Origin of the sequence: uncultured Capnocytophaga sp. (assembly GCF_963525585.1) — a bacterium.
Lineage (GTDB): Bacteria > Bacteroidota > Bacteroidia > Flavobacteriales > Flavobacteriaceae > Capnocytophaga.
The window spans coordinates 1-57671 of record NZ_CAURLX010000009.1 but is presented as its reverse complement, the minus strand read 5'-3'; the positions used below and the strand labels follow the sequence as shown (position 1 = coordinate 57671).

The window sequence follows — 57671 nt, the reverse complement described above, 5'->3', positions numbered from 1 at the left end:
CTTTGCTTCCTCCTCTATACGATCTAATGATACATTGAAAAATTCTCTTTTATAATTAGTCATATTTACACGTTCATTTGCAAATACATTATGTAATTTTGATTCCAATTCAGGAGCATTTTCAGAGAATATCATAGCGTGAATATCGAAAGGGAAAGGAACGCTTGCGTCTCCCAATTCTTTTACTCTTTCTGTGGGTTCAAGCCTACGAGTCATTCCTATTTTATAAACATCATCTCCAAAAGCCCCTATATTAGAAATAACATATACATACCCCATTTTCGTTTGTTGAGCCATTGATATAGCTTTTTGCTTCAATGTTTCTACACCTATAAGCCCCGCCTCAAGTTCCGCTATCCTTTGTAATAATTCCTCTTGCTTTTTACCAACAGCAGTACCTATTTCCTTTCTTGCTTTTTCGAGAGCTTTTATATACATTATCTCTTCCTTTTCCGCTTTTATTCTTGCAGCTTCGAGTTCTCTTTCTACCCGCTCCTCTTCTCTCATTTGTTCTCTAATAGCTCTTTGCTCTTCCTTCTCTTCTTGCAGTTTTTTCTTATATTCATAAGTGAGCTGTAATTCCCAAGTCTTATATTCTTTATAGATTTCTGAAATTGATATTCCTTGATCTTTATATACTTTATTGATAGCTTCAAACGATTTATTTAATCGTTCTTCCATTTTTTTTATGTTATTCCAATCTACATTAGCAATAAAACTATCTGTTTCACCGTTAAAAGCACGTAACATCAATTGCTTTTCTCTTTTTACCATTGCTTGCCCTTTTGAAAGGCTACCATTCCAAGTGATAGTATCTCCTCCATTTACTGCACTACCTTCCTTTATCATAGCTTTAGCCTCATTCCTATAAAAAAGAATTTTTTGTTTATATTCCTCAGATGTTTCAAAACTGAAATGAGGCTGATAAACTCCATATTCCGCCAGTTCCAAGTCATCTTCAAAAATACTTATTTTCTTTTTTAATTCTTCATAAGTTGCAAGGGCTTTATGATAATGAAATCTGAGATTTTCATATTCTTTAGATATATTAATCTTGTCTTGCTCTAGTTTTTCTATTTGGCTTTCTATATCTGTTAATGGTAAATATTTAGACAAAGAATTGTTTTTAGCCTCCAACTCCTTTACTCTATTCTCCAATTCTTTTATCCTATCAAACTCTTTCTTTTTTAAGAAATCAAAAAGACCCATAAGTAAGTATTTTTTATCAAATTTTATTATTCAAGGAAATTATTGTTATTAATGAATTTTAATAGTCTGTAACAAGAGTCTCTTTTAGGAGCAATATCATCCAAACCATCAAATAGTATTCATTATTAAATTAGGTACAAAATTAAGAAATTATAAAGAAATACGAAAGAAATTTAACGTTTAAAAAATAACACAGGTTTTTAAAAAGGAATGTTGATAACTTAGTTAGAAAATTATATACAATTTCAAATAAAAATTATATATTTGCACTTATCAAAAACCTAACGAAAATGAAAGTTAATCACTCACAGCTTACCCTTGCCAGAGAGTATAGGGGGCTCACACAAACGGAATTGTCAAAAGCAGTGACAGGGCTTTCACAATCTAACTTATCCAAGTTTGAAAAAGGACTTGGAGGACTTTCTGATGAACTTTTAGAGAAAATATTTGAGACTCTCAATTTTCCTAAAGAGTTCTTTGCAAAAAAGATAAATATTGACTTAGAGATAGCGAATTATCGCAAAAAATCATCTATATCAAAGACACTCCTACAGGACTTTGAGACTTCGTGTAAGTTTATAGGCTGTCTAATAGATGAAATGGCTGATTCTGTGGAATATCCCGATTTTTCTTTAGTAACATTAGACTTAGAAGAGGGATATACCCCTGAAAAAGCAGCTATATTTACAAGGAAAAATTTTAGAATAGCGCCTGATGAACCTATACACGATATTTTTAAGGTGATAGAGAACAAAGGAATTATTATATACGAACTCAATACCGATGAAAAGTTTGACGGGATCTCATTTTTTACTCCTAAAGGGTTTGCGGTTATAGTTATAAATAAACGTTTTACCAATGATAGGAAACGATTTACATTAGCTCACGAGTTAGGCCACTTGGTTATGCACTGCTCTGCTGATTTTCCTATACCTATTAGCAGAAATAAAGAGCAAGAAGCTAATGATTTTGCTTCGGAATTTCTAATGCCAAAAAGTGCTATAATAAAGTCTTTGGGAAATCTCAAGGTGTCTGCTCTTAGTGCTTTGAAAAACTATTGGTTGGTCTCAAAGGCTGCTATCGTCAGACGAGCATACTCATTAGGGGCAATAAATAAGGATAGATACCAATTTCTTAATGTTGAGTTGAGCAGGAGTGGAGAGAAGAAAAAAGAAAAAGATACTGTTTCCATTGATTATCCTCAAGTATTTAGCACATCTGTAGGTTTGCACCTAAAGGAGCTTGGTTATACTGAGAATGAGCTTGCGAGAGCATTCTCGCTTCCCCTTGATATTATACAAAAATATCTTCTGCAACAACCTTTTGCGGTTATAAAACCTAAACTTAAAGTAGTTACAGAATAAAGAAAGCCCCTTGATTGGGGCTTTTTCTATATCTCTATTTTCAGCTGTTTAAGCATTTCCCTCTCTTTTTTAGCCTTATTGACCTGATATATAGCGGTGGTATTCTTGTTGGTATGTGAAGCCAGAAGCATAGCCGTATCACTATCCAAATTATCAAGCATATAGTGTTTGAGAGCGTAAAAGTCAGCATCAACACCAAGTTTATCCTTTACATTTCGTTTCCAGAAACGTGTTACAATCTCTGTATGTCCCATTTTCTTACTGGGTACGAAGTTCAAGGAAAATAGGTAATCATCAGGACTTTGACACTCCTCACATACTTCACACCAATATTCCAATGCAGGGCTAAGTATCACCTTAGTACATCGTTTATACTGTCCGCCTTTTTCAAGGAGTATAACAAACTCCTGCTTATCCAAATCTACATCTTTGCGCTGTAGTCTGAAAAGCTCTGTGTTACGTGCTCCTGAGTAGAGGAATATCATCATATAACGATAAAAATCAGGATAATGCTCTTCTAAATGTTCCTTTACCTTGTCTAATTCACTTTTTTCAAGCACAAGGCGGGGTTCTTTGAAAGTCTTTTTAGGGTATATATCCCTTGTAATATTACTCTCGCAGCACTCATACTCTATAAGCTCTCGATACAGACTTGAGAAGTAAATCACGAATCTGTTATAATACTTATCAGGGAGTTGTAGCCAGTCAAGCATACGCTTTAAATCCACACGTCGCAAGTCTTTAACCTTAATGTTCTGCATTTCGAGAACCTCACTAGCCTTTTCTAATCTATCTATAGCGCATTTTATGTTATAAAGGTGTGATTTAGTGCCTGATTTTATCTCCAAGGCACGCCTATATGCCTCAATGAAATGCAAATCAGGATATAACCCCTCCTTTTGTAGATGCATATACTTCCTAATGATAGGATTATATCCATCATTAAGTTGTTTGGGGATATTTTTGAGAAGAAAAGAAATCATTTCTTTTCGCTCCTCTATAGTGTTAGGTCTATTAGCCTTTTTACGATAGGGAAAGCCTTTAGGATACTTCTTTTCATAGCGAGGGTCAAAGAAAGTACATTGCACATACCATTCTTTGTCTAAATCTTTTTTAGTAGCTTTTTGCCAATTGGCAGGAGACACCCAAAATTCGGTGTAGCTACATCCTTCAAAAGTTTTTGTAACCATAATCTGTAATTTTTTTCATTGTCGATTACCTTGCCGATTTTGAAAGAATTACAGACGAAAATACACGATAAAAATAAAGGTAACGCGTTGAGTGGAAGAGCGTTACCATATTGTGACCTCGACAGGATTCAAACCTGTAACCTTCTGAGCCGTAATCAGATGCGCTATTCAGTTGCGCCACGAGGCCTGTTGATTATTTCGGTGCAAAGATACGACTTTTTTGCAAACCTACAAATATTTTTTTTAATTTTATTTTATTTTTTTTGTAACTAATTAAAAACAAATATTTTATGCTCTCATAATTTTTGCACCTATGGCTTGTAATCTCTCCTCAATGCGCTCATATCCTCTATCTATCTGCTCTATATTGTGAATAGTTGAGATCCCTTTCGCTGATAAAGCCGCTATTAATAGGGCTATTCCTGCTCGGATATCTGGAGAAGTCATTGTAGTGGCACGTAGCTGAGATCTAAAATCGTTCCCTATTACTACTGCTCTATGGGGATCACAAAGGATAATTTTTGCTCCCATATCTATAAGTTTATCAACAAAAAACAAACGACTCTCGAACATTTTCTGGTGAATCAGCACCTCTCCTCTGGCCTGTATGGCTGTAACAAGAATAATACTCAAAAGATCTGGGGTAAATCCTGGCCAAGGAGCATCACTAATAGTTAGAATAGAACCGTCTATAAAAGTCTGTATCTCATACCCTTGGGTATGCGCTGGAATATAAATATCCTCTCCCCTACGCTCCAAAGAGATTCCCAATCGCTCAAATACAGAAGGGATAATCCCTAAGTGCTCCCAGCCTGCATCTTTGATTGTTAATTCACTCTGAGTCATAGCTGCCATTCCTATCCAGCTACCTATTTCTATCATATCAGGTAGTATTTGGTGGGTACAACCATTAAGCTTATCTACTCCTTGGATAATCAATTTATTAGAGCCCACCCCTTGTATGTTAGCCCCCATTTGGTTTAGCATCTTACAGAGTTGTTGAAGATAGGGTTCGCAAGCTGCATTATAAAGCGTGGTAGTTCCTTTGGCCAGAGAAGCAGCCATTACAATATTAGCTGTCCCTGTAACAGAAGCCTCATCTAAGAGAATATCATTCCCTTCCAATTTTTGTGCTGTAACAGTATAAAAATGACTCTCTTGAGTATAGGTAAAAGTAGCTCCCAAACTCACAAAACCATCAAAGTGAGTATCCAATCGCCTACGTCCTATCTTATCTCCTCCTGGCTTGGGGATTCCTCCATAACCAAAACGAGCCAATAAAGGTCCCACTATAAGAATAGATCCCCTAAGAGCTTGGCTTTGTTTGGCAAATTCTGGAGTAGAAAGATAATCTATATTAATCTCATCTGCTTGGAATGAGTAAGAACCTTTACCCAATTTCTGTATCTTTACTCCTAAATTTTCTAATAAACCAATAAGTTTATTGACATCTAATATATTAGGAATGTTATGAATGGTTACCTTCTCATCTGTAAGAAGAACTGCACAAAGCACCTGTAAAGCTTCATTCTTAGCTCCTTGAGGGGTAATACTACCACTTAACCTATGTCCTCCTTCTATCTTAAAACTTTCCATAATACTATCTCTTTTTAGTGTATTGAGGAGAATTATTATTATTCTTTCCGTTAGAAAATTTTTTCCTAGTGGCTACAGTATTTTTCTTTTGATAATGCTTAGGCTGTGTATTCAGGTTCTCCTCATAGTTAGTTAAGTCTATCTTCTGATCACTCAATTCATACAAATGTTGGAAGATAACGCTATCCTCTACAGTCTCCTTATTCCAAGTTAGAAAACATTTTTTCATATGATTAGCGATGGTAAACTTAAGGGCTGTTTTAAGTTCTCCCTCCTCCCAATTTTTACAAACTTCAATCATTTTAAGGATATTATTCCCATAGAAACGATATTTGGGATGTTGCTGAGGGGGAATTAATCGTTCGGGCTTAGGTGTGATACTTTCCTGAGTAGGCTTCTCAAAGGGTGAATCTACATCTATTTGGAAATTAGACATTTTAAAGAGCTGATCCCATAATTTATGCTGAAAATCAGGGACATCTCTCAGATGAGGATTCATATTCCCCATAATAGCAATAATGGCTTTTGCTGTATTATTACGTAATTCTCTATCAGAAATTTTGGTAGCTGCCTCTATCATTTTTTGAATATGCCTACCATACTCAGGAATAATTAAGGGGTTTCTCTCTGTATTGTATTCTAGTTCTAATGACTCCATTCTATTTCTATTCATTGTTTAAAGATAAGTGGGTACAAAGGTAATATTTTTAAAAGAATATTTACCCTATCATTTTATTAATTATTCAGATTTCTTTGAAGGCATCAATAACTTGATAAGAATAGGAGCAGTAGTAATCAGTACAATAAAGAGAACTATATACTCCAGATGCTTTTTCAGATCTATCCCAAACTGTTCTATAAATAATTTATCTAGATAGTGTCCCATAAAAACTAGAGAGAAAGACCAAGCTATAGCCCCTATGATATTGTAAAACATAAATTTCCCCTTAGTCATTCCTACAATCCCTGCAACAATAGGAGCAAAAGTACGTACAATAGGTAAAAAACGTGCTGCTATTACAGCCACAGCTCCGTGAGTTTCATAGAAATCGTGAGCTTTTTGTAAGTATTTTTTCTTAAAGAAGAAAGAATCTTCTCTATGATAAAGACTATCTCCACTTCTTCTTCCAAACCAGTAACTAACCATATTTCCTATAATGGCAGCCAATGCTATAGAGGATGCTATAATAGTTGTATCCAATAAATCACTCCCTGTAATTCCAAAAGTATCCTTCACCATAGTAACTGCATAAATTCCTGATATAAAAAGAAGACTATCCCCTGGAAGGAAAAATCCTACAAATAAGCCTGTTTCAGCAAAAATAATGAATAATACGAGCCAGTAGCCTCCTAACTTAATATAAAACTCAGGATTTACAAGATCCTTCCAGCTTTCAAAGTGTTCCATTTGCTTTTAATAATTAGTGTTTTTTGACAATTCTTGTGTATGATTGGAAAATACTTTGGGATATTTTTTCTCAAAATGAGGCAGCCATTCCCTAGCCTTATCCATCGCTACAGAGAGGTAAAAATTCTTCTCTGTAGGTTGTTCCAGATAGAAATAAGCTACTGCCGTTTGGTAATAAGGTATCGCTTCTGCTGGATAAAGCTGTAATGTACTGAGCGATTGTATAAGTGCTTGCTGGTAATGCTTCTCGAGAAGGAGAAGGTCAGTAAGTTCATTACGTATTTCTACAGAATAATCCCCTAATTCTATAGCCTGCTGATAGATTTGTATAGCCTCAGAATAAGCTCCTACGTGTGCATATATCTCAGCACAACGCTTTAAATAAGAAGGATTATCTCCTTCATTAATCAGTACTTTTGAGACATATTTTTGAGCTTTTTCATAATCATCCTCCCGAGCATAATAATCCACTAAAGCCAGCCAAGCCTTGCTAGATTGCGGGTCTTCATGGACAGCCTTAAAGTAATATTGCTCAGCAGTAGAGCGTTCTCCTATCTTTTCATAACAGATAGCAATTCGTAAATAGGCAAAAGAAGAAGGATCGTCTAAAGAAAGTGTAATCTTATAGTTATCAATCGCTTCTGGATAACGCTTAAGCCGTTCTAGCACCTTTCCTTTTTCAAAATAAGCCCCTGTAAAAGTATCATCACTGATAATTGCATAATCAAAGGCTTCAAGAGCTGCAGGAAGATTATTCTGCATTACATACTGCTGTCCTAAGCTATGCCAGGCGACTTCACAATAAGGATTTTTATCAAGAAAACTTGTCAGAAAGCGAATAGCCTGCTCGTTTTCTTTAAGAAAATCATAGCAATGTAAGAGTTGCTGAAGTGAAAAATAATCATCAGGATCCTGAGCTAGACATTTTTTAAAGTGCCTTTTAGCCAAAGCATATTGCTCCATATACACATACTCCATTGCTATAAGAGAATGTATATCAGAGACTTCCTCTGTGAAAGAGGTAGCGTATTCAAGAAGTTCAACGGCTTTGGAATGATTATTTTTTTTTGAGTACAGATTGGCTCGCTGTACATACACCTCTGAGTTATAAGGTTCTATGGCGATAATCTCATCTAGGATTTCTCCAGCTTGGTGGAGATTATCTTCATATATAAGTACCTCTACTTGGAATAGTCGCAAAGTTGTATCAGAAGGATGCTGTTCTAGTGCTATTTCTATAGCCTGCTTTGCCTTAGAAAATTTGCTGTTCTCTAGGTAATAAAGTATAATATCTTCAAACTGGTAAGTATCAAAGAAAATCATTCTATGTTCGCTAAGAATTGCCTCAAACCGAGTAACAATCTCTAAGCGTTCGTCTTGTTTTGGAAACATTTCTAGTATTAGATGCTTGCATTTTTCAAACCGCGAAGTTACAACTTTTTGGCTGAAGAAATCAAGGTTTGGGGATAACTTTTGAAATTGTTAATAACTTTGTCAAAACCCATATGGGTTTTGACAAAGTTTCTTCTAAAATCATAACCATTTCACCAATGGGAAATCCTGACGATGCGGTAGCAAATCGTGCTTAGGATATACCCGCAAGGCTATCATAAATACACCTGCATCCTCTGTTACTGAGGTAATCTTATATGTAGCTATACGATTGGAGAAATCAACCAATTTGGCTTGGATAAGCTGATGAATCTTCACTTGTTCTTCTTCCATTTGAGTAACTACTAGTTCTAATCCTATATCCTCAGGAGTCAACTCACTTAAGTAGAGCTGAATGGTGCTCTCGTAGGTATTCCCTAAAGAGATAAGCTGGTTATTCTTATGAGGAGTAGCTGTTTTCTCTATACGTATATGTGCCCATTCTTGGCGAACTTTTTTCTTCCACTGAGAGAGAGCAATTGCTTTCTCAAAATGATTTGCCCTAATAAGAGCTGAACGCTTCTGTTGAGGATAGTAATATTGCTTTTCATAATCACAGAGCATTCGGTAAGTAGTGAAACGAGAAGCCACTTTAGCAATAGTATTTTTGATATAACTGCACCATTCTATAGATATACCTTTCTCATTTTTGTTATAGAAAGCAGGAGCTATTTGGTCTTCTATAATATTATAGATAAGCTCTGCATCTAATTCATTCTGATAGGCTTGGTTTTCATAAGTACGTTTCTGAGGAAGAGCCCAACCCGCATCTGGGCGATAACCCTCTACCCACCAACCATCCAGCACACTAAAGTGCATCACTCCATTCATTGCTGCTTTCTCACCACTGGTTCCAGAAGCTTCTTGAGGACGTGTAGGGGTATTCATCCATACATCCACTCCTTGTATAAGGGTACGTGCCAAATCCATATCATAGTTAGGTAAGAAAAGAATCTTCCCTAAGAAACGAGGTTGCTTGGATATTTCCACAATATGCTTGATGAGGTCTTGTCCTGCCTTATCTGCTGGGTGTGCTTTCCCTGCAAATACAAACTGTACAGGACGTTGAGGATTATTCACAATAGCATCCAGCCTATCAAGGTTGGTAAATAATAAATGGGCTCGCTTATAGGTGGCAAAACGTCGTGCAAAACCAATGGTAAGGACATCATCACGAAGATTATCAGAAACCTCCACAATTTCACGAGGGGTAAAATAAGAGATATTCTGAGAATCCTGTAAGCTATTCTTAACCCGTTCTACAAGTTTAGAGCGAAGTGCATTCTTTATCTGGAAAACTTTCTCATCGGGTAGGTTATAGATTCCCTCAAAAGAAGCTTCTGTATAGTAATCATTAGCTTCTTTCTTAAAATATTTCTGTTCTGCTTCTTTCCACAATGGGGCTGTCCAAGTAGGCTGATGCACTCCATTAGTCACATAGCTAATATGGAGTTCCTCTGGGAAATAACCTTTCCACATATCCTTAAAGATATCTCGGCTTACTTCTCCATGAAGCATACTTACTCCATTGACTTCCTGAGAGAGATTAGCCGCTAAGAAGCTCATCGAAAATTTCTCAGAAGGATTATGTACATCTATCTTTCCTAGGGCAAGAATCTGTTCCCAATTCACGTGTAAATTTTCAGTATAGTTCCCTATGAAAGTTCTTAGCATAGATTCCTCAAAGAAATCGTGTCCTGCGGGAACAGGTGTGTGAGTGGTGAATAGAGAAGAAGCTCGCACTACTTCCACCGCCTCTGAGAAAGAGAGATGGAATTCATTAATAAATTTGTTCAGGCGCTCCAAACCAATAAGTGCCGCGTGTCCTTCATTACAATGATAAATATCAGACGAAATACCTAACTTTCGAAGCATCTTGATACCCCCTAAGCCCAGAAGCATCTCCTGCTTGAGTCGGTTCTCCCAATTTCCACCATATAAGTGATAGGTTACAGAGCGATCTTCTTCATTATTATCCTCAAAATCAGTATCTAACAAATAAAGTTCTATACGACCTACATCCACTCTCCATACACGTGCGTGGAGGGTACGCCCAGGTAAGTCTAAAGAGATTTGTAGCCATTTTCCGTATTCATCAGTTACTGGAGTAGCTGGAATTTTAGAGAAATCCTGTGCTTCATATTCAGATTCTTGGTCTCCAAAGGCAGAAAGCTTCTGTGTGAAATATCCATAACGATAAAGGAGCCCAACCCCTGTAATCTTTGTTGCTTTATCACTAGCTTCTTTTAAATAATCTCCTGCAAGAACGCCTAATCCTCCTGAATAAATCTTAAGAGAGGAATGTAGCCCAAATTCCATACTGAAATAAGCAATGGAGGGGCTCACCATTTCCTTTTTCTTTTCCATATAAGAAAGGAAATCGGCATATACCTTTTCCAAACGTTGCATAAACTGTTCATCCTCCTCAAGGGCTTTGAACTCACTTACGGAAATCGTATCCAAGAGCATAATAGGATTCTTATGCACTCGGTGCCATTCTTCGGGATTGATACTTTTGAACAATTGTTCTGCTTCTTCGTTCCAAGACCACCATAGGTTCTTGGCAAGTTCTTCTAAAGCTTTGAGCTTTTCAGGAGTAGAGCGGTGTACGATTACACTACGCCAATAAGGAGTATTAATCGCCTTATCTTGTTCTATATAAGAGGTGGTTTCCATATCTGTAATAGGGAGGTTTTCTATTCGTTTTTCAATTACTAAGAGGGTTTGTGTATAGGCTCGCTGATAATAGGTAATAAATTGTTCCCATAAGGCAGCTCGCCCTATCTGTTGCGCATCTTCCCATAAGGCTTCATATTCATTAGGGAGAAGTGTAGCTATTTTTTCTATCTGTCTTACAACTCCAGTAACTACTTCTTCATAGTTATGATCATCTCGTTCTAGTACTTCCAAAGCGGTATGCTCTGTAGGGAATTTGGCTTTTGCCCACGTACCAAATCCTGCTAAGGTAGTTGTTATGGTAGGGATTCCAAAGCAAAGACTCTCCAAAGGAGTATATCCCCAAGGCTCATAATAGGATGGGAATATGGTAAGATCCAGCCCTGTAAGAAGCTCATAGTAAGTCATATTAAATACCCCATCATTTCCAAAGAGATAACTAGGGCAATACACAACTTTCACCTTATCCTCTGGTAAGTTAAAGAGTTGAGCTTCCTTAAGCTTAGAGAGGATAATATTCTCGTATTCATTTTGAATATAGTGAGTTACATAGAGTTGTTCGCCTTGATTAGGGGCTTGGTGTTCCGAAGGAATAAGGATAAAAGCAACTACTTCTTTCTGGAAATTACCATCTAAGTTAAGCTTTCGTAATGCTTCAATAAAAACATCTATCCCTTTGTTTCTGAATTCATTACGACCACTAATTCCTACAAAGAAAGGTTTCTTGTGATAAGCCTCTCCTGTGAGGGTACGAGCTACCTGCAAAAGCTTATCGGTTGCTTTGGCTCTTTTGGAAAGAAAATCTGCCTTAAGAGCCAAATGATCTTTATCAAAGCCATTAGGAGTAATTACCTCTGGAGTACGATGTAGGAATTGGATACATTCCTTAGCTGTAATATCACTTACTGTAGTGAATATATCAGCATTCTGTGTAGCTTTTTCTTCAAGAAAGTGCTTGTGATGTACTCCAAAACGATAAGCTAGCTCTGAGGGATTGTAATCATTAAGATAATTATAGAGAGACCAACCATTCCCTGCAATAGAACGCCCTAATACAGTAGCGTGGGTGGTAAATATTGTTCCTACCTGAGGAAGCTGATGCTTCAAATAGAGTAAGGTAGTTCCTGTCATCCATTCGTGACAATGAACGATACTACGTTCACGAGAGCCTACCTGAAAATGAATAAAACTCTCTAGGACTTTTGCTACAGCATAGCCAAAAAGTACAGACTCAGTATATTCCCAAGAGGCTCCGAGAGAATCCAACTGTTGGATATCCCAATAATAGGTAAGAATATCATCTTTTTGAGAAATATATTGAGAGAAATCTACCAGAATGGCAATGGGTTTCCCCTTGATATTCCAATAACCTGTACGCACTTGTAATCCCTCTGCCCTTGCCTTACTCTGCCAAGAAGAAAAAAGAGTTTCATCTGGCACAAATTCGGGGTTTTCCTTGTGTTGCCACACATCAGGACCTAGGGTGATATATCGCCGTCCTAAGGACTCTTGTAAGAGAGATGCGCGGGTGGCTAGCACTGTATGTATCCCTCCTATCTTGTTGGCTACTTCCCAACTTACTTCAAATAGATAATCTGGTGTCATTGTATGGACTTTCTCTTCCATTATTATGGATTTTATATCAATTTGCAAATATACGGATTTTTTAGCGTAAAATCAAGAATAAAACAGGAATTTTTTTTTATATTTTTCTCTCAAATCGGTCATAGTTTGTCTTTTTAGAGTTGTATCTTTGCCCATAAATTTTAGAGTTTTATATGCTTTATCTAGACGACTTGCGTCCTACTCCTGAGGGATTTGAGCGAGTGTATAGCTATGAAGAATTTGTAGCTTATCTTCAGCAACACGGCTTGCCTGAATTTATCTCGTTTGACCACGATTTGGGTGAAGATTTTTCAGGCTATGACTGTGCTAAGTACTTAGTAGAGTACTGCTTAGCACACCAGCTCTCCTTGCCTGACTATAAAGTGCATAGCCAAAACCCTGTGGGGAAGGAAAATATAGAACAACTATTAGAGAATTTTAGGAAATATAGTAAAAAATAAAATTTTCTTTTTTACCCAGTCACAGTTTGTCCTTTTAGAATTGTATTTTTGTAACCAAAAAGAAAGGACATTCATAAATTATAAATTTTTATAGGCAAAAAGGAAATACATATCATAAAAATTTTCTATATTTGTCGTATAAGATTAAAAAACCACTTCAAAATGGAAGATTCTAAGTATCCTGAATTAAAGGAAAAAGTATTAAAAGAACTTTATAATACTTATGTCATACCTCCTTATCAACGACCCTATAAATGGCATAAAGAACACGTTCTTCAGCTGCTTGATGACTTGTATGAAAATATCTATATTGGTAAGCGAACCTACCGAGTAGGAACTCTTATTATTCATCAAGATGAAAATGGCAATCATAATATTGTAGATGGACAACAACGCCTAACGACCCTTTCACTTATTTTATATTATTTAGGTGAAAAAGATAAGCTACTTCAGAACCAAGAATATAGCAATGAGATTTCTAAAAATAATCTCATCTATAATTATGAGCAAATCAAACAATGGTTTGGTGCTAAGAGATTAGAAATAAATGAAGAAATGTTTTTAAACGAGTTAAAAGATAAATGTGAGTTTGTTGTTATTACAGTATATCGTCAAGATGAAGCTTTTCAGCTATTTGACACTCAAAACTCAAGGGGTAAAGAACTTTATCCACACGACCTATTAAAAGCTTTTCACTTAAGAGAAATGGATAAAGATGGTTATACAGATAAAGAAATAGAACAATACGTCATCAAATGGGAAGATTATCTCCTCAAGGAAAACAATCCTTTACTTGATATCCTCAATAATCATCTCTATAGAATACGAAAATGGGTAAAAGGAGATCCTAAATATTCATTTTATAAGTCAGATCTAAACGAATTTAAGGGTATAAGCCTTTATAAAAAAACAAAATACAACTATGAACAACCTCTAAGGATATTAGATAAGACAATATCTTCAATATCTCACAATTTTGGTATCACTCAAACTTATCCTTTTCAGATAGATATGCGTATTATCAACGGACGAAATTTCTTTGACTACGTATTTCATTATATTGAGTTAAAGAAACAATTGCTTGAAGGTAATGAGATTTTTGAAAAATTCTATCAAGAAAGATGTCTTGAATATTGGGGTTCTTGGAGAGTAGGTGATGTAAAGGTAAGAAATCTTTTTGAGAATATTTGTTTACTTTTTGTAGATAGATTTAACCTTGAAGCTTTCAATGAAAGTGTCTATTATAAAGAATTTTACAAGAATGTATATCGACTACGATTAGAGAATAAAGCAATATCAGAAAACAGTATTTTAAACCACTACAAAGCCTTTCGTTTCTTTAAGTCTATTCCTAAGAGTTATTCACCAGAGGAACTAAAAATAGATTTATTTTGTAATTATATTCCTAAAGGAGAGTGGAATGAAAATGAATATGTAAAGGGAGTAAAACCTATTTTTGATTTTTTAACCCATAAAGACAATGACGAATAATAAAGAAATAAAAAAAGCCATAACAATAAAAGAAGTTTTAAGTAACGACTCTTATATTATCCCTATTTATCAACGAAATTACGAATGGGAACAACCTCAAATAGAGCGTCTTATTAAAGATGTTAACAGTATAGAAGAGAACGAACGATATTATTTGGGTACTTTAGTTACCTTTAAAAGAGATGATGGGAGTTATGAACTTGTGGATGGGCAACAGCGTCATACCACCCTAAATCTTATCAAAGCTGTTTTAGATAAAAAGACTTCCTTTAATCTTAGATTTCAAGCACGCTCTGAGTGTGAACTATTTTTTAGAGAGCTTTCTAAAGGTATAGATAGCCTACCTGAAATTCCTGAAACAAAAAACCTAAAGCTAAGGCAAGGCATTGAGATTATTAAAAGTGTTCTCAATGATATCAAAGATAAAGAAGCATTTAGGAAGAAGTTTTTTAAACAAACTCATATTTTTAGAACAGAATTACCTAAAGAAACTGAGTTAAATCATTATTTTGAAATAATGAACAATCGTGGCGAGCAGTTGGAGAAACACGAGATACTCAAAGCACAACTGATGAATCAAATAGATGATTCTCATAAAGAAGTTTTTGCTCAAGTGTGGGAGGCTTGTTCTTTTATGGGAGACTATATTTGGAATAATGGGATTCCTAAAGAATTATTAGAGAAAGAGGAGCTCTCCTTTGATGATATTGTTTCTTCACTTGGAAAAGATGAGAGTAATGAAAATAATCAGTCTCAAACAATAGCAGCACTTTTAGAAAAGGGTGTAGAAACACTTCCTAAAGGATTTAAGCAGGGAGAAGAAAGCAAAACGTATGATTATCGTTCTGTATTAGAGTTTCCTACTTTTTTACTTTATATATATCATCTTATAAATCCTGATAAAGAGATTTCATTTGATGATAAAAAACTTTTAGAGACATTTAAAGACTATAAAAATGCAAAAACTTTTATTGTTGCCTTACTCAAATATAGAATCTATTTTGACAAGTATGTTATTAAAAATAGTCTATTATTAAATGAAAAGGAAAGCAATTGGAGGATAAGCGGATATGAATTTGATAAAGAAGAAATAGAAACAAATGAAATTGCTGATGAAGAGAGAAAAATAGAAATGTTACAAACGATGTTCTATTATGCGACGGTTTCTAACGACAAAAAGGATTGGCTCTTGAGTTTATTAAGAGATAAGGTGGAAGAGAAAGACTTATATAGTGTTTTGAAGTCCGAATTAGAAAAAGAAATTAAAGATATCTCATTAGGAGAAGTTTCCTTTTGGTCAGTTTCTACTAAGACATTCTATTACTTTGAGTATATGCTTTGGGAGGTCTATTACGACTATGTGAGAGGGAAAGATAAAATAGATAGTCCTGAAACAATAAAATCTATTTCCAATAAAATGGAGAAAGTTAGAGACTATTTCAATAAATTCTATTTCAGACAATTGCCTTCTAAGGAGCATTTATTACCACAGAATAAAATTTCAACTATTGAGGTAGATAAAACGTTACCTCCTGACAAACAAGATGAGGAGCGAGAGAAAATACTCCATAGTTTTGGAAACCTTTGCTTAATCAGTAACTCTGAAAATTCATCAGCTAATAAAGAACATCCTGAGTACAAAAAGAAATCATTTTATAATAATACAAGTCTTAAAAGACTGATGATGTTTGAGACATTCTCGGGAAATGAATGGAATATTCAAGAAATTAAACAACATCAAGAAGAAATGGAAGCTCTTTTGAAATTTTATCAGTCTTCTAAAGAATAAACCTTCTCCCCCTCCCCACTCCTAAAAAAGTGGGGATATTTTTTCAAAAAACACCACCCTCGGTCATAATTTGTCTATTTAACATTGTATCTTTGCAGCATTATTTTTAAAGTTATACAATGAATCTTTATTTAGATGACCTACGTACTACTCCTGAGGGGTTTGAGCGGGTGTATAGCTACGAGGAATTTGTAGCTTATCTTCAGCACTATGGGTTGCCTGATTTTATCTCGTTTGACCACGATTTGGGCGAGGGGCTTTCTGGCTATGATTGTACCAAATATTTGGTGGATTATTGTTTAGACCGTCAGTTGCCTTTGCCTAACTTTGCAGTGCACAGCCAAAACCCTGTAGGTAAGGCGAATATAGAACAACTATTAGCGAATTTTAAAAAGAATATAGAATTTTAATAAATAAAACTATGGCAAAAAAAGAACAACTCATTCGCTTAGTATATATTGTAAAAGCTCTTGAAAAAGCTCCTCAAGAGGGGCTTAGCTATCAGGAAATCTATGATTTTCTAAAGCGAAAACACGAAGATAAGGACTGTGAAAAATTTAGCTTTTCAGAAAAAACTTTCCAGAGGGACAGAGGCTTATTACAGGATATTTTTATGATTTACATCACTCCTAAAGGAAAAGGCAAATGGGTCATCGAGGAGAATGAACTCACGAATCGTTATGCTATTTTTGATAATATATTACTAGTGGATGCCTATCGTCGCACTAAGGAGATGCAGGAGGTACTTCTTTTTGAGCAACAAGAAAAAACACTGGGTTTGCATTACATTGAAGAGATTATTGAGGCTATCGAAAAACATCGCACCCTACGCTTCGTGTATACCAAGTTTTGGGAAGGAGTACCCCACTTGCGAGAGGTGATTCCGTATGCCTTAAAGGAATACAAACGCAGATGGTACCTTATTGCTGAAGACTACCAAGGTGATAACCGGATCAAAACCTTTGGTCTAGACCGTATTACACAATTAGAAATTACACAAACCAAAGTACAACATAAAAAAGTAGATATAGAAACTCTTTTCAAAAATTCTTATGGAATAACAATTGATACAGAAACGCCTCCGCAGGAAATCATCTTATCTTTTGATTATCAGCAAGGACAATACATTAAGACCCTCCCCTTACATCCCTCACAAGAAGTATTGATAGATAATGAAAAAGAAGTGCGTATCCGCTTACGGCTTATCCCTAATTATGACTTTGTGATGGATATATGCGCCCGTAGCCTGTATGTAAAAGTAATTTCACCGCCTTCATTAGCTAAAGAAGTGAAGGGATACCTCAAAGAAGCCTATGAGCAATATCTATCTTAACCTATTATTTCAACCGATTCATTACCATTTATATTATGCTTATCCAATACTGTTCTGACCTACATCTAGAATTTGAAGACAACCTCAATTGGCTTGATAACAACCCTATTGAACGAGTAGGAGACATTCTTATCATTGCAGGAGACTTGTGTCTGTTTGTAAACCTTTCTCGGAATATTTATAAAAGTGAAGTAGCCGATTTATGTCGAGGTTTTGAGAAAGTTTTCTGGATTCCAGGGAATCACGAATACTACCTCTTCACCCATCATTATGCCAGCACCCGCTATGAACAACTCCTCAAAGAAGTTCCCAACCTTTTCCTAGTAGATAATTACACGGAGACCATAGGGCGTACTCGGCTAATTCTCTCTACAATGTGGAGTCATATCCATAAGAAAAATGAAAAGGCTGTCCTTTATGGAATGAACGATTTTCGTTATATTACAGTACAAAACACTGAGGAAACCGACGAAATAGAATCTCTTACCATAAAAGACTATAATTACTTTAACAAGGTTGCGGTTCGCTTTCTCAAGGAAGAGATCAAAAAAGCTTCCAAGGCAAAAAAAGCAAGAGAAATTGACCATATTATAGTAGCTACTCATTATGTCCCTACCAAACAAAATTATCCAGAAATATATGCAGGAAGCTCCCTTAATGATGCTTTTGCTATGGAACTGGAGGATCTTATTACTAAAAACCCTATAGACTATTGGATTTATGGACATCATCATTTCAACCAACCTAATTTCAAAGTAGGAAATACCCAATTACTTACTAATCAGTTAGGATATGTAATGAGAGAAGAACACGAAGGATTCTCGTGGGATTGTGCTATTGAAGTTTAAATCTAGCGTATATTTTTATTAATACGAGTTTAAGATTTACGATAATGGAGCAATTTATCACAAGCAATAGGCTCTATTTACATTACACTTAAAATTTTTATTTTTATCAATATCTTTTTGTAAAAAATGTATTTTCTGATGAATATATTCATTTTTTTTGTATTTTTGCATTCTAAATAATATTTATATGAGCAAAAAACTAGACCCAAAACCTGTCTCAGCCTCAAGGTCTGTTTCTACAGACTTGGTATTGCCCAATGAGACCAATCATTATGGAAATATGTTCGGAGGGGAGCTCTTAGCTCGGATGGATAGAGTAGGAACCATTGCTGCTCATAGGCATTCCGGCTGTGTGGTGGTTACCGCCTCGGTGAATTCTGTTTCTTTTAACAAGACAATCCCTCAGGGAAGTGTGGTAATGATAGAAGCTGCCGTTTCTCGTGCTTTTACATCGTCTATGGAAGTATATATAGATGTATGGGTAGAAGATTCTGTAAATGGAGAACGTATTAAGTCCAATGAAGCTATTTATACCTTTGTAGCTCTAAACGAACACGGACAACCTATAGAGGTACCTGAAGTAATCCCTGAGACAGCTTTAGAAATAGAACGCTATCAAGGAGCTTTAAGGAGAAAACAGCTCAGCTTAGTTCTCGCAGGACGACTCAAGCCTCACCAAGCTACAGAATTACAGGCTCTTTTCGAAGATTTGGAAGATCAATAGCCATAACGTTCTCCCCACAAACCTTTCAAATACATTCGTAAGGCATTTTCCTTAGGATTATCACAGGGTTCATAGAGACGTACGCCCTGTAGATCATCGGGTAAGAAATCCTGAAAGACAAAATTTCCTGTAAAATCGTGGGCATATTGGTAGTCTTTCCCGTAGGACAAATCTTTCATTAGCTGAGTAGGAGCATTACGCAAATGAAGAGGTACGGGAAGGTCTCCCTTCTGCTTGACTAATTGTTGTGCTGTATTAATTGCCTTATAAGAAGCATTACTCTTAGGAGAACTTGCTAGGTAGATAGCACATTGGCTAAGAATAATACGAGCCTCTGGATAGCCTACAGTAGTTACTGCTTGGAAAGTATTATTAGCAACTACCAACGCCATAGGATTTGCATTTCCTATATCCTCACTAGCAAGGATAAGCATACGTCTGGCTATGAATTTCACCTCTTCGCCTCCCTCTATCATACGAGCAAGCCAATAAACAGCTCCATTAGGATCACTCCCTCGAATAGATTTAATAAAGGCTGAAATGATATCATAATGCTGTTCTCCTGTCTTGTCATAAAGGACAGTATGTTGTTGGACTACTTGTAGAACTTTTTCATTGGTAAGGATAATTTCTTCGCCTTGAGAGAAGGTATTGACCACTAGGTCAAAGGTATTGAGGAGCTTACGTCCATCACCTGCTGATAGCCTTAGTAAGGCTTCTGTTTCCTTAAGTTGTATTTTCCTATTTTTTAAGTAGATATCCTCTTGAATAGCCCTATGTAAGAGTGTCAAAAGATCTTCCTTGGAGAAAGCCTTCAGAATATATACCTGACAACGAGAAAGTAAAGCTGGAATCACCTCAAAGCTTGGGTTCTCAGTAGTAGCTCCTATGAGGGTTACCCATCCTCGTTCCACAGCCTCTAGCAGAGAATCCTGTTGTGCCTTGTTGAAACGATGGATTTCATCTATAAATATAATCGGGTTATGAGCAGTGAATAAGCCTCGTTCTCGCTTGGATTTTTCTATAATCTCCCTTACCTCCTTAATACCACTACTAATAGCACTCAAGGAGAAAAATGCACGCTGGCATTCCTTAGCTATGATATAGGCTAAAGTTGTCTTTCCTGTGCCGGGAGGTCCCCAGAAAATTAAGGAAGGAGTTATCCCTTTCTCTATTTGTAATCGTAAAGCTCCCGCCTCTCCTACCAAGTGGGACTGACTTACATAATCAGACAAGCGTGTGGGACGCATACGCTCTGCTAATGGGCGAGAATCTGTCATATTAAAAGGGAATTAAAGGAACCTTTACCAAGTCCTGTACTTGGCAAAGGCTATTGAAGAGTTTCTTTTATTTTTTTCCTTCCATTTCAGCTTCTAAAGCTGCATTTTGAGCACGATAAACGCCTCCTTCAAGCTTGCTTCTGATGGCAGAAAAAGCCTCCAAAGTGCGTTCTATATCCGCCATAGAGTGTGCTGCTGTAGGAATAATACGCAAGAGAATCATTCCCTTAGGAATTACTGGATACACTACTATAGAAAGGAATATACCATAGTTCTCACGTAAGTCATTCACCATTGCCATTGCCTCTGGAATACTTCCTTGTAGAAATACAGGTGTTACACAGGTGTTGGTATCTCCTATATTAAAGCCTCTTGACTTAAGTCCGTTCTGTAAAGCATTTACATTATCCCAAAGTTTTTGCTTGAGCTCTGGCATTGTTTGTAACATTTCCAGACGCTTAAGAGCTCCTTTCACATAAATCATAGGAAGAGATTTTGCAAACATCTGAGAACGTAGATTATACTTAAGGTAATCTATAATTTCCTTATCCCCTGCTACAAAAGCACCTATTCCAGCCATAGACTTAGCAAAAGTCGAGAAATAGAGGTCTATCTGATCCTGTACTCCTTGTTCTTCACCAGCACCGGCACCTGTTTTTCCCAAAGTACCAAATCCGTGAGCATCATCCACAAGAATACGGAATCCATATTTTTCTTTGTAAGAGAGGATTTCTTTTAGTTTTCCTTGTTGCCCTCTCATTCCAAACACTCCCTCTGTAATTACAAGAATTCCTCCTCCTGATGCTTCAGCAACTCTTTTGGCTCGCTCTATATTCTTAGCGAAGCTCTCCATATCATTATGCTGATAAGTGAATCGCTTTCCGAAATGTAACCTCACCCCGTCAATAATACAAGCGTGAGAATCCACATCATATACAATTACATCATTTTTAGTAACTAAGGCATCAATGATAGAAACCATTCCTTGATACCCGAAATTAAGCAAATAAGCAGCTTCTTTGTGAACAAATTTTGCTAAGCGATTCTCTAATTCCTCATGTACTGTTGTATGCCCACTCATCATACGAGCTCCCATAGGATAAGCAGCACCATAATCAGCCGCTGCTTGAGCATCTACCTTACGTATTTCTGGATGATTAGCCAGCCCTAAATAATCATTAAGGCTCCAGTTAAGAATTTCTTTCCCTTGGAATTTCATATGAGGTCCTAGTTCTCCCTCTAACTTAGGAAAAACATAATACCCTTCAGCGTGAGAAGCCCAGCGTCCTATATTCCCTTTATTTGTTTTTATGTGTTCAAACAAATCATTCATAATCTGTATGTTATATAAATTTCTATTCTTTATTTTATTCGCTGTAAAAGCAGGCAAAAGTATGAAGTTTTAGAAATAGAGCCAACAATTTATTCGTAATTTTTTGTTAAATTTCTAATTCTACATGGTAAGCCTTTCAAAGGAAGCTGAAGCCACCACCTGATAGAATACTTGTATGTAGTCTTCAGGAATTGTTTCTACTTCATAAGGAGGATTATTATGCTCAGGCAGAGGTGCTGGCACCAAGTCCAGATAACCTTTTTGAGCACTTCTCTTAACTATCTTAATGGTACGAAGATTATTCTTAGTAACCACTCCATATATCTCATTGGTGGGAAAATAGGTTTTCCAATCTTCTATTTTTCTCAGACCAATAATTGCCCCACTTTTGATACGGCTGGAGATGGCATTTCCTATAAGGTTACAAGCAAATTCTGCTCGTGCAAAATCAGGTGCACTAATCACAAAAGAAGGTCTCACCTGAGTAAAAAGCTCTGCTGATGACCACTCTCCTGCAAAATCTACATCATAATAAGGCACCCTCACGGAAGAGAGCATCAGCTCAGAACGTAATGAAGAGGTGTTTTCCCCTCCTTCCTCTTCTTTATGCTGATATTCATATTCCATCCTATCAAAGAAATTTTCAAGGATTTCTAATACTTTCTCTGGAATCTTCTTCTCTTCATTCTCATAAGCCTTAAGATGCCTCAGAGGGATATGTGTATATTCAGTAATATCTATTAAGGAAAGTCCATATTTTTCACGCTCTCTTCTGAGGTAACTATCAACTTCTTGAGTAATAATCATTTTCCCTTGCCCAGTAAGCATCCACTCTCGGCTAATCTCAGGAAAGGAAGCTACAATTCTTCTAACAAGTCCTTCAGTAACATATTTTTCATTTCCATTAAGGGCTGCTGAGAAGTTACTCCTTGACTCTCCTATTTTTTCAGCTATCAGTGTCTGGTTTACATATTCTGTATTCTTTCTAATATACCAATATGCTTCATTCAAGCGCTTAGCAATTTCTGGTTTTAGGTCATTAATATACTGCTTGTATGAGGTCTTCGCTTCCATAAAGATATTTTTAAAACTTCTTTTGACTGCCTGCAAAGTTACTATAAAAAAAGTTTTTTTGCAAGAAAATAGTTGTTATAAAAATGTTTTTTATTTGTTTCATTCCGTTAAATATCTTCCTTCAACAAAAATTTTTCAACTTTTTAATATTTTGAAAAAACTAATAATCTAGAATCTTTTTTGACAGTATTTTTTCGCTAAGACGTTACAATTCATTCTCTTTGAAAATAAAAAAATAGAAAAATATTTTTTTATTCAAAAAAAAGTTGTAGCTTTGCCCCAATTTTCATATCAATGTATTTTTTATAACTCAAATGAAGACTGTTTTTGCAAAGATACTATCCCTTATAATGGTAGTGTGCTTAGTGGGGAGTACTCACATAAGCCATCCCATTATGCCTTCTTGCAAAGAACAGTCTCATTGCCAAATGGGAAAAAAGAGTTGTCCTCAAAAGGAGGAAATTCCTTCCTGCTGTAGTTCTCAGAAAGGAAAGACCACTAAGCACTCTTGTTGTGAGGCGCTCCCTTTACTCTCTTATGCAAGATTAGAAAAATCGGAAGAAAATAAGACGATCTCAGTACTTGCTAAAAAAGAAGTACTTCCTACTATTGTCTCACCTTTTGTAAGAACTCTCGAAGGAATCACATCCAAGAAAGTTATCTTACAGCATCATTACGTCCCGCTTTTGCTGTCGAGGAACCTCCCTGTTCTTTTTCAGCAGTTTCTTTGTTAGTTTTATAATCAATTATTAGTCAAGCACTAAGGATTTTAAAAGAGTTAAGAAAAAAATTTCTTTTCTCTCGTCCTCTTTTTGGATTAATCAGAGTTAATCCTAATATAATTATTGATTTAAATTTTACTAAAAGAAAACTAACAATGAAGAAATATCTCTTTTTAACATTTTTAATTATTCCCTTTTGGTCTTTTGCACAGACTGTATTACAAGGGAAAGTCTCTCTGAATGATATTTCAGAGACCTTTACTGCCCCTGGCGTAAGCGTTTATTGGGAAGGCTCCTCTATAGGCACTGTTACTGATGACAAAGGACACTTCAAACTACTCTATAAGCCAGAGCTTAAGAAGCTAGTTATCAGTTACACAGGCTTCAAAACAAAGGTTATCCATATTACAGATCCGCTGAAGTTTGTCACTCAATCTCTTGAGGTTGAGGCTAGTGAGCTAACTGGTGTAGAAGTCACCGTCGCCAAGCGTAAGCCTACAGAACGCTTAGCCTTAAGTAATGCAGGAATGATTAATATCAACTCTGGTGAGTTGCTCAAGGCTGCTTGCTGTAACCTCTCAGATAGCTTTGAGACCAGTTCCAATACTGAAGTAGCTATCGCTGATGCCGTAACAGGAACCAAGCAAATCAAGATGTTAGGGCTAGCGAGTCCCTATCTATCTCTTACCCAAGAGAATGTTCCTAGTATTCGAGGAGCTTCACAAGTCTATGGAATGACTTTCATACCAGGTTCTTGGGTAGAAAATATCCAGATTATTAAGGGAGCAGGAAGCGTTATTAATGGTTATGAAAGCATTGCTGGGCAGATTAATACAGAACTAGTAAAACCCATCTTGGATACCCGTATTTTTGTGAATGCTTATGGAAGTGAGGATGGGCGTTTTGAACTGAATAATCACCTCAATACCAAAGTCAGCGAACACTGGCATACAGGATTCTACCTACACGGTAATGCCCGTAATATGGAAATGGATACCAATAAAGATGGCTTTATGGATACTCCTACAGGAAGCCAAATCAACCTAATGAACCGTTGGCAATATGCTAATTCTGATACAGGGTGGATTTCCAACTTGCTGGTACATTATTTATATGATCAACGAAAAGCTGGGCAACTCTCTCATACAGTAGCCCCTACCCTATGGCAGAATGAGAATAGAATTCATCAATTCAATGCTTCTGCTAAGCTAGGCTATCTATGGGTAGATATGCCTTACCAGAGCTTAGGGTTCCAAGCAGATTATAAGCAATACAAGCAGGCTTCTACCTTTGCTAGAAATTTATATGATATCGGGCAAAATACCCTTTACCTCAATGCTTTATTCAAATCTATCATAGGAAATACCAATCATACTTTTACCACAGGAGTTAGTAGTATTACTGATGTTATTGAGGAAAATGTAGCCACTAACTCACTCTCTGGGGACTATAATCGTACTGATTTTTCAGTAGGAGCTTTCTTTGAATACAGTCTTACACAAGGAGAACGTTTTGGACTTACAGCAGGAGCTCGTGCAGATTACCATAATCGAATGGGAGCCTTTATTACTCCTCGCTTTCATTTGCGTTATATGCCTTGGCAACAAGGAACATTGCGCCTGTCTTTAGGAAGAGGAGAACGCCTTGCCAGTATTTTCTCAGAAAATCAAAAGCTCTTCTCTACCCAGCGTGCCATTCGCCTATTAGGTACCTCACAGGAGAAAACTTATGGGCTATCTCCTGAAATTGCTTGGAATTACGGGCTTTCATTCACTCAGCACTTTACCCTTGGAGGAAGAGCTTTGGAACTTGTTGCTGACCTATATTATACCAACTTCACCCAGCAAGTAGTAGTTGATTGGGATAACCCTAGAGAAATCAGTTTCTATAATCTAAATGGAAAGAGTTTTTCTACTAATTTTCAGCTAGAAGCCTCCTATGAAATCCTTAAAAGAACTCAGCTAAAAGTTGCTTATAAATGGTTCGATGTACAGACCGATTATACTAGTGGAAGACGAGTACAACCTCTCCAACCCAAGGAACGCTGGATGGTGAACCTTTCCTATGAGACAGTCCCTGACCAAGGAAAACAATGGCGATTCGATGCTACCTTCAATGCTATTGGTACCCAGAGATTACCTGACACCTCAGCTAATCCACTTGCCTACCAGATGGAAGCAGAAGCCCCCGCCTATACGACTACTCAGGCACAAATTACCCGAGTATTCTCTCCCAGCATTGAAGTCTATCTAGGAGCTGAAAATCTCTTCAATTACTACCAGAAGAATGCTATTTTATCAGCGAATAATCCTTTTGGCACTTATTTTGATGCTTCTATGACCTATGCGCCTACTTTAGGACGTATGATCTATGGAGGTATCCGTTTCAAACTTAAATAAAAATAAATTATATACCAATGAGAACACTTATTATTCTGGCTTTTTTAGCCCTTACTCTATCAGGAGTTGCTCAAAATAAGAATGCAAAAGCACAACTCAATGTGGAAGGCATTTGTAATTCCTGTAAATCCCGTATAGAAAAGGCAGCCTTAGGCGTAAAAGGCGTAAAGTATGCACAATGGAATGTGAATTCCCACCTGCTAGCACTGGTCTTAGACGAACATAAAACATCGGTTCAGAATGTACAAAATGCCATTGCCAAAGTAGGACATTCCAACAGCCTTGCTGATGGCACCCAAAAGATAGAAGCCACCGAAGAAGATTATAATAAAGTAAGTGACTGTTGCAAATATCGTGATGAAGAGGTGGTAAGAAATCACCACTAGAAGACCTATTCTCCAGAGAATGGCATAATAGCTTCCTATAGTTATTATGTCATTCTTTTTATTATAGCAAACCCTATTAAAGAGAAAAAAACACAAAATTACTTTCCTGCTTAGCTAAAACAATGTAATTTTGCAGGCTTTTTAATAAAATACTTATGCTCATCCGATATTGTGCCATTATCTTTGGGTGTTTAGCCTTGGGAGAAATATTAGTTTATCTCACAGGAATACACTTTCCTTCTAGTATTATAGGAATGATACTGCTTACCCTCTTCTTACACCTAGGATGGATAAAACTACATTGGGTAAAAGCCATCTCTGACCTTCTGATGGCTAACTTAGGGCTCTTTTTTGTTCCCCCTAGTGTGGCTATTTTAGCCTATTTTGACCTTATTGCTGCCAATTTCTGGTCTATTAGTATTGCTATTCTTCTAAGTACTGTTCTTGTTATGGTAGTTACAGGTCATATCTATCAATTTATGCGTAAAAGAACCAAACATCATTCTAATGAAAATATTTGAGAATCCTCTTTTGTTACTAGGAATTACTTTTGGTGTGTATTATGGAGCACAAATGCTTCATAAGCGTTATAAATCTGTGTTTCTGAATCCTGTTCTATTGAGTGTTTCTATACTAATTGGTTACTTGATTGTCTTCAATATTTCTTATGAGACCTACGAACAACAAGCAGGTATGTATATTGATTTTTGGCTCAAGCCTTCTATAGTGGCTATGGGAGTTCCTCTGTACCAACAACTTTCAAAAATTAAGAAGCAAATACTCCCTCTCTTAGTCTCACAGTTCATTGGGAGCCTTGTAGGGATTATCTCAGTAAGCTATATCAGTAAATGGCTTGGAGCGAGTGACGAGATTATTCGTTCGTTAGCTCCCAAGTCTGTAACTACCCCTATAGCACTTGAGATTTCCAAGACCTTACACGGGATTACTTCCCTTACTGTAGCCGCTGTAATTGTTACAGGGATTCTAGGGGCTATCTTGGGCTATCAGGTATTGCGCTGGACAGGAATAAAAAGCCCTATGGGACGAGGCATTTCTTTAGGTACTGCCTCTCACGCACTAGGAATTATGGCTGCTCTAAATCTTAGTGAAAAGCACGCTATCTATGCTAGCTTAGGAATGATTTTTAATGGGATTTTTACCGCTGTTCTGGCTCCTATAGTTATCCCATTTATTTTGTAGTTTCAGCTTTTTTTCGTAATTTTGCTATAAGAAAACAGGAATCACTATTACTTTGGATAACAATATGTTATCCCCTATTAATATATGTAACCTATTAATATTCAATAAAAATGAAAGTCTTTCATTTGATCATTTTCTCTTTAGCTTTTTTCCTAAACAATGTTTCATTCGCTCAGGTAAATAAAAAAAATATGCAAACAAAAGAGATTTATTTTGCAGGAGGATGCTTCTGGGGGACAGAACATTTCCTCAAGCAGATTCGAGGAGTAGTCTCCACCGAGGTTGGTTATGCCAATGGAATTACCCAGAATCCTTCCTATCGGGAAGTTTCTCAGGGAAATACCCAATTTGCTGAAACCGTAAAAGTTATCTATAAACCAGAAGAGGTTTCCTTGCCTCAACTCATAGAGCTATACTTTAAGACGATTGACCCTACTAGCCTGAACAAACAAGGAAATGATATAGGAACACAGTACCGTACGGGCATCTTCTATACTGATAAAAGCGATCAGGCACTTATCAAAAACCTATTGAATAACCTCTCTAGCTTATATAAAAAGCCTATTGTAGTAGAGAACTTACCTTTAAAGAATTTCTACCCAGCAGAGGAGTATCATCAGGACTACTTAGAGAAAAATCCCAAAGGCTATTGTCACATTTCTCCAGCTTTGTTTGAAATGGCTCGCAAAGCAAACCCAAAACCTTCTACGTCTTATACAAAAAAAGAACAAAGCACCCTTAAGAAAGAACTTACCCCTCTACAATATGAAGTTACTCAAAAAAGTGCTACTGAACCTCCTTTTAAGAATGAATATTGGAATGAGAAAAGAGAAGGTATCTATGTAGATATTACCACAGGAGAACCTCTTTTCAGTTCTTTGGATAAATTCGATTCAGGTTGTGGATGGCCTAGCTTTACTAAGCCTATTGAAAAAGGGCTTATTAATGAAAAACTGGACAAATCCCATAATATGATTCGTACAGAAGTAAGGAGTAAGACAGGCGATGCACACCTAGGACACCTTTTCCCTGATGGACCTAAGGATAAAGGAGGAATGCGTTATTGTATCAATAGTGCTTCCTTGCGCTTCATTCCCAAGGAATCCCTTATCAAGGAAGGATATGGAAAGTATCTATCTCTCTTCCAGAAAAAATAGTCTTACTTTCTATATTGAATTCCAAATTCTCCAAGAGGCTTCTGCTTGGAGTACGAGCATCTCATATCCATTTTTAACTATAGCTCCTTGCAGCTTTCCTCGACTAAGAAAAGTAGTTTCTGCAGGGTTATAAATCAAATCATAGAGTAAGTGTTCAGGAGTAATTAGATGGTAAGGGATAGGCGGAGCCTCCTTAATATTCGGATAGGTTCCTAAGGGTGTCGTGTTAATAATCAAGGGATTTTGTTCCATTACTACTTTATCCAATTGCTGGTAACTAATTGCTCGTGAAGAGGCTTTTCTAGAAACAAAAAGATAAGAAATCCCTAACTGTCCCAAAGAGAAAGCCACTGCCTTAGCCGCTCCTCCTGTCCCTAATATAAGAGCTTGGGTATGATGAGGTTTTAACAGAGGTTTCAGTGATTCAGAAAAACCTATATAGTCTGTATTATAGCCCTTAAGAACACCTGTAGGGAGTACTTTTATAGTATTACAAGCTCCTATTAGTTCTAACTCATTACTTTTATGGGTGAGATAGCCTAAAATCTGCTCCTTATAGGGGATAGTTACATTCATTCCACATAAAGAAGGGGTCTTTAGAATCAGTTCAGGAAGTTCATCTATCGTTTGTATATCAAAATTTATATAAATAGCATCTGTAATCTGCTCTTTTTTGAATTTTTTCGCAAAATAATCTCTTGAAAAAGAATAAGAAATATTCTTACCAATCAAGGCATAAGTATGGGGAGTAAGCATAAGTATATGAATAAAGGTTAGTCCTCTGGCGTATCAGAAGGGGCTTTTCGGTATAGGTCATCTCCTTCAAGAAGTTGTAAATAACTTTTGTAACGACTCCAATACAGTTTATCAGCCTCCAGCGCTTCTTTAACAGCACATTGTGGTTCTTTCAGGTGTAAGCAGTTATGATACTTACATTGTTCCTTTAGAGCAAAAAATTCAGGAAAATAATTCCCTATCTCTTCACGTTCAAAATCCACTATTCCTAATCCTTTAATCCCTGGTGTATCAATGATTCTTGCAGAGAGGTCTAGGTCATACATCTGGGCAAAAGTAGTAGTGTGTTGCCCTTGTCCGTGAAGTTCCGAAAGGGGTTGTGTACGTAAATGGAGAGAAGGAGAAATAGCATTGATCAGGGTAGATTTTCCTGCTCCTGAATGTCCTAGTACCATAGCCGTTTTCCCTTCTAATCGTTCTTTTACCTGAGAGAGGTTCTTACCTGTCTGTGCCGAAATCCCAATACACTCATAGCCTATATTACGGTACATATAGGCTAAATATTTCACCTCAGCCAACTCATCTGTTGTATAGGTATCTATTTTATTAAAAAGGAGAACTGCTGGAATATGATAGGCTTCTGCCGTTACTAGAAATCGGTCTATAAAAGAAGTATAAGTGGTAGGATTATTAAGTGTTACGAGCAAGAAGGCTACATCTATATTGGAGGCTATAATATGTGTTTGCTTGGAAAGGTTTACTGAACGGCGGATAATATAGTTAGTCCTAGGAAAGATTTCTGTAATAACTCCTTGTTGTTCTTCTATATCAAATAAGACTTCATCTCCTACAGCAATAGGATTGGTATTCTTAATGCCTTTCAAGCGAATTTTCCCCTTGATACGACACTCATAGAATTGATGATCTTCTCCTTTTACCTGATACCAGCTTCCTGTAGATTTATATACCGTTCCTTTCATAGGGCAAATATGCTACATTTTAGGAGTCTGTACAAACAAATATCCAAAAAGTTATCAACAATTATAGAAGAATTATATTTTTAGCTAACAAAAGGCAACAAGTATTGCTACTTATTGCCTTTTTAACCGTTTTAGATATGTTTTTACAAAAAAACGCAGTCACTCACTAAGCTTCTGCTGTAGTGTCAGGTGCCCATTCATTACAAAGCATTCCCTCTGCTGCGTGCAATTGGTTAGCACAACTTTGTGTTTTGTATTTTGAACAAGAAAGGCAATCTACCTCATCTTTTAAGCTTGGACGCATATTAAAATCATCACAAGTGTGCTTTACTTCTACTTTAATATTATAAAGCTTACATACATTCTCTGCTGTTAAATTTTCGCAATTTACACAGCCACTTACTAATCGGATAGCCATAATTTTTTATTTTTTTAATTAAGTTATTTTTCTGTTTTATTTTCTGGGTGCAAAATTAGAAAACAAACTCTTTAGAAACAAACTAAATAGCTCATTTTCAATAATATATATTTTGAATAATTAAAAATTATATTTAGAATGAAACATAATAAATGTTTTGTTTTTAATTGTATTTTTCGTACTTTTGCCCTTGCTAATTTCACTTAAAAAAGATGAGAAATTCATTCATTTTCTGTTTATTAACCTTTCTTACTTGTACAAAAGGATTCTCCCAATGGAAACAACACATTGATTACCAGATGGATATTCAGATGGATGTAAAAACTTTCCAATACAAAGGAGAACAACTTGCTGAGTATTATAATAACTCACCTGATACCCTTCGTACTCTTTTCTATCATCTGTATTTGAATGCTTTCCAACCTAATAGCCAGATGGATGTACATATGCGTAATACCTCTGATATGCCTGTTCGTTTCTATAAAAATATAGGAACTGAAGCAGAACCTAAGTTAGTTACCAAAATTAGTACCCTGAAGGATAATGAACAAGGATTTATTCGTATTCAATCCTTAGAACAGAATGGAAGTCCAGTTACTTACAAGGAAGTAGGAACAATCCTACAAGTAATCCTTAAAGAGCCTATCCTTCCTAATAGCAAAGCTACCTTTAAGATGAAATATACCGCACAAATCCCTGAGTCTGTTTGCCGTATGGGACGAAATAATTCTGACGGGGTAGCTCTTTCCCTTTCTCAATGGTATCCTCGCATCTGTGCTTATGATAGCAAAGGATGGCACCCTTACCAATATATTTTTGCTGAATTCTATGGAGATTGGGCTAACTTTGATGTAAAAATTACCTTAGACAAAAACTATATTGTAGCCGGAACAGGAGACCTACAAAATCCTGAACAAATAGGATTTGGGTATGCAGGCATCAAAGAAGTGAAAACCAAACAAAAAACAAGAACTTGGCACTTTAAAGCTACCAATGTGATTGATTTCTCTTGGGCTGCCGACCCTAACTTCCAGCACGACATCGTTAAGAGCAAAAGAGGAACCGAAATTCATTTTTTCTATAAGACTTTCCAAGAGAATTGGAAGAAAATACAGGCTCCTATGGCTGAAGTAATGGATTTCTATGAGCAAAAAGTAGGGCGCTATCCCTGGAGCCATTATTCCTTTATACAAGCTGGGCAAGGAGCTATGGAATATGCAATGTGTACCTTTATAGAAGGTGGAAAAGAACTAGATGCACTTATTAAAACAGCTTCTCACGAGCTGGCTCATACTTGGTTTCAGCATATTTTTGCTTCCAATGAGCAGTTATACCCTTGGATGGACGAAGGATTCACTTGTTTTCTACAACTATGGGCTTATGCTGATGTGATAGAGAAAAAGCCTATGGCAAACTTCTCTGATTTTCGCCGTAAGGCTTTCCTAAAGTATATTTCTGAAGCAAAAGAAGAAGATCCTTCTATAAGAGGTGATTTTTTTGAGACTAGTAGGGCATATTTTAGTACTGCCTACGCAAAAGGAACTATGTTCGCCTCTCATCTGGACTATATTATAGGACGCAAGGCAATGGAACGAACTCTTAAGCGTTTCTACAAAGAATTTGCTTTCAAGCACCCTACTCCTGAGGACTTCATCAGATGCGCCGAAAAAGAATCAGGAATGCAATTACATTGGTTCCTAAATGAATTTATGCAGACAACACACCACATTGGCTATTGTATAGAAAAAGTAGAAGCTAAAGGCAATAGAACGCTCGTTACCCTCTCCAAAAAAGGGCGTGTACCTATGCCGCTGGATATTCTAATTATCCCTCAAGGGCAAAAACCTTTCTCTGTATATGTTCCTATAGACCTAACCTTTGGGGAAAAACCTAATCCTTTTACCAATATGGAACGTATTGTTCTACCTGTATGGAATTGGGCTGAAAACAGTTATCAATTTGAATTACCAATACCTCTGATTGATGTAAAAAATATTAAAATAGATCCACAGGAATTTTTGGCTGACCCAAATGCTGAATGCCATTCTTACCGTTATTAGATTGTTAATTATTATTTCTTACTTATTATTTTTGTATTTTTGCACCTAAAAAAATGACCATTACTCAGATACAAGAGAACCTAATTGCTGACTTCACATTGCTAGAGAATTGGGAGGATCGCTATGAATATATGATTAGCTTAGGAAAGCAACTTCCTATGATAGATTCACAATATAAGACAGAAAATTACCTTATCAAAGGTTGCCAAAGCCAAGTATGGCTACACGCTGATTGCCAAGGTGATACAATTTATTTTACTGCTGATAGTGATGCTATTATTACTAAGGGAATTATTGCTATCCTTATTCAGGTACTTTCTGGACAGAAAGCCTCTGATATTCTACAAGCTGATATGAGCTTTATTGATAAAATAGGACTTAAGGAACACCTCTCTCCTACCCGTGCTAATGGATTAGTTAGTATGATAGAACAAATGAAATTATATGCACAAGCAACTCTTTTAAATACCAAATAAAATGAATGAACCTATTAATACAGACCTTATTGGAGAAAAAATAGTAGAAGTACTCCATACCATCTATGACCCTGAAATCCCTGTTGATATTTACGAATTAGGACTTATCTATGATGTTTTTATCAATGAAAATTATGATGTGAAAATTCTTATGACTCTTACCTCTCCTAACTGCCCCGTAGCAGAGGTGCTCCCTCAAGAGGTTTATGAAAAAATAAGCAGTATTGATGAGATTAACCAAGTAGAAGTAGAACTTACTTTTGACCCACCTTGGGGACAAGAAATGATGAGTGAAGAAGCTAAACTAGAATTAGGATTCTTATGAGAAAAATAGCTGTTATTCCTGCTCGGCTACAGGCTACTCGCTTTCCTTATAAGTTATTACAGGACTTAGGAGGTAAGTCGGTAATTGAGCAAACTTACTTAGCTACCGTGCAAACACATCTTTTTGATGAAGTATGGGTAGCCACTGATAGTGAAGAAATTGCCGAAAGAATCACCTCTATTGGAGGAAAAGTATTCATCAGTAAGCTAGCTCATAATTGTGGAAGCAATAGAATTGCGGAAGCCGTTGCGGAACTTCCTGCTGATATAATTATCAATGTACAAGGAGATGAACCTTTCATTCAGAAAGATAGTTTAGAGAAACTCCTAAAGGTATTTGAAGAGGATTCCCTCAAGCAAATAGACCTTGCTTCTTTGATGACTCCATTATCTGATAGAGGAGAAATTGAGAATCCAAATAATGTAAAAGTGGTTACTGATAAGAACCAGTTTGCCTTGTATTTCTCTCGTTCAGTAATCCCTTTCAACCGAGAAGGGAGAAGTTCTTTTCCTTATATGAAGCACATCGGAGTATATGCTTTCCGAAAGAAAGCTCTAATGGATTTCTATAGTCTCCCTGCTTCTGCTTTGGAGGAGATGGAAAAATTGGAACAACTCCGCTATCTAGAAAATGGAAAACGTATTAAAATGGTACTTTCCCCTGTTGAAAATATAGGAATAGATACACCTGAGGATTTGGAAAAAGCTAGAATCCTTTGGAATACTTTCTATTCATATTAGTTAATTAATCATTAAAGATATGAAAAATATTCTTTTTTTTATTGCTTTTATCTCTTTTGTAAGCCTAAGTAATGCACAATTACAAGACCGACAGGAAGCCATTCGCAAGGAAAATCTACAAAAATCGTGGGTAAAGAATATTCCTTTTGAAGCTCTCCCCATCACACGAGGAGCCGGGGAAATTATTTCTGTGGAAAGAAACCCCAAGAACCCCTACGAACTATATGTAGCCTTTTCACAGTCAGGCGTATGGTATAGTAATAATAATGGAGCTAGCTTCTCCCCTACCTTTGCTGATTTTATGACTCCTCAGACTACAGCTATGGCAGTGGATTGGGAGCGTCAGACTCTTTGGGTTGCTAATCATCAAGGAGTTTTTATCAAAGAAAATAATCAGGAATGGCTAGCTACAGCTCCTCTAAACAATCTGAATGTAAGCCAAATTACCCTAATTTCTGATTCTGTTGCCTGCCTTAGTTCTCTTGGAGAAGGGGGAAATGAAAAAGGCGTTTTCTGTACTAATAATAAAGGAAAAAGCTGGACACAAACCTTTGGACAAGTAGGCGTAAATGAAATCAAAAAAGCCCCTAATACCCCCGAAACGCTCTTTCTTGCTGCTTGGGATGTGCAATTCAGTCCTTCCAATATCATCCCTAGTGGAAGCAAATCAGGAATTTATAAAAGTACAAACTCAGGAGCTTCTTGGGAATTACTCACCGCTGATGGTTCTGGGTTCCCTCAAGGAAATATTGGAAAGATATCTTTGGCAGTATTCAGCCCCAATAGTATCTATGCCCTTGTAGATAATAGAGAACGTGCTCTAGATGAGGGAGATGATGCTCTTCTGGAGAATATTTCTAATAGGGATTTCATTGCTTTAGATGATGAAAAACTAAACCAATATATCTATAACCATTCCTTACAAAACAGATTTTCTCCCAATAACCTACGTGAAATGGTACGTTCAGGGATTGTTAAAGCCAATGAACTTCCTAAGTTCTTAGGAATTATGCCTCGTGTGATAGGAGCTGAAGTTTATTTCACTGCTGATGGAGGAAAATCTTGGGTAAAAAGAAATAGTAAGCCTCTAACAAATGTTTTCTATAACAAAGGCTATGAAGTAGGAGCCTTGGCGGTAAATCCTAAGCAAGAAAATGAATTGTATCTCTCAGGAATTCCGTTACTGAAGTCCATTAATGGAGGTATTACTTGGAGCTTGATCAAGAATAACCCTAGAGACCAAAAAGTACATCAGCTATCTGTAGAAGATAGACAAATTATTTTAGTAACCAATGAAGGAATGTTCCAATCCTTAGATCAGGGACGAACTTGGGTAAAGCAAGAGATTCCTCAAACAGTTTCTGTAACTTCTCTAGCCATTGGGAATCCTTCCCTTTCTACACTTTATGCTAGCATTTACAAAGGAGGATTCCTAAGATATACCCCTAATGGATGGCTCCAAGTAAGTAGTGAAAATGGTACTTTAGCAGTATCTCCTGAGAATAAGGTATTTATTGCTCAAAATCTTGGAACTATACAATCCCTTAAACAGGGAAAGGTTACCCTCCCCTATGACAGAAAGATAAAACAACGTTACCCTTCGCAAACCACCTTATCTCTCTCTCCTCAGAATAATACTATCTTATATGCGGGTACCAATATTCTCTTCCAGTCCCTTAATGAAGGACGCCAGTGGAATGCAATCTCAACAGACCTTACCAACGGAGACAAAGGAGGAATTCTATCCTATGGAACTATCTCAGCTATAGCAGAATCACCTTTCCAGTTTGGGCTTTTATATACAGGAAGTGACGATGGTATGATCTATACAACTCAGAATAGTGGGGTTTCTTGGCAAATGATCTATTCTTCTTTCCCTACTCCTAATCGTGTAAATTGCTTAGTTGCCTCCAAGCATCAACGAGAAAGAGTGTACGCTATTTTACAGAATAATTCCCATCAGACCTTAGTATTTCGTAGTAATAATATGGGGAAAAGTTGGGATAACCTGAAGGCTAATCTTCCAGAAGAAACAGCAAATGTTCTTATAGAAGATCCTTCTAATGAGCAAGTTCTCTATCTAGGAACAGAAAACGGCTTATATGTTTCCTTTGATATGGGAGAAAAGTGGCATCCTTTTAAGGAAAAACTTCCTAGAACCTCTGTTAGTGCAATCGCAATGAATCCTCAAACAAATCAGCTCTATATAGGAACTCAAGGAAATGGCGTTTTCACTACCAATGTAGCAGCTCTCAAAGAACTAAAAGCTGCTATACAAGATCAGCCTTTTTACCCTCTTAAGGATACCTATTCTATTAAGTACTCCTCAAAGTGGGGTAATTCCGATAGTCCTTGGCAGGAGCCCGAAATCCCCTCACTTCTTTTAGAAACCTTTGCTTCTAAGGAAGGAAATGACATTAAAATTAGCATCGTTAAGGATGATATCACTTTGGCTAAATTCACTTATAAGACCAATATAGGATTCAATTTCATTCCTTTTGACTTAGTTTTCGATGAAGCTGGACGGCTTTCTTATGAAAGAAAATTACTAACCACTTTCAAGAAAGCAGGAAATGGAAAGTACTACCTACCCAAGGGAGTTTATCAGATCATTTTTGACAGTGATGCCTTTGATGAAGAACGCAGACTTATTATTGAATAATAGAATATAGAACTATGACTTATAAAATTTTCTTTGAAGACAAGAAGATTATTCTCACTAACAAATTAAAAAAATCTTACAAGAAAAAGTATCCTATTTATACGAAAGAAAAAATCTCTATCCCTGATTTTCTGAAAAAGATAGAAAACCATTCCTCTGGGAAGTTTATTTTCTTTATAGAAGATAAAAAGGAGAGATTATTGGATGAATTTGCCCTTGAACTCACCAAAGTAGCTGCTGCAGGAGGTGTTGTAAGAAATGATGAAGGGAAAATTCTTTTTATTAAGCGAAAAGGAAAATGGGATCTCCCTAAAGGCAAACTAGAACGAGGAGAAGACCTGAAAAAATGTGCCCAAAGGGAGGTAGAAGAAGAAACAGGCTTGGATACCCTTTCCCTACTAGGACTCCGTTCCACTACCTATCATATCTATAAAAGAGATAATAAGTACCACCTGAAGGAAACTTTCTGGTATAATATGTACAGTGATAGCTCGAAAGAACTTATCCCTCAAGAGGAGGAAGATATCGAATCCTGCACTTGGGAAAAGCCTAAAAAACTCAAAAAAATACTTAAGAATTCTTTTGCTAGTATTCGTACTCTCTTCAAGAATGAATATTAGTTCTCCAGAAGAAATGTTAAATTATTCTATAGTTTATTTTTTTTGACCTATACGCTTTTTTTATTGGATTTTTTTATATTTTTGCACCTAATTTAGTATTACTAATAAATTCAGATTATATGTATTGGACGTTAGAACTTGCCTCTTATCTAAGTGATGCTCCTTGGCCAGCTACCAAAGAGGAAATTATAGACTATGCTTATCGTACAGGAGCTCCTATGGAAGTTGTAGAAAACCTTGAATCCCTAGAGGATGAAGGAGAAATATATGAGTCCATTGAAGAAATTTGGCCGGATTATCCTACTGAAGAGGATTATCTCTGGAATGAAGAGGAATATTAACCTATTATAGAGATGGAAACATCTCTATTCTCTTTATAATGAATAACATAGATATCATTTTAGCCCTGCTTCTTGGCATTGGGGTTGTTCAAGGATTCATCAAAGGATTCATATGGGAAGTGGCTTCTCTTTTAGCGGTCTTTATTGCCCTTTTCGGAGCTATTCATTTCTCTTCCTTAGCCTCAGAATTTCTCCATAATAGCCTTTCCTTCTCTGCAAAAACCAATCAGATAATCTCTTTTTTGATTGTTTTTCTGGTCATTTTTGTACTTGTAAGGATTACAGGAAAGCTCTTAACAAAGTTCCTAGAAAGTATATATTTAGGACCTATCAACCGTATTGCAGGAGCTCTTTTTGGGCTTTTTAAGTGGAGCCTTATTGTAGGAACTGCATTGCTTTACCTGAACAAAGGAGCTATAGAGATTATTCTAAAAGAAGTAACTGATAATTCCCTGTTCTATCCTTCCATTATAGAAATCAATACTTGGATTCGTACTTATATCTTCCAATTCAAGGATACCTTTACGCCCCAAAATTTCATCTAAAGTTAAAAAAAAACTAATTGATTAGTTTTATTTTCAAAATAGCTGTAACTTGCAATGATTTTGCGTAGATTTCTTAAAAAACGCTAAAATGAAAGAAAAGATACTTATTTTCCAACTCTTAGCCTTCTTTTTTACAGCTTGTCATTGGACTGATACCCCTAGGAGCGGCAAGGTAATTGCTCGAGTAGGTGAGGCTTATCTTTATGAAGATGATGTAAAAAAACTCCTCCCTCCCAATTACACCTTGGAAGATAGTGTACGTATTGTAACCCCTTTTATCAATCATTGGGCTCTAAAGAAACTACTTTTTGCTAAAGCTCAGGATAATTTATCAAATAACAAAAAAGAAGCCTTTGAACAACTTGTAAATGAGTACAGAACAGACCTATATTCTCAGGCTTATCTTGACTTGCTTACCCGACAGGTAGATACTACCATTACTCGTACCGAAAAAGAGAAATTTTACCAAGAAAACAAAGATATATTCAAGCTTAATGAGAACTTAGTACAGTTACGTTATCTAGAGATTCCTATAGGAAATATTTCACAGAAATTAATCAGCTCTTTTAGGAACTTTTCCTCCAAGGATAAGTCGTATATAGATTCTCTTTCAACCTCTTTTAGGTCTCTTTTTCTCAATGACAGTATATGGGTAAGAGCTACTGATGTAGAGGAAAAGCTCCCTATTATGAAGGACAAACTGAATAAAAGATTCATAAACCAGTTTTTGGAACAGAGAGATTCTACTAATGTATATTTAGTTAAAATAAATAATTTCCTAGACTCCAGTGATTATGCCCCTATAGAGTATGTGTCCCCTACTCTAAAACAAATCATTTTAAACAAACGTAAAAGCAATTATATCAACAACTTAGAAAAAGAAATCATTACTAATGCTATTAAGAAAAAACAGTTTGAACTATATGAAGAAAATTAATTCCCTCTCAAGATTATTCATTGCTTTCCTTTTCTGCATTCAAGTTATCTCTGCCCAGAACTCCAAAACTAAGGTAGATGGTGTAGCTTCTGTCATAGGAGATTACTTAATCTTGGAAACAGATATTGATCGTTCTCTCATTGAACTAAAATCTCAGAATGTTGATACAAAAGAGATTACAAGATGTCAGCTATTAGGTAAGCTTATGGAAGATAAGCTATATGTAAGCCAAGCTATACAGGATAGTATCAAGATTTCAGATGAGGAAATCCGAGATGGAGTGAACCGCCGTATAGATTTCTTAGTAGAACAAATCGGTGATATTCAAAAAGTTGTGAAATTTTATAACAAAGAGGATGAACAATCACTCCGTGATGAACTTTTTAATATTCTGCGACAGAATGAATTAAGCTCCAAAATGAAAGCTAAAATCGTAGAAAATATAGAAGTTACTCCTGAAGAAATAAAACAGTTCTTTAATAAAATACCTAAAGATGAGCTCCCCACTATTGGTACTGAACTAGAGATTGCTCAAATAGTAATAGAACCCAAAGCTCCTCAGAGTGAAATAGATAAAGTAATTGAACAGCTTAAGGAAATCAAGAAAGATGTCTTAGAGAATGGAACCAGCTTCCCCACCAAAGCTATCTTATATTCTGCTGATAGGGCTACTGGAGGTAAGGAACTTACTTTCAATAGAAAATCTAGTTTTGCTAAAGAATTTAAAGATGTGGCTTTTAGCCTCCAAGAAGGAGAAATTTCGGATCCTTTCAAGACAGACTTTGGCTGGCATATTATCCAAGTAGTAAAAATACGAGGAAAAGAGGTTTCTGTACGTCATATCCTTATGGTTCCCCAAATTCCTGACAAAGCACTAGAAGAAGCTAAAAAGAAAATAAATGATATTCGTGAAAAAATTCTTAACAAAGAATTTACTTTTGCTGAGGCTGCTAAAAATTTCTCCGATGAGAAAGAGACAAAAGAAGATGGCGGACAACTGATTAACCCTGAGAACTATTCTACTAAGTTTGAGCTAACTCGTATGGAACCTCTATTATATTCTCAGGTAGCTTCTCTTAAAGAAGAGGAGGTTTCTTCTCCTATTGTAGATGAAGACAGAAGTGGTAGGAAAATGTATAAAATATTCCGTGTTACCAACCGTATCAATGAGCATACAGCTGATTTTGTTAATGACTATACAAAAATTCGCGAATTAGCTCTTAAAGAAAAACAATTAACTGCGGTTCGTAAATGGATTGATGATGCTATTAAAAAGACTTTTGTTTCAATAAAAGGAGAATATAGAAATTGTTCTTTTTCAAATAATTGGCTAAAAAAATAACCCTTTATAGCCATCCATCACTTTATATAAAGATTAAAAAATGATTGAATTTATTGTATAAGTCAGATTTTTTTCGTAACTTTGACCTAACAAAATTTAATCATTTTTTTATGAAAGTAACTGTAGTAGGCGCTGGTGCTGTAGGCGCAAGTTGTGCAGAGTATATTGCACTTAAGAATTTTGCTTCTGAGGTCATTCTACTGGATATTAAGGAAGGATTTGCAGAAGGGAAAGCAATGGACTTAATGCAAACAGCTTCTTTGAATGGTTTTGACACTCGTATTAAAGGGGTTACCAATGATTATTCTCAAACCGCAGGAAGTGAAGTTGCTGTCATTACCTCTGGTATTCCTCGCAAGCCCGGAATGACCCGAGAAGAACTCATTGGAACAAATGCGAACATTGTAAAATCAGTTGTAGAACAACTTATAAAATATTCGCCCAATGTAATTATCATCATCGTAAGTAATCCTATGGATACTTTGGCTTATTTAGTTCATAAAGTAACCAAACTTCCTAGAAATAGAATTATAGGAATGGGAGGAGCTTTGGACTCTGCTCGTTTCAAATATCGCCTTGCAGAAGCTCTTAAAAGTCCTATTTCCGATGTAGATGGTATGGTTATCGCAGCTCACAGTGATACTGGAATGCTTCCTCTTACTCGATTGGCTTCCAGAAATGGAGTACCTGTAAGCCAATTCCTTTCTCAAGAACAATTAGAATATGTATCACAGGAAACAAAAGTAGGTGGAGCTACTCTTACTAAGCTCTTGGGTACTTCTGCTTGGTATGCACCAGGTGCAGCTGTTTCTGCTCTTGTACAAGCCATTGCTTGTGATCAGAAAAAAGTATATCCTTGTTCTACACTTCTCAATGGAGAATATGGCGAAAGTGATATCTGCCTAGGAGTCCCTACTGTTATTGGTAAGAATGGTATTGAAGAAATCATTAATATAGAACTCTCTGAAGAGGAAAAAGCTAAATTCAAAGAAAGTGCTTTAGCTGTGCGAGAAATCAATAAGGCTTTAGATAACGTCCTATAAATCTATAAATAAAGGTTGCTCAAAATGAACAACCTTTATTTTTTCTATTTTGAATAAGGAAATTTCTATAAACCACAATTAATGAAAATAACAGGAGTTCCATCTTCCTCATAGCCTTCTATATCAAATCCTTCAAAGAAAATATACTGACCCAAATCTTTGTTAGACAAAGTATTATGGATAAACCAAAGCAACTCCAATGCTCCAAAAGAAGCTCCATCTCCTGAATATAATTCTGCTACAATAAGTGCCTGATAGTACCCATCTTCATTAGGTTCCTCATCAAATATATTCTCATTGGCAAGTACCTCAAACTTATGCAGTTCTTTTTTGCTCTTTATCCAAGCCTGATACATTATTTTTACTTTAGGTGTATTGAATATGGTTGCATAAGGATTGAAATCATCCAAATCATTTTCCATATCATTATTATAAGCCGTAACACTCTCCCAGAAAACCATTAACCCTGGAAAATATTCCTGTGTAAATGCCCAATGAACATTATCCAATAGATTGGTATTCTGAGTTGGAGTAAAGTTCTCACATACATTTACACGATTAATATCTACCACAGGAGGATATGGAATTTCATTTTCTGAGAAAAGTTCTAATAAAGCACCACTATCATTTTCTAACTTATAAAGCATTTCTTTCTCATATAATGGCACTAAAGTATAAAAATGCACTTCTTTTCCACTAGGAAGAGATACAATAGCATCTTTATCATCATTCTTATCATCTGCTGCAATAAGAAGTATACAGGTAAAATCTGTCCCTTCCAAGGTATCTCCAATAGGAACTGTATGCCCCCAAGCGAGGAAAGTTTGCTGATCTATAGGTAAGCGAGAGAGGTTTTTCAACCAACGAATAGGCCAATAGTCTTTTTCCTCTTCACTCTTTATATTCCAATGAGGAGGAAGATTTATTACCAATTCTGCATAAGGACTCACTTCAAATCCTTCTGGAACATTCATCGCATAAGCTCCCATTCCTCCTGTAACCAAAGTATAATAATTGCGTTCTGGTGTAGGCTTGACAACATATATATCACAATGAATATCTGGAGAAACTAGCTCGTGAAAGACTTCCTCAAAATCACCAAAATTTTCTTTTATATATTTCTCCAATGCTTCCCGTTCATCTTCTTCATAAAAAGCCGTTTCTGAGGTGTTCCTATTTAGAAACTCAATAGCATCCAACTCTTCTGAATAAAGCATTCTCCCTGTCTCTAGCCCTTCATTAGTTGCTGATAACCAATGGAAAAGTCCTGGAAATATAAATGAAAGCTCATAATACTCAAGCTCTTTATCTGGCGTTATTCCTATAAGCTGACCATATTCTCCTTCTTGATCATTATCAAAGTCAAAACAAAGATAACTATTAGGTTCTCCATCTACTTCTTGCACCATAAAAGGCACCCATTTGTAACTGAAGAGCTGATTTTTTATGTAACCTTCTTCCTCAAAAACGTCCTCTGGAATATGAGTCTCCTGCCAATTTTCACCATAATTTTCAACAACAAAGCTCAACATTCGTTGTTGAATCTCCTCAATTTCATCAAGTGCGACAAATCTCTGTCCTACTCCAAAGAAAGGTTTTTTCTGAGACTGACCACTGAATGTTCTATGAAGTTGCTTAAATGTCTCTGGAAGAGAATATCCTAAATGTTCTTCAAGAGAGGTCAATTCTTGCTCTGTAGCAGGTTGCCCTAAGTAATGTTCCATCTGAGGGGCATATTTCTGGATAGCTACCAAAAAATCTTCTAGTATATATTCTACTTCTCCTACTCCTCCTTTGACGGCATCTCTAAGAGTTATCCCTTTATTTTGAGCAATAGTTATATAGTGTAATAATTCCTGAGCTCCTGGAACAGCAGAAGATTTTTCCAAGTGTTTTTTAGATTTTTCTATATTATTCAAGTAAAAATAGGAATAACCAATCCTATAATTCCAGCTTTCAGTATCTCCTATTTCTTCTTCAAGGTATTTGAACACTTCTACTGCTTTTTTCAAATACTTTTCATTAGCTTCTGAAGGCTTTTGCCAATAGAGATTATTATAAGCACGTCCTAATTCACTGAGTACTTCTGTAGTTTTATCTTTATGAGGTAATTTTTCTATAAAATCAACCACTGCTTGAATATGGTCATCCTCATTTAATTTATCTATTTTCTTTAGAATTTGTTGTTCTGTCATTTCTTAATCTATTATAGTTAATGGAGTATATAAAATAAAAAAAGGCAAGCTACCTACATCGCACCGCTACAACCTTATACCTTTGCTGTGTTCCCACCCTGGAGGATTCTAAGGGAGCTGGTCGTGTAGGACTTGCCGAGTGCAAAGGTACAAAAAAAATAGAAACAAACAACAATATTTCAATATTTTTTTGTAATTTTACGCAGATTTATTTGGATTCTTTTTCTTCAGAGAAAAAAAACAATGTAAATCATTGATTACAAAACATTTAAAAAAATATTTTTATGATTACAAATCAAACTTTTACAATGATTAAGCCTAACGCTGTAGAGAAAGGGCATACAGGAGCCATTATAGACCAGATTATTAAAGGTGGCTACAAGATTCTGGCTCTTAAGTACGTATGGTTAAGTAGAAAAGAGGCTGAAAAATTTTATGAAATCCATAAAGAACGTCCTTTTTTTGATGAATTAGTGTCTTTTATGTCTCGTAGTCCTATTGTCGCTATTGCTTTAGAAAAAGAAAATGCTATAGAGGCTTTTAGAGAATTTATAGGCGCAACTGATCCCTCTAAAGCCGAAAAAGGAACTATACGAGCAAAATATGGTGAAAGTGTAGGAGAAAATGCCATACACGGTTCTGACTCAAATGAAAACGCCCAGAAAGAAATTTCATTTTTCTTCTCTGGACGTGAAATCTATGTATAGCTTCTTTTATTGCTCTTTTATCAGGAACAGATATACGGGAAAGTGGTCAGAGTACCCTCCCGTATAGCTTCCATTAGCATAGCTACGGAAAGGATATCCTTCATATTTACCTGAAGGAGTGGCTAATTCTGGACTATTAAAAACACCGGCTTTCCAATATTTATAGCCTTCCTGAGGTTTAAGAAATCCATAAGTAAGTACAAACTGATCAAACAAACTCCAGCTATCACGATAAGCAAGGGTTCCTATCCCTTTTTTGAACATATTCTCCATAGGATTATACAAATCTCCTTGAGAGACTTTATCTTTGTTAGCTTTTGTTTTTAATACTTTCTTAAATGCTGAATTGGTAGGATCATCATTGAAATCGCCCATACTAATGACCTTTGCCATTGGATTTATAGCAGTCAGTGAGTCTATTATCTTTTTATTTAAGCTAGCAGCTGCCTCACGGAAAGGTCGGCTTGCAGCTTCACCTCCTGCTCGTGAAGGCCAGTGATTCACTATAAAGTGTATTTCCTCTCCTTCTATTTCTCCAGATATAAGGATTTGGTCTCTTGTATATTTGCGTTTTCCATTATCATCTTTGATATCTAAGAAATGTTTAGATGTCTTATTTAGCTTGAATACAGACTGCTTGTAAAGAAAAGCAACATCTATCCCTCTGGCATCAGGAGAATTATAATGAACTATTCCATAAAAATTATCCCGTAGGGCACTGGAATTAACCAAATCCTCTAGGACATCTTTATTCTCCACCTCTGCAAGTCCTACAAAATCAGGCGCTTGCCCTGTAGTTTCTTTTCCTATTTTGGCTATTGTAGCACCTATTTTATTGATATGATCATAATAATGCTTCCCTGTCCAATGGTCCTTTCCTGTGGGGGTACGATCATCGTCAAATTTTTTAGGATCATTAATTGTATCGAAGAGATTCTCAACATTATAGAATGCTACTGTACGAACTTTATACGTTTTACTCTGAGATTGCACAAATAAACTATTCAAAAACAATGATATACAAAAAAATAATGTATAGGATTTCATCTAATAATTTTTTTAGCAAAAGTACAATATTTTTACAAGAAATACAAGTTACCAAAGGATTATGTTTATTGTTATTTTTTTCATATATTTGTCCCTTAATAAAACCATTATCTATGGCTGACGATAAAAAAGTAATTTTTTCAATGAGTAAGGTCAGTAAGACCTATTCCTCAAGTAACAAACAAGTATTAAAGGATATCTATCTGAGCTTCTTCTATGGGGCTAAAATAGGTATTCTAGGATTAAATGGTTCAGGAAAATCTTCCCTCTTGAAAATTATTGCAGGAGTAGATAAAAACTATCAAGGAGAGGTAGTATTTGCTCCCAATTATACTGTAGGATATCTTGAGCAAGAACCTGTTTTGGATGAAAATAAAACCGTTGTAGAAGTAGTAAGAGAAGGTGTTGCCGATACAATGAACTTACTGAACGAATTCAATCAGATTAACGACCTATTCGCCCTAGAAGAAAACTACTCCGATCCTGATAAGATGCAGAAACTGATGGATAAGCAAGCTGAACTACAGGACAAAATCGATGCCTTAGGGGCTTGGGATATAGATAATAAGCTAGAAGTAGCTATGGATGCCCTCCGTACCCCTGACCCTGATACCCCTATTAAAGTATTATCAGGAGGTGAGCGTAGAAGAGTTGCTCTCTGCAGGCTTCTATTACAACAGCCCGATGTTCTACTATTGGATGAGCCTACCAACCACCTTGATGCCGAATCTGTACTATGGCTGGAGCAACACCTACAACAATATGCAGGAACTGTCATCGCTGTTACTCACGACCGATATTTCTTGGACAATGTAGCTGGATGGATACTAGAGCTTGATCGAGGTGAAGGAATTCCTTGGAAAGGAAATTATTCTTCTTGGCTTGACCAGAAAGCAAAACGCTTAGCTCAAGAACAAAAAAGCGAAACAAAACGACAAAAAGTCCTAGAAAGAGAGCTTGAGTGGGTCAGACAAGGAGCAAAAGGTAGGCAAGCAAAGCAAAAAGCTCGATTACAAAACTACGATCGTCTTCTTAATGAAGACCAAAAACAGTTAGAAGAAAAGTTAGAAATATATATACCAAATGGTCCCAGATTAGGAACTAATGTGATTGAGGCTCGCAATGTCTCTAAGGCTTTTGGAGACAAAATCCTCTATGAAGACCTCAATTTTGTTCTTCCTCAAGCGGGGATTGTAGGAGTAATAGGCCCCAATGGAGCTGGAAAATCTACAATCTTTCGTATGATTATGGGGGAAGAAAAGCCTGATAGTGGTGAATTTCTAGTAGGAGATACAGTAAAAATTGCCTATGTTGATCAAACTCATAAAAATATTGACCCCGAAAAATCTATTTGGGAGAACTTCTCTGATGGGCAAGACCTCATTATGATGGGAGGGAGACAAGTGAACTCTCGAGCTTACTTAAGCAGATTCAACTTCTCAGGTAGCGAACAGAACAAAAAAGTAGCTACTCTTTCAGGAGGAGAACGAAATCGGTTACACTTGGCTATGACGCTTAAAGAGGAAGGAAATGTTCTCTTACTAGATGAGCCTACCAATGATTTAGATATCAATACGTTAAGAGCTTTAGAGGAAGGTTTGGAAAATTTTGCAGGATGTGCAGTTGTTATTTCCCACGACCGATGGTTTCTTGATAGAATCTGTACGCATATCTTAGCTTTCGAAGGAGATTCACAGGTATATTTCTTTGAAGGAAGTTTCTCTGAATATGAAGAAAATAAGAAAAAACGCCTTGGTAAAGAAGTAACTCCTACTCGTATCAAATACAAAAAATTAATAAGATGATAACAAAAAAAGGGTATTGTACTGAACAATACCCTTTTTATAATAGATATTTCTAAAATTCTACTTTGATGATTACTACACCATTAGCTCCCTTATCTTTAAAGTCCTCAGTACGTTTGGCACCCTTTTTAAAGACTGTTGTAGAAGCTATCTTGGTTATTTTAGCTAATTCTGCTTGGGAATACTCCATTACATCCTTATAATTTACTAGCACTAATGGATAAGACTCCGTACGTTTTTGATTCTTTTTTATATATGCTTGATAATCTCTTAAAGATTTTTTTAATTTAGCTTTAAGTGTCTCATCCAAGAGTTTTTCACCTCCTTGCAAAGCCTCAGAAGTAGAAGTAGAGGTACTTGTCCCTTGTGCAGTTTCTGTATTTACTACCCTTTGTCCTGTACGAAATTCCTCTGATTTTCTTTTACGTTCTTCTTCTTTAGCTTTTTTCTCAGCCTCTTTTTTAGCATTATATTCTGCTACTTCCCTAGCATATTTTTGTTTTGCTTCTTCCTCAGCTTTTTTCTTAGCCTCCTCTTCAGCCTTACGTTTTTCAATTTCTTTCTGTAGAGCTATCTTTTTTTCTTTCTCTGCTTCTTCCTTTTCTGCTTTTTCTTTCTCTAAGCGTTCTTTTTCCTTAAGGTATTCAGCATTTTTTCTCTCTTTTTCTTCCTTTTCTTTAGCTTTTTTCTCAGCTTTTTCCTTTTCAGCCTTCTGTTGTGCAGCTAATACCTCTTCATAATTTGCATCAAAAATAGGTTTTCCTTCAGCTTTTCCAAAATTATAATTAAAAAAGAAGATAGGACGAGTATCTTTTGTTGGCTTAGCTTTCCCAAAATAGGCACACCAAGAGTTATTTACACGCAAATAGTAACCCCAGCCATCAAAATAACGGGTATATGTGTAGTTCTTAAAAGAAAATAACTTAGTTGCCAAACTATAGCCTTCTATCTTAAAAGTAGGGGTGTTCGTCTCTATGTACTTAATTTTGTTATTCTTATCTATCCCTAACACATAATCTATCTTGTTCTCTGTTGTTCTTTCTTTTCTAAGAAATCCTAGAGGAGTTTCAAGTGTTTCATTCAGCTTACTATCCTTCCAAGTATCTTCTAATTTAGGCTGAGACCAAAGTAAAAAAGAAGAGCAGACGCTCACTATGCTTAAAAGATATTTCATTTTCATTTATTTTGATATTATTTTATTTTTTTGTCAAAAACTTTTCTAGGGTGCAAACATACAAAAAAAACCTTATACGAACCTAATATTTTCAAAAATAATTAATTTTTTATCCTTTTTTTCTCTTCTGGAGAAAAACTTTTAGAGCTTTGTATATAATCTTGTAAATATTTTTGTAGTAGTTTGGATTGAGAATAGAAGCTATCTAATATGACCTTCTTATCTTCATCTATATTCTTATGGTAAGGAACTATTTTAGGGAGATGTTCTTGTAAGCTAAGCCTCACTAGGCGAATCTCTATATTCTCTGGTTCTTTGTTTAATGCCTCTTCTACCCATTCTTTTCCTTCCTTAAGTAAGTCGCGTACATTCTTTACTGAATACTTAGCATACATCATTATAGAAGCTCCCTTATAAGCTCTTTTTATAGGAATATCTTCGGAAGAAACCTCCTGCATTAGTTGATAAAACTGAGCTGTATTCTCCTTACTATTCTGTGCTATTGTATATGATTTACGTATTTGCTCTATGCTCTGAGCCTGAAGAGAAAAAGTTATAAAAAAACAAAACAGACTCCATATTCTTAACATAACTTATATGTATTGGTTAATTTTAAGGCTACTGTTCCTGCAAAAGAGGTGGTATTCTTCACAATTATATGTTCTGATTGTTGTTCTATTTCAAGATCCAATATCAGTTCTGGGGTTTTATTAGGATCAATTAGAGCCATAAATTTCACATTTGAAGTTTTGACCAAAAACAGCTGTTTTTGTAATAATTCTTGGGATATATTTTTGATAATCTGCAGCATACACACCCCTGGGGTAACTGGATTCCCTGGAAAATGTCCTTCAAAAATAGGATGAGAAGCATTTAGGTGTATCTTACAAGTATACTTTCCCTGACCTAGAGTATTGATTTCTTTAAGTATATAAAAATTTTCCAACATAATTGATTTTTTAGGTTAGATTTACTTACATTAAACTAAGTGTAATTAATACTTTCATTGTATGATGTTCAATAAGTACTTCTCTCAGTTGTCCCTCTCCATTATAAGAGAAAGCAAAAGTAGTATATTTTTTTGATCCATTTGTATTTACTTGCTCATATATCTTTCCTGATGGATTTTGGAACAGATAATTTTTTGTCTTTTGTTCTTGCGAAAGATAAATAATCTTTTGGGAGTCACTATACTTTTCTGTGCAATGAAAAGATTTGAGCAAATCTAAAAAATCTCGTTCAAACATCCCAATGAGAGGTTTCCTATCCAAATCCTCATTGATGTAATTTACCTTCCATTTTTTTTCTGTATAAGAAAAATCCAAAAGAGTATTCCCGAAATCTGTTGTAAGAGCTACTCTATGGGATAGAGAATTTGTTTTTATTGCTAAAATTCCATTAAATGTATGCCCATAAGCCTCAATAGTAGCTCGATAGAAATGCTCTTCACTTCCACTAAAATAAGGATTCTTAACTTCCTGATTTATTTGTTCTTTCTGGTATTTTTTAGAAATTTGAAAAGGTGTTCCACAAGCCAGAAGAAATAAAAAGAGACTACAACTTAAAAACAGACGCATCTATAGGAGTATTAAACTGCTTATTGATAAAAGTAATTTCGGTATAATCCTCCGTAGGCTCTATGAGTTTGACTTGATCCACAGTAGCATCTGAGGAAAAAAACAAATGAATCTCCTTCATATACTTCAGTAGTGTTTTGTCCTTAGGAAGAAGTTTTGCGTGCACTCCCTTTGTTGACTTATAGAGAGCTACTGAGAACTCTTTTTCATCAAACATATTTCCACTTATTGTGCTCACTATTAGTGCGTTAATTTTCTTGAAAATTTTATTATCTGCTTTCATTTGGGAAACCTTTCCCTGATCATTAACTGTAATTGTATTCTTCTGGAAAACAATCTGATAACGATAAGGAGCTGTATATTGCCAATTCAGCTGATCTGGCTTAGCATAAGCTATTTTACCTAGAGTTTCTATATCTTTGGACATAAATTCCAGATGTTTTCTCTGCTTGAAATCAGCCTGCATTGTTTTGATAGCCTGATTTCTTTCTATTGCCTTAGCTTTGAAGTCCGAGGACTGTGCTGGCGTAAGAGAAACTTCCTGTCCCCAAGAAGAAAACATTAGTAAAGTGGTACAAATAATATATATATATTTCATCTAATAATCATTTAAAAACTTCTAGAAAAGTCATTCCTAACCTTATGATAGAGCTGTTCTTATGAATTTATCTAACTGCTGGTATTCTATCAGGAATGCATCGTGACCGTGAATGGAAACAATCTCATTATAAGTTGTTCTTTTACCCATTTGTTGTAGTAATTTGAAAGTCAATCTGTTTTCCTGAGGAACAAAGTACAAGTCAGTATCTGTTCCTATAATATGAATTTCAGTAGTTACGGGATCTATCACCTGCTCAAAGTCTCCTCTATCTTTGCCTATATCAATTGTTTTAACTAGCTGATTCATTAGCTTATAAGCTGGAAGAGTAAAGCGATTCTGAAGCTTTTCTCCGTGGTGTAAGAGCCAGGTTTCGGTATTGAATAGATTCCTTTCGGTATTAATACTTCTCTCAAATTTTTCTTTCAAAGAAGCTGGAGTACGATAACAAAGCATTGCGTGCATTCGCGCATCGTGAAGAGGATTACAGCCCTCTAGTAAGCGTTCTTGAATCAGGCAATTGGCTATAACCCAGTCAGTCGTTTTCCAATCAGTAGCTACAGCAAAAAAATGAGTTACATAGGTAGGTGCTAGAGCAATCATTTCCCAAGCTATCCCCCCTCCTAAGGAACTTCCTGATAATATGTGAATATGACTTACTTGTAACTTCTCTAAACCTAATAGGAAGACACGTGCCACATCACGAGCAGTCCATTCTTTATAATCAAGTATCAGTTCTTCTTCACCTCCTTGATAACCATTCCCGGGTATATTAAAGCAAATAACCGTGTGAGTCAGAGTATCAAAAGCCTTCCCCTCTCCTACTGTCTGATTCCACCAACCTTCCTTACCTATTACTTGAGAATTCCCTGTAAGAGCGTGATTAACTACAATTACAGGAGCCTCTCCCAAGGGAAGCCCAAATGTTTGATAGGTTAACCGAAGAATAGGATATTCTTTACCTGATAAAGTAGTAAAATTCTTGATTTCTATATGCTTGAGCAACTCCATAAATTACACACTTCTTATTTTGTTTTTGCCTGCAAAAGTAGGTTTTTATAAGGAAATAGGCAAATTTTTATTAGGCAACTTTCTTTGTTTTCTCTATCCTCAAGAAAGTATAAAAAAATCTCTTTAATCTACAGATGTAAAAGAGCAAAAACTATGCCAGAAATATTAACAATCTTATATCATATGAATTAAAAATATTTTTTTACCTTTGCCCCTTGAACACTCATCTAAATGAATTTATAATGAAAAAAACTTACTTTTTTACCCTTTTATATATCTGTTCTTTTTCAGCAAATTCTCAGGTAAAAAACACAGTATCAGACACTCTACATAAGCCCTCAACTAACAGAATTACCAATGATAGTCTTTCCTCAGGAAACCTTCGTGAAGGGCTTTTTCACTTACAGGACAATAACAAGGCTCTAAAGTATGATAAGAAATGGTTAGAAGAACTCTCTAACAACTCCCTCTTCCCTCTTATGCAGAATGATATTCAGAGTACTCCCTCTGAAAACGTTGTCTATAATGAGCTCTCCACAGAAGTTCTTAAAGAACGTTTAGCAAAACTTGACCAAAAAACTCCTTTTCATATAGAATACAACCCTATTCTAGAGAATGTCATCAAAAATTTTCTAAAAAACAGACGTAGCTCTCTACAGAGATTGATGAATATCAGCCAGTATTATTTTCCAATGTTCGAAAAAGAACTTGTGAAACATCAAATCCCAAAAGAAATCAAATACCTAGCTATTGTTGAAAGTGCCCTAAACCCTAAAGCTACTTCTCCTATGGGAGCTAAAGGACTTTGGCAATTTATGTACTATACAGGAAAAATGTATGGACTTGAAGTGAGTAATTATGTAGATGATCGTTCTCATCCTGAGCTAGCTACTCAGGCGGCTGCTCAGTACCTCAAGAAGCTCTATAGTGTATTCAACGACTGGGACTTAGTTCTTGCTGCCTATAACTCTGGACCTGGAAATGTAACTAAAGCAATGCGTAGGTCAGGAGGAAAAACCAATTACTGGAATCTGCGCCCTTATCTTCCTAATGAAACAGCTGGATATGTCCCTGCTTTCTTGGCTACTATGTATATCTTTGAATATGCTAAAGAACACGGTTTTCAAACTCAAAAACCTGAAAAAGTATTCTTTGAAACAGATACCGTACAAGTAAAAAGACATATTTCTTTCAAGGATATTAGCCAAGTGGTAGGAATGACTGAAGAAGAAATTGGTTTCTTTAATCCTGCTTATACTCTGAACATTGTCCCTTATATAGAAGGTAAAAATTATGGAGTACGACTTCCTGTGGAGGCAATTGGCAAATTTGTTAATAATGAGGATGCCATCTATGCTTACCTTGACCTAGAAGCTTCAAAACGCGAAAGACCTCTTCCTGAAGTACTTTCCTCTGTACAAGCCTCTAGTAACAAACGTACTACTCACAAAGTAAAAAAAGGAGAAACTCTGGGAAGAATTGCTAGTAGATATGGTGTTACTGTTACCCAATTGAAAAAATGGAATAATCTTAGGAGTACAAATCTTAAGGCTGGGCAACGTATTGTTATTCATAAATAATTCTTGACTTTTAAAGAAAAATCACTACCTTTGCTTCTTTGAATTTTCCTATATAATCACAAGCAGATGGTAGGAGCTTTCTAAAAAATATTCATATAAATAAGTAAAAAATGCTTACTAAAAATACGGAGAAGCTACAAAATATTCATTATTATGATAGTCTTCTTGAACTTACAGGAAACACCCCTTTGGTTTCTTTGGAAAGAATAGCCTCTCAAATGGAGGGGCATTTTTTTGCTAAGTTAGAAGCCTTTAATCCCGGTCATTCTGCAAAGGATCGTACTGCGCTTTACATCATTACAGAAGCAGAAAAACAAGGACTTCTAAAACCTGGAGGTGTAATTATTGAGACTACCTCAGGGAACACTGGATTTAGCTTGGCTATGATTGCTGCCATTCGTGGCTATCGTTGTATCCTTGCTGTTACTGATAAATCCTCTCAAGATAAGATTGATATGCTCCGCGCCTTAGGAGCTGAAGTACACGTCTGCCCTGCAAAAGTAGCTCCTGAAGACCCTCGTTCTTATTATGAAGTTGCCAAACGCTTGCATAAAGAAACTCCTAATTCTATTTATATCAATCAGTATTTCAATCCTTTAAATATCGAAGCTCATTACCAGAGTACAGGAAGAGAAATCTGGGAACAGACTTCAGGAGAGGTTACACACGTAGTGGCTTGTAGTGGTACAGGAGGAACTATCTCAGGAATTGCTAGATTTCTAAAAGAAAAGAATCCTAATATCAAAATATTAGGAGTAGATGCAGAAGGTTCTCTAATTAAAAAATATTTTGATACAGGTGAACTTGACAAAAATGAACTTCATCCTTATTATATAGAAGGATTAGGCAAAAACCTTATTCCTAGTGCCCTTGATACACAAGTAATAGATGAATTTATCAAGGTAAATGATGTAGAAAGTGCCCTTATGGCTCGGCACATTACCCAGAAAACAGGCATTTTCTGTGGATATACCTCAGGAGCTGCGTGGGTAGCTACTCAAAAATATGCTCAGAAAGGTCTTTTTTCTCCTGAAAGCATTGTTGTGGTAGTATTCCCAGACCACGGCTCTCGTTATATGAACAAGATCTATAATAAACAATGGTTACAGGACACCTTACACCTAGAACCTTCGTCTTTAGATTAACTTATTCAAATAAATTCCTAATACAAATGGATTTTTCTCACTCTCAAGAACTCGAAATGATTGCCCAAGTGGCAAGAGACTTTGCGCGACAACATTTACTCCCTCACCGTAGCTTGTGGGATAAAGAACAGACTTTCCCTTTGGAAGTTTTCAAAAAAGCTGGAGAACTTGGCTTTATGGGAATCCTTGTTCCTGAAGCTTATGGTGGTTCTGCTTTAGGCTATCACGAATATATTACCATCATCAGTGAAATTTCACAGGTAGATCCCTCTATAGGGCTCTCTATAGCTGCTCATAATTCTCTCTGTGTAAATCATATACTTTCTTTTGCAAATGAAGAACAAAAAAAACGCTGGTTACCCAAATTAGCCTCTGGAGAACATATAGGAGCTTGGGGTATTACAGAGCATAATACAGGTTCTGATGCAGGAGGAATGCATACCACCGCTGTTAAGAAAGGGAATCAATGGGTACTTAATGGAACAAAAAACTTTATCACCCACGCTATCAGTGCAGATATAGCAGTAGTGATTGCCCGTACAGGAGAAAAAGGAGATAAGCACGGAATGACTGCTTTTGTTGTAGAAAGAGGAACAAAAGGTTTTTCTAGCGGAAAAAAGATAGATAAACTGGGAATGCGTGCCAGTGAAACCGCTGAGCTTATTTTCCAAGAGTGTATAATCCCTGACGAAAACCGCTTAGGAGCTGTAGGAGAAGGCTTTATACAAGCAATGAAAATTCTTGACGGAGGACGTATCTCTATTGGAGCTCTGTCTCTGGGTATTGCTAAAGGAGCTATACAAGCAGCTATCCAATATTCCAAAGAACGTTCTCAGTTTGGAAAACCTATTATCTCCTTCCAAGCTATTGGATTCAAGCTTGCCGAGCTCTCTACTGAAATAGAAGCAGCCGAACTACTCTTACACAAAGCGGCTTACCTAAAGCAAACCAATCAAAAGGTTACTCAGCAATCAGCTATGGCTAAGCTTTATGCCTCTGAACTCTGTGTAAAAGTTACAGGAGAAGCTATCCAGATACACGGAGGCTACGGATATACAACTGACTATCCCGTTGAAAAATTCTATCGAGATGCGAAGTTATGTACCATAGGTGAAGGTACTTCCGAAATCCTGAAACTCGTTATCAGTAGAAACCTATAATTCTTAAAATAAAAGAGGCTTTCTAAAAAGGAAGCCTCTTTATAAAAAATTTTATTACTTCAAAAATTCCAGATTAGCTCCACTCTTTTGAAGAGATTCATTTTCTTTAGCCAAATCATAAGCCGTCTCTCCTAACTCAGTAGTACTTGTCTTATCAGCTCCTTTACTAATGAGATATTCTAACACTTCAGTATCTTTAGCCACCATTGCAGCTTTTATCAAGGCTGTTTCTCCTTCTTTATTCTTAGTGTTGATATTCACCCAAGGAAGTACTTTTTCTATAAGCTTGCGATTACCCCTCTGAATAGCTATATGTAAGGCTGTATTTCCTTGTACATTGGGTTGCTCTAAGGATACTTTATACTTTTGCAAGAGAGCTACTTTCTTATCAAAATCAGCCTCTCCATCCTTCTTGCGTGGATTATAGCTCTTAAGAAGAGCCTCTATCAGATTTTCTCCTTTATTATTAACTGCATTTATAGTAGCTCCTTCTGCTAACAAGAAGGCAACCACTTCATTATTACTACGTTGCAAAGCTATTTGTAAGGCAGTGTCTCCTTTTTTATTAATTTTATTCACAAGATTCTGATCCTTATAAAGAGCTTTTACTATTTCTAGGTTTGTTCCATAACAAGCATTCATAAGTGGAGTATTTCCATCCTTATCTACAAGATCTATTTGAGCCCCTTTATTTATCAAATAAGTAATAGAAGGTAAATCTTGCCTGCGAGCTAAATAATGAAGTGCATTAGCTCCTTTACTATCCATTGCATTGGCATTTATCTTTTGCTCTTGCACAAGATACTTATACAAATCCAGAGAATTATTAGGCTGGCGAACAATTCCCTCTGCCGCCATCGGAAGAGCTTGTGAGGTAGGTCTTACTTTCTTTCGAAGCGCCTTTAGAAGAGAGAGGTTCCCTTTTCTGGTTGCATAATCAAAAAGGGTTGCACCATTTTCTCCCTTGTCCTTAAGCCGTAAGCCTTTATTCACAAAAAATTGTGTAATCGTAAGTTGCTCATTATCAAAAGGGATAAGCTTCATCAAGAGCGTTTCTCCTCCTGCGTAGCGTTCTTTAGGATTTATTCCTGCTTTAAAGAACAATTCATAAACCGCTGGGTCTGTAATTCCAAAAAGAGCTGCAAAAGTTACAGGCGTATAACCCTTAGTATCCTTGGCATATAAGTCGCTTCCTTTATCAATAAGATACTGTATTAACTCAATATTACCTGTACTCGCTGCCCAAAACAGATAAGTACGTCCATCGTGAGTTCGCTTATTAATATCATTTCCTGGCTGTTCTATCAAATAGATTGCTGTCGCAGTGGGTACTTTTCCCAAGATAGCCAAAGCAGTGGCATCAAAAGCAGCTTCATTCAGTTGTGAAGGACTATTCCCCTCGGCTATAGCTGCTTTAACTTGCTCCACAGAAGTATTTTCTTTCCAGAAATCACGGGCGAAAAAAGCATTTTGTTGTGCTAATACAGGAAAAAATGCTATTAAAGCAATTCCTAACAGTGTTTTTTTCATTTGTACGTTTTTTAAGAAAGTGCAAATATACGAAAAATTTAGATAGAATCTAAATAATATTATATCTATTTCTATTAATTCTAATATAGTTTCCATTAGGCAAAAAAAGAGAGCCTCTGGAAGAATCTCCAAAGACTCTCATTTATTATAAATCTGATAGAACTAGTTTACCTTAAGGTATAACCAACCTGATTTCTCTTGGCGGTTGCCCTTCAAGTCAGTATATTCCAGTAAGTAGTAGT

52 protein-coding genes, 1 tRNA gene and 1 other RNA gene (1 of these 54 running past the window's edge) are annotated in these 57671 nt (G+C 36.1%); 30 read left to right on the top strand and 24 right to left on the bottom strand.

Annotation, left to right across the window (positions count from 1 at the left end):
- Window positions 1–1137: the 5' portion of a DUF4041 domain-containing protein gene (locus RYK20_RS03790; RefSeq protein ID WP_314894474.1), read on the bottom strand. 129 nt of this gene lie to the left of the window's left edge; 1137 of the gene's 1266 nt are visible here — the first part of the coding sequence; its start codon is at window positions 1135–1137; its stop codon lies beyond the left edge, outside the window.
- A gap of 362 nt (window positions 1138–1499) precedes the next feature.
- Between RYK20_RS03790 and RYK20_RS03785 the strand changes: the two genes are divergently transcribed.
- Entirely contained in the window at window positions 1500–2573 is a 1074-nt protein-coding gene (locus tag RYK20_RS03785; protein WP_314894473.1) for an XRE family transcriptional regulator, read from the top strand.
- A 26-nt stretch (window positions 2574–2599) separates the two neighbouring features.
- On the opposite strand, the gene RYK20_RS03780 is transcribed toward RYK20_RS03785, so the two are convergent.
- The 7 genes from RYK20_RS03780 to glgP form a co-directional block, all read right to left on the bottom strand.
- Window positions 2600–3763, bottom strand: coding sequence for a tyrosine-type recombinase/integrase (locus RYK20_RS03780; RefSeq protein WP_314894472.1), 1164 nt, complete (start codon window positions 3761–3763; stop codon window positions 2600–2602).
- Between the two features lie 113 nt (window positions 3764–3876).
- Window positions 3877–3950, bottom strand: a tRNA-Arg gene (locus RYK20_RS03775).
- A 101-nt stretch (window positions 3951–4051) separates the two neighbouring features.
- Window positions 4052–5359: a UDP-N-acetylglucosamine 1-carboxyvinyltransferase gene (gene murA, locus RYK20_RS03770; protein WP_314894471.1), complete on the bottom strand. Its 1308-nt coding sequence runs from the start codon at window positions 5357–5359 to the stop codon at window positions 4052–4054.
- 4 nt (window positions 5360–5363) lie between these two features.
- A complete protein-coding gene (locus RYK20_RS03765; RefSeq protein ID WP_314894481.1) occupies window positions 5364–6017 on the bottom strand; it encodes a DUF4290 domain-containing protein in 654 nt (217 codons plus the stop codon).
- A gap of 81 nt (window positions 6018–6098) precedes the next feature.
- Window positions 6099–6767, bottom strand: coding sequence for a DedA family protein (locus tag RYK20_RS03760; protein WP_297979889.1), 669 nt, complete (start codon window positions 6765–6767; stop codon window positions 6099–6101).
- 6 nt (window positions 6768–6773) lie between these two features.
- Window positions 6774–8159, bottom strand: coding sequence for a tetratricopeptide repeat protein (locus RYK20_RS03755; protein ID WP_314894470.1), 1386 nt, complete (start codon window positions 8157–8159; stop codon window positions 6774–6776).
- 141 nt (window positions 8160–8300) lie between these two features.
- A complete protein-coding gene (gene glgP / locus RYK20_RS03750) occupies window positions 8301–12500 on the bottom strand; it encodes an alpha-glucan family phosphorylase (RefSeq protein ID WP_314894469.1) in 4200 nt (1399 codons plus the stop codon).
- A gap of 152 nt (window positions 12501–12652) precedes the next feature.
- Here glgP and RYK20_RS03745 point away from each other — a divergent pair, with 152 nt between their 5' ends.
- From RYK20_RS03745 to RYK20_RS03715, 7 genes are all read left to right on the top strand, one after another.
- A complete protein-coding gene (locus RYK20_RS03745) occupies window positions 12653–12940 on the top strand; it encodes a cyclic-phosphate processing receiver domain-containing protein (protein ID WP_314894468.1) in 288 nt (95 codons plus the stop codon).
- Window positions 12941–13102: 162 nt separating this feature from the next.
- Window positions 13103–14431: a DUF262 domain-containing protein gene (locus RYK20_RS03740; RefSeq protein WP_314894467.1), complete on the top strand. Its 1329-nt coding sequence runs from the start codon at window positions 13103–13105 to the stop codon at window positions 14429–14431.
- A complete protein-coding gene (locus RYK20_RS03735; RefSeq protein ID WP_314894466.1) occupies window positions 14421–16220 on the top strand; it encodes a DUF262 domain-containing HNH endonuclease family protein in 1800 nt (599 codons plus the stop codon). The genes RYK20_RS03740 and RYK20_RS03735 overlap by 11 nt, the downstream gene beginning before the upstream one ends.
- A gap of 119 nt (window positions 16221–16339) precedes the next feature.
- The gene (locus RYK20_RS03730) at window positions 16340–16630 is read left to right on the top strand and encodes a cyclic-phosphate processing receiver domain-containing protein (protein ID WP_314894465.1); all 291 of its coding nucleotides are present in this window, start codon (window positions 16340–16342) and stop codon (window positions 16628–16630) included.
- An 11-nt stretch (window positions 16631–16641) separates the two neighbouring features.
- Window positions 16642–17553: a WYL domain-containing protein gene (locus tag RYK20_RS03725; RefSeq protein WP_314894464.1), complete on the top strand. Its 912-nt coding sequence runs from the start codon at window positions 16642–16644 to the stop codon at window positions 17551–17553.
- A 35-nt stretch (window positions 17554–17588) separates the two neighbouring features.
- Window positions 17589–18401 carry a metallophosphoesterase gene (locus RYK20_RS03720; protein ID WP_314894463.1) on the top strand — a complete coding sequence of 271 codons (813 nt, stop codon included), beginning with the start codon at window positions 17589–17591 and terminating at the stop codon, window positions 18399–18401.
- Between the two features lie 187 nt (window positions 18402–18588).
- Window positions 18589–19125 (top strand): acyl-CoA thioesterase, encoded by a 537-nt coding sequence (locus RYK20_RS03715; protein WP_297978499.1) that lies wholly within the window; start codon window positions 18589–18591, stop codon window positions 19123–19125.
- Here the strand turns inward: RYK20_RS03715 and RYK20_RS03710 are convergent.
- From RYK20_RS03710 to RYK20_RS03700, 3 genes are all read right to left on the bottom strand, one after another.
- Window positions 19119–20405 (bottom strand): replication-associated recombination protein A, encoded by a 1287-nt coding sequence (locus tag RYK20_RS03710; RefSeq protein ID WP_314894462.1) that lies wholly within the window; start codon window positions 20403–20405, stop codon window positions 19119–19121. The genes RYK20_RS03715 and RYK20_RS03710 overlap by 7 nt on opposite strands.
- Window positions 20406–20472: 67 nt before the next feature.
- Window positions 20473–21738: an aminotransferase class I/II-fold pyridoxal phosphate-dependent enzyme gene (locus RYK20_RS03705; protein WP_314801308.1), complete on the bottom strand. Its 1266-nt coding sequence runs from the start codon at window positions 21736–21738 to the stop codon at window positions 20473–20475.
- Between the two features lie 120 nt (window positions 21739–21858).
- A complete protein-coding gene (locus RYK20_RS03700; RefSeq protein ID WP_314894461.1) occupies window positions 21859–22812 on the bottom strand; it encodes a helix-turn-helix domain-containing protein in 954 nt (317 codons plus the stop codon).
- Window positions 22813–23126: 314 nt separating this feature from the next.
- Here RYK20_RS03700 and RYK20_RS03695 point away from each other — a divergent pair, with 314 nt between their 5' ends.
- The 6 genes from RYK20_RS03695 to msrB all read left to right on the top strand — a co-directional run bounded on the left by RYK20_RS03695 (window position 23127) and on the right by msrB (window position 28676).
- A complete protein-coding gene (locus tag RYK20_RS03695) occupies window positions 23127–23546 on the top strand; it encodes a hypothetical protein (protein WP_314894460.1) in 420 nt (139 codons plus the stop codon).
- Window positions 23547–23689: 143 nt separating this feature from the next.
- A complete protein-coding gene (locus tag RYK20_RS03690; protein WP_314894459.1) occupies window positions 23690–25933 on the top strand; it encodes a TonB-dependent receptor in 2244 nt (747 codons plus the stop codon).
- Between the two features lie 17 nt (window positions 25934–25950).
- Window positions 25951–26319 (top strand): heavy-metal-associated domain-containing protein, encoded by a 369-nt coding sequence (locus RYK20_RS03685; RefSeq protein WP_297978477.1) that lies wholly within the window; start codon window positions 25951–25953, stop codon window positions 26317–26319.
- Window positions 26320–26474: 155 nt separating this feature from the next.
- Window positions 26475–26840: a CidA/LrgA family protein gene (locus RYK20_RS03680; protein WP_314894458.1), complete on the top strand. Its 366-nt coding sequence runs from the start codon at window positions 26475–26477 to the stop codon at window positions 26838–26840.
- On the top strand, window positions 26827–27519 hold the full coding sequence (locus tag RYK20_RS03675; protein WP_314894457.1) for an LrgB family protein: 693 nt from the start codon (window positions 26827–26829) through the stop codon (window positions 27517–27519). The genes RYK20_RS03680 and RYK20_RS03675 overlap by 14 nt, the downstream gene beginning before the upstream one ends.
- Window positions 27520–27629: 110 nt before the next feature.
- On the top strand, window positions 27630–28676 hold the full coding sequence (gene msrB / locus RYK20_RS03670; RefSeq protein ID WP_297978474.1) for a peptide-methionine (R)-S-oxide reductase MsrB: 1047 nt from the start codon (window positions 27630–27632) through the stop codon (window positions 28674–28676).
- 9 nt (window positions 28677–28685) lie between these two features.
- Here msrB and aroE read toward each other — a convergent pair whose 3' ends face one another.
- From aroE to RYK20_RS03655, 3 genes are all read right to left on the bottom strand, one after another.
- Entirely contained in the window at window positions 28686–29432 is a 747-nt protein-coding gene (gene aroE / locus RYK20_RS03665; RefSeq protein WP_314894456.1) for a shikimate dehydrogenase, read from the bottom strand.
- Between the two features lie 17 nt (window positions 29433–29449).
- Window positions 29450–30391: a ribosome small subunit-dependent GTPase A gene (gene rsgA / locus RYK20_RS03660; RefSeq protein WP_311456089.1), complete on the bottom strand. Its 942-nt coding sequence runs from the start codon at window positions 30389–30391 to the stop codon at window positions 29450–29452.
- 166 nt (window positions 30392–30557) lie between these two features.
- Window positions 30558–30809, bottom strand: a complete 252-nt coding sequence (locus RYK20_RS03655; RefSeq protein WP_311456091.1) for a hypothetical protein — start codon at window positions 30807–30809, stop codon at window positions 30558–30560.
- Between the two features lie 212 nt (window positions 30810–31021).
- Here RYK20_RS03655 and RYK20_RS03650 point away from each other — a divergent pair, with 212 nt between their 5' ends.
- The 11 genes from RYK20_RS03650 (at window position 31022) to RYK20_RS03600 (ending at window position 41900) form a co-directional block, all read left to right on the top strand.
- On the top strand, window positions 31022–32869 hold the full coding sequence (locus RYK20_RS03650; RefSeq protein ID WP_311456092.1) for a M1 family metallopeptidase: 1848 nt from the start codon (window positions 31022–31024) through the stop codon (window positions 32867–32869).
- A 53-nt stretch (window positions 32870–32922) separates the two neighbouring features.
- On the top strand, window positions 32923–33345 hold the full coding sequence (locus tag RYK20_RS03645; protein WP_311456093.1) for a SufE family protein: 423 nt from the start codon (window positions 32923–32925) through the stop codon (window positions 33343–33345).
- 1 nt (window position 33346) lies between these two features.
- The gene (locus tag RYK20_RS03640; RefSeq protein ID WP_297979578.1) at window positions 33347–33670 is read left to right on the top strand and encodes an iron-sulfur cluster assembly protein; all 324 of its coding nucleotides are present in this window, start codon (window positions 33347–33349) and stop codon (window positions 33668–33670) included.
- On the top strand, window positions 33667–34410 hold the full coding sequence (kdsB, locus tag RYK20_RS03635; protein ID WP_314603653.1) for a 3-deoxy-manno-octulosonate cytidylyltransferase: 744 nt from the start codon (window positions 33667–33669) through the stop codon (window positions 34408–34410). The genes RYK20_RS03640 and kdsB overlap by 4 nt, the downstream gene beginning before the upstream one ends.
- Window positions 34411–34429: 19 nt before the next feature.
- Complete coding sequence (locus RYK20_RS03630; RefSeq protein ID WP_314894455.1) at window positions 34430–37072, top strand: hypothetical protein; 2643 nt, start codon at window positions 34430–34432, stop codon at window positions 37070–37072.
- A gap of 14 nt (window positions 37073–37086) precedes the next feature.
- Window positions 37087–37692 carry an NUDIX hydrolase gene (locus RYK20_RS03625; RefSeq protein ID WP_297979613.1) on the top strand — a complete coding sequence of 202 codons (606 nt, stop codon included), beginning with the start codon at window positions 37087–37089 and terminating at the stop codon, window positions 37690–37692.
- 119 nt (window positions 37693–37811) lie between these two features.
- Window positions 37812–38033, top strand: coding sequence for a DUF2795 domain-containing protein (locus RYK20_RS03620; RefSeq protein ID WP_311456096.1), 222 nt, complete (start codon window positions 37812–37814; stop codon window positions 38031–38033).
- A 38-nt stretch (window positions 38034–38071) separates the two neighbouring features.
- Window positions 38072–38578 carry a CvpA family protein gene (locus RYK20_RS03615; RefSeq protein ID WP_314894454.1) on the top strand — a complete coding sequence of 169 codons (507 nt, stop codon included), beginning with the start codon at window positions 38072–38074 and terminating at the stop codon, window positions 38576–38578.
- A gap of 88 nt (window positions 38579–38666) precedes the next feature.
- The gene (locus RYK20_RS03610) at window positions 38667–39515 is read left to right on the top strand and encodes a hypothetical protein (RefSeq protein WP_311456098.1); all 849 of its coding nucleotides are present in this window, start codon (window positions 38667–38669) and stop codon (window positions 39513–39515) included.
- Window positions 39502–40857 (top strand): peptidylprolyl isomerase, encoded by a 1356-nt coding sequence (locus RYK20_RS03605; RefSeq protein WP_314894453.1) that lies wholly within the window; start codon window positions 39502–39504, stop codon window positions 40855–40857. The genes RYK20_RS03610 and RYK20_RS03605 overlap by 14 nt, the downstream gene beginning before the upstream one ends.
- Before the next feature lie 110 nt (window positions 40858–40967).
- Window positions 40968–41900, top strand: coding sequence for a malate dehydrogenase (locus RYK20_RS03600; RefSeq protein ID WP_311456100.1), 933 nt, complete (start codon window positions 40968–40970; stop codon window positions 41898–41900).
- Window positions 41901–41965: 65 nt separating this feature from the next.
- Here the strand turns inward: RYK20_RS03600 and RYK20_RS03595 are convergent, their stop codons facing one another.
- Together RYK20_RS03595 and ffs are read right to left on the bottom strand one after the other, a co-directional pair.
- Window positions 41966–44095: a suppressor of fused domain protein gene (locus RYK20_RS03595; RefSeq protein WP_314894452.1), complete on the bottom strand. Its 2130-nt coding sequence runs from the start codon at window positions 44093–44095 to the stop codon at window positions 41966–41968.
- Window positions 44096–44134: 39 nt separating this feature from the next.
- Window positions 44135–44233: signal recognition particle sRNA small type (gene ffs / locus RYK20_RS03590), an RNA gene on the bottom strand.
- 146 nt (window positions 44234–44379) lie between these two features.
- Here ffs and ndk point away from each other — a divergent pair.
- On the top strand, window positions 44380–44802 hold the full coding sequence (gene ndk, locus RYK20_RS03585) for a nucleoside-diphosphate kinase (RefSeq protein WP_297981318.1): 423 nt from the start codon (window positions 44380–44382) through the stop codon (window positions 44800–44802).
- Between the two features lie 6 nt (window positions 44803–44808).
- Here the strand turns inward: ndk and RYK20_RS03580 are convergent, their stop codons facing one another.
- The gene (locus RYK20_RS03580; protein ID WP_297981321.1) at window positions 44809–45849 is read right to left on the bottom strand and encodes an endonuclease/exonuclease/phosphatase family protein; all 1041 of its coding nucleotides are present in this window, start codon (window positions 45847–45849) and stop codon (window positions 44809–44811) included.
- Window positions 45850–45962: 113 nt separating this feature from the next.
- Between RYK20_RS03580 and ettA the strand changes: the two genes are divergently transcribed.
- Window positions 45963–47654, top strand: a complete 1692-nt coding sequence (ettA, locus tag RYK20_RS03575; RefSeq protein WP_314894451.1) for an energy-dependent translational throttle protein EttA — start codon at window positions 45963–45965, stop codon at window positions 47652–47654.
- 52 nt (window positions 47655–47706) lie between these two features.
- Here ettA and RYK20_RS03570 read toward each other — a convergent pair whose 3' ends face one another.
- The 6 genes from RYK20_RS03570 to RYK20_RS03545 form a co-directional block, all read right to left on the bottom strand.
- Window positions 47707–48828: a hypothetical protein gene (locus RYK20_RS03570; RefSeq protein WP_314894450.1), complete on the bottom strand. Its 1122-nt coding sequence runs from the start codon at window positions 48826–48828 to the stop codon at window positions 47707–47709.
- 101 nt (window positions 48829–48929) lie between these two features.
- Window positions 48930–49418 (bottom strand): hypothetical protein, encoded by a 489-nt coding sequence (locus RYK20_RS03565; RefSeq protein ID WP_314894449.1) that lies wholly within the window; start codon window positions 49416–49418, stop codon window positions 48930–48932.
- A complete protein-coding gene (locus RYK20_RS03560) occupies window positions 49412–49777 on the bottom strand; it encodes a 3-hydroxyacyl-ACP dehydratase (RefSeq protein WP_311456110.1) in 366 nt (121 codons plus the stop codon). Before RYK20_RS03560 ends, RYK20_RS03565 begins: the two co-directional genes overlap by 7 nt.
- 25 nt (window positions 49778–49802) lie before the next feature.
- A complete protein-coding gene (locus RYK20_RS03555) occupies window positions 49803–50405 on the bottom strand; it encodes a hypothetical protein (protein WP_314894448.1) in 603 nt (200 codons plus the stop codon).
- On the bottom strand, window positions 50383–51003 hold the full coding sequence (locus RYK20_RS03550; RefSeq protein WP_314894447.1) for an outer membrane lipoprotein carrier protein LolA: 621 nt from the start codon (window positions 51001–51003) through the stop codon (window positions 50383–50385). The genes RYK20_RS03555 and RYK20_RS03550 overlap by 23 nt, the downstream gene beginning before the upstream one ends.
- 42 nt (window positions 51004–51045) lie before the next feature.
- Window positions 51046–52014: an alpha/beta fold hydrolase gene (locus RYK20_RS03545; RefSeq protein WP_314894446.1), complete on the bottom strand. Its 969-nt coding sequence runs from the start codon at window positions 52012–52014 to the stop codon at window positions 51046–51048.
- A 242-nt stretch (window positions 52015–52256) separates the two neighbouring features.
- Between RYK20_RS03545 and RYK20_RS03540 the strand changes: the two genes are divergently transcribed.
- From RYK20_RS03540 to RYK20_RS03530, 3 genes are all read left to right on the top strand, one after another.
- Window positions 52257–53594, top strand: a complete 1338-nt coding sequence (locus RYK20_RS03540) for a lytic transglycosylase domain-containing protein (protein WP_314894445.1) — start codon at window positions 52257–52259, stop codon at window positions 53592–53594.
- 110 nt (window positions 53595–53704) lie between these two features.
- A complete protein-coding gene (locus RYK20_RS03535; RefSeq protein ID WP_314894444.1) occupies window positions 53705–54739 on the top strand; it encodes a cysteine synthase family protein in 1035 nt (344 codons plus the stop codon).
- Window positions 54740–54765: 26 nt separating this feature from the next.
- Complete coding sequence (locus tag RYK20_RS03530) at window positions 54766–55899, top strand: acyl-CoA dehydrogenase family protein (protein WP_311456119.1); 1134 nt, start codon at window positions 54766–54768, stop codon at window positions 55897–55899.
- 54 nt (window positions 55900–55953) lie between these two features.
- Here the strand turns inward: RYK20_RS03530 and RYK20_RS03525 are convergent, their stop codons facing one another.
- Window positions 55954–57429: an ankyrin repeat domain-containing protein gene (locus tag RYK20_RS03525; protein WP_314894443.1), complete on the bottom strand. Its 1476-nt coding sequence runs from the start codon at window positions 57427–57429 to the stop codon at window positions 55954–55956.
- Between the last annotated feature and the right edge of the window lie 242 nt (window positions 57430–57671).

Excerpts from the sequence above, each read along its gene's own strand:
- RYK20_RS03555 (WP_314894448.1), bottom strand. The coding sequence starts at position 50,405 with ATGCGTCTGTTTTTAAGTTGTAGTCTCTTTTTATTTCTTCTGGCTTGT.
- RYK20_RS03680 (WP_314894458.1), top strand. The coding sequence starts at position 26,475 with ATGCTCATCCGATATTGTGCCATTATCTTTGGGTGTTTAGCCTTGGGA.
- RYK20_RS03780 (WP_314894472.1), bottom strand. The coding sequence starts at position 3,763 with ATGGTTACAAAAACTTTTGAAGGATGTAGCTACACCGAATTTTGGGTG.
- RYK20_RS03595 (WP_314894452.1), bottom strand. The coding sequence starts at position 44,095 with ATGACAGAACAACAAATTCTAAAGAAAATAGATAAATTAAATGAGGAT.
- kdsB (WP_314603653.1), top strand. The coding sequence starts at position 33,667 with ATGAGAAAAATAGCTGTTATTCCTGCTCGGCTACAGGCTACTCGCTTT.
- RYK20_RS03625 (WP_297979613.1), top strand. The coding sequence starts at position 37,087 with ATGACTTATAAAATTTTCTTTGAAGACAAGAAGATTATTCTCACTAAC.
- RYK20_RS03630 (WP_314894455.1), top strand. The coding sequence starts at position 34,430 with ATGAAAAATATTCTTTTTTTTATTGCTTTTATCTCTTTTGTAAGCCTA.
- RYK20_RS03785 (WP_314894473.1), top strand. The coding sequence starts at position 1,500 with ATGAAAGTTAATCACTCACAGCTTACCCTTGCCAGAGAGTATAGGGGG.
- RYK20_RS03580 (WP_297981321.1), bottom strand. The coding sequence starts at position 45,849 with ATGAAATCCTATACATTATTTTTTTGTATATCATTGTTTTTGAATAGT.
- RYK20_RS03700 (WP_314894461.1), bottom strand. The coding sequence starts at position 22,812 with ATGGAAGCGAAGACCTCATACAAGCAGTATATTAATGACCTAAAACCA.
- RYK20_RS03740 (WP_314894467.1), top strand. The coding sequence starts at position 13,103 with ATGGAAGATTCTAAGTATCCTGAATTAAAGGAAAAAGTATTAAAAGAA.
- RYK20_RS03570 (WP_314894450.1), bottom strand. The coding sequence starts at position 48,828 with ATGAAATATCTTTTAAGCATAGTGAGCGTCTGCTCTTCTTTTTTACTT.
- msrB (WP_297978474.1), top strand. The coding sequence starts at position 27,630 with ATGAAAGTCTTTCATTTGATCATTTTCTCTTTAGCTTTTTTCCTAAAC.
- RYK20_RS03705 (WP_314801308.1), bottom strand. The coding sequence starts at position 21,738 with ATGAATGATTTGTTTGAACACATAAAAACAAATAAAGGGAATATAGGA.
- RYK20_RS03695 (WP_314894460.1), top strand. The coding sequence starts at position 23,127 with ATGAAGACTGTTTTTGCAAAGATACTATCCCTTATAATGGTAGTGTGC.
- RYK20_RS03760 (WP_297979889.1), bottom strand. The coding sequence starts at position 6,767 with ATGGAACACTTTGAAAGCTGGAAGGATCTTGTAAATCCTGAGTTTTAT.
- ndk (WP_297981318.1), top strand. The coding sequence starts at position 44,380 with ATGATTACAAATCAAACTTTTACAATGATTAAGCCTAACGCTGTAGAG.
- murA (WP_314894471.1), bottom strand. The coding sequence starts at position 5,359 with ATGGAAAGTTTTAAGATAGAAGGAGGACATAGGTTAAGTGGTAGTATT.
- RYK20_RS03565 (WP_314894449.1), bottom strand. The coding sequence starts at position 49,418 with ATGTTAAGAATATGGAGTCTGTTTTGTTTTTTTATAACTTTTTCTCTT.
- RYK20_RS03765 (WP_314894481.1), bottom strand. The coding sequence starts at position 6,017 with ATGGAGTCATTAGAACTAGAATACAATACAGAGAGAAACCCCTTAATT.
- RYK20_RS03645 (WP_311456093.1), top strand. The coding sequence starts at position 32,923 with ATGACCATTACTCAGATACAAGAGAACCTAATTGCTGACTTCACATTG.
- RYK20_RS03550 (WP_314894447.1), bottom strand. The coding sequence starts at position 51,003 with ATGAAATATATATATATTATTTGTACCACTTTACTAATGTTTTCTTCT.
- RYK20_RS03545 (WP_314894446.1), bottom strand. The coding sequence starts at position 52,014 with ATGGAGTTGCTCAAGCATATAGAAATCAAGAATTTTACTACTTTATCA.
- RYK20_RS03715 (WP_297978499.1), top strand. The coding sequence starts at position 18,589 with ATGAGCAAAAAACTAGACCCAAAACCTGTCTCAGCCTCAAGGTCTGTT.
- RYK20_RS03725 (WP_314894464.1), top strand. The coding sequence starts at position 16,642 with ATGGCAAAAAAAGAACAACTCATTCGCTTAGTATATATTGTAAAAGCT.
- RYK20_RS03540 (WP_314894445.1), top strand. The coding sequence starts at position 52,257 with ATGAAAAAAACTTACTTTTTTACCCTTTTATATATCTGTTCTTTTTCA.
- aroE (WP_314894456.1), bottom strand. The coding sequence starts at position 29,432 with ATGCTTACTCCCCATACTTATGCCTTGATTGGTAAGAATATTTCTTAT.
- RYK20_RS03535 (WP_314894444.1), top strand. The coding sequence starts at position 53,705 with ATGCTTACTAAAAATACGGAGAAGCTACAAAATATTCATTATTATGAT.
- RYK20_RS03560 (WP_311456110.1), bottom strand. The coding sequence starts at position 49,777 with ATGTTGGAAAATTTTTATATACTTAAAGAAATCAATACTCTAGGTCAG.
- RYK20_RS03530 (WP_311456119.1), top strand. The coding sequence starts at position 54,766 with ATGGATTTTTCTCACTCTCAAGAACTCGAAATGATTGCCCAAGTGGCA.
- RYK20_RS03685 (WP_297978477.1), top strand. The coding sequence starts at position 25,951 with ATGAGAACACTTATTATTCTGGCTTTTTTAGCCCTTACTCTATCAGGA.
- RYK20_RS03640 (WP_297979578.1), top strand. The coding sequence starts at position 33,347 with ATGAATGAACCTATTAATACAGACCTTATTGGAGAAAAAATAGTAGAA.
- RYK20_RS03655 (WP_311456091.1), bottom strand. The coding sequence starts at position 30,809 with ATGGCTATCCGATTAGTAAGTGGCTGTGTAAATTGCGAAAATTTAACA.
- rsgA (WP_311456089.1), bottom strand. The coding sequence starts at position 30,391 with ATGAAAGGAACGGTATATAAATCTACAGGAAGCTGGTATCAGGTAAAA.
- RYK20_RS03675 (WP_314894457.1), top strand. The coding sequence starts at position 26,827 with ATGAAAATATTTGAGAATCCTCTTTTGTTACTAGGAATTACTTTTGGT.
- RYK20_RS03690 (WP_314894459.1), top strand. The coding sequence starts at position 23,690 with ATGAAGAAATATCTCTTTTTAACATTTTTAATTATTCCCTTTTGGTCT.
- RYK20_RS03610 (WP_311456098.1), top strand. The coding sequence starts at position 38,667 with ATGAAAGAAAAGATACTTATTTTCCAACTCTTAGCCTTCTTTTTTACA.
- RYK20_RS03730 (WP_314894465.1), top strand. The coding sequence starts at position 16,340 with ATGAATCTTTATTTAGATGACCTACGTACTACTCCTGAGGGGTTTGAG.
- RYK20_RS03605 (WP_314894453.1), top strand. The coding sequence starts at position 39,502 with ATGAAGAAAATTAATTCCCTCTCAAGATTATTCATTGCTTTCCTTTTC.
- RYK20_RS03615 (WP_314894454.1), top strand. The coding sequence starts at position 38,072 with ATGAATAACATAGATATCATTTTAGCCCTGCTTCTTGGCATTGGGGTT.
- RYK20_RS03600 (WP_311456100.1), top strand. The coding sequence starts at position 40,968 with ATGAAAGTAACTGTAGTAGGCGCTGGTGCTGTAGGCGCAAGTTGTGCA.
- RYK20_RS03745 (WP_314894468.1), top strand. The coding sequence starts at position 12,653 with ATGCTTTATCTAGACGACTTGCGTCCTACTCCTGAGGGATTTGAGCGA.
- RYK20_RS03525 (WP_314894443.1), bottom strand. The coding sequence starts at position 57,429 with ATGAAAAAAACACTGTTAGGAATTGCTTTAATAGCATTTTTTCCTGTA.
- RYK20_RS03650 (WP_311456092.1), top strand. The coding sequence starts at position 31,022 with ATGAGAAATTCATTCATTTTCTGTTTATTAACCTTTCTTACTTGTACA.
- ettA (WP_314894451.1), top strand. The coding sequence starts at position 45,963 with ATGGCTGACGATAAAAAAGTAATTTTTTCAATGAGTAAGGTCAGTAAG.
- RYK20_RS03720 (WP_314894463.1), top strand. The coding sequence starts at position 17,589 with ATGCTTATCCAATACTGTTCTGACCTACATCTAGAATTTGAAGACAAC.
- RYK20_RS03620 (WP_311456096.1), top strand. The coding sequence starts at position 37,812 with ATGTATTGGACGTTAGAACTTGCCTCTTATCTAAGTGATGCTCCTTGG.
- RYK20_RS03755 (WP_314894470.1), bottom strand. The coding sequence starts at position 8,159 with ATGTTTCCAAAACAAGACGAACGCTTAGAGATTGTTACTCGGTTTGAG.
- RYK20_RS03735 (WP_314894466.1), top strand. The coding sequence starts at position 14,421 with ATGACGAATAATAAAGAAATAAAAAAAGCCATAACAATAAAAGAAGTT.
- RYK20_RS03710 (WP_314894462.1), bottom strand. The coding sequence starts at position 20,405 with ATGACAGATTCTCGCCCATTAGCAGAGCGTATGCGTCCCACACGCTTG.
- glgP (WP_314894469.1), bottom strand. The coding sequence starts at position 12,500 with ATGGAAGAGAAAGTCCATACAATGACACCAGATTATCTATTTGAAGTA.